The following is a 49,610-nucleotide window of genomic DNA, read 5'->3' on the forward strand; positions in this document are numbered from 1 at the left end:
AAAATACCTTATGAGAAAAGCTTTACTCTTTGTTATTGCGCTTTTCACCATGACACTCAGTTACGAAGTGTCGGCGCAACAACGGGTAATTACCGGAAAGGTAATTTCCGAAGAAGACGGTCAGGGCCTACCAGGCGCTACCGTACTCGTCAAGGGTACAACAGTAGGTACTACCACCGATTTGGATGGTAATTACTCTATTAGTGTACCGGCAGGTTCTAATGTTCTTATCTATTCCTTTGTTGGTCTGAAGACCACTGAGGAATCTATTGGCAATAGATCTGTAATTAATCTGACTCTTACCATCGATGCCTCCCAGCTTTCAGAAGTTGTGGTGACATCCTTGGGTATTGAGAGAGAAAAGAAAGCCTTGGGCTACGCAGTTTCCACTGTTGGGGAGGAATTGATCTCAAACAGACCGGAAGCGGACGTCTCCAGGGTTCTTCAGGGAAAAGTAGCAGGTGTAAACATCACCGCTACTAACGGTATGTCCGGTTCAGGAACCAACATCATCATCAGGGGATATTCCTCAGCGACAGGATCCAATCAGCCGCTGTTTGTGGTGGATGGAGTTCCTTTTAACTCCGGAACCAATAATCAAACTAGTTTCGCAGCAGGTGGTGCTACTACTTCCAGCCGTTTCTTGGACATTGACCCTAATAATATAGAAAATGTTTCTGTATTGAAGGGGCTGTCAGCTACGGTATTGTATGGTGACCAAGGAAGAAACGGTGTGATTTTGATCACTACCAAGTCAGGTGGAAGAAAAAGAAAAGCAGCAGAGGTTTCCGTTAATCAATCACTTTTCTCCAACACTGCTGCCTCTTTACCTGATTATGGTCAGATTTACGGAAATGGCTTCCAGCAACAGCCAGGTCTTTTCTTTTCCAATTTTGGACCAAGGATGGATTTGGGATTGCAGATTGCGCATCCCATAGCTAATTCCAGCTTGGCCAGCGTCAGAAATGCATTTCCGGAATTCTTCGAGGCTGATGGTACCACACCTATCAGGTATGACTACAAAGCCTATGAAGACCCTAGTACTGCTTTCTTTCGAACAGGCATGGTAAGCAATACCTCAGTGCAGGTTCAAGGTGCTTCTGACAGATCAGGTTACAGTGCTTCATTTGGCTATACCAATGACGAAGGCTTTATTCCCGGTAACAAACTGGAAAAATACAATTTTGGTTTGGGGATCAATTCCCAGGTAACTGATAAGTTGTCCATCAACTCATCCTTTACTTTTGCCCGTACCAATGTGGATGCACCTCCTGTCAATGCGGCTTTTGGTTCAGGTCCCAACGCGGGGATTCCTTCGGCACTTTCCCATGTACTCTACACGCCAAGGTCTGTGGATTTGGCCGGATTGCCTTACAAAAATCCCAATGACAACAGTAGTGTCTATTATAGGGGAGGTAACGATATCGTTAACCCACTTTGGTTGGTTGAAAACTACTCCAACACCTCGGTAGTAAACAGATTCTTCAATTCCACTTCCTTGAACTATGACTTCAATGATGATTTCTCCATCACTTATAGATTGGGATTGGATACCTATACTGAAAATCAGGAAGCAAAGTACAATAGAGGTGGGTCAAACAGTACTTTGGTGGCGGGTCAGTTGCTGCAAACGGGCTATTATAGAACCATCAGTATTCAAAACAGTATATGGAACCAGGATCTTATTCTAAATTGGAATAAGAGGATTTCCGATAAAATAGGACTAAGCGCTTTGTTGGGCGGTAACTCGCGATATGACCGATATGAGCAGTTCGGCGTTTCTTCTGTAGGTCAATTGGCCTTCAATTTGTTCCGCCACACCAATTTTACCGAAACTGCCAACTTGGACCCATTAGGTGCTGGACGGATGGATTTTCTTATAGAGGAAAGAAGGATGGGTGTTTATGCAAACTTTACCTTTGACTATGACAACTACCTGTTCCTGAATGTATCGGCCAGAAACGATTGGACTTCTACTGTAGAACCGGAAAACAGAAGAATTCTCTATCCAGGTGCCTCAGTATCCTGGTTGCCTTCAGATCAGTTCAACTGGAATTCTTCTACAGTTAACGATTTGAAACTTAGGTTTGGATATGGTACCTCCGCAGGTTTCCCAAGACCTTACAGAACCAGAAATATCCTGGCCCAGAACTCAAGGGCATTTGAAAGGGGAGGAACTATCTTCCAGAATCAGTCTGTAAGTACTTTCCTTGGTAATCCCAATCTCCGTCCTGAACTTCATGAAGAATTTGAATTTGGTATAGAAAGTGGTCTGTTCAACAATAAGTTAAGGATTGATCTTTCCCTCTATGAGAAAAATACCAAAGACCTGATCACCGAATCCCCAATAGATCCTGCTACAGGATTTACCCGATCTGCTATCAATATTGGTAGAATCAGGAACAGGGGTATAGAGCTTCAAGCTACAGCTACTCCTATAAGCACACCTACGGGTTTTACTTGGGAATCCATCGTAAACTTTACGCTTTATAGAACTGTCACTATGGAATTGACTGATGGTTTGGATGAAATTGTGATTGCGGGATTTACAACTCTTGGAAACTTCGCTATCCCTGGAGAGCCTTTCAACATTATCAAGGGTTCGGTTTTTGCGAGGGATGAGCAGACAGGTGAGCCGATTGTGGATGTGACAGGTACTTATCTTACAGCTCCTGATATCGGAATCCTTGGTGATCCCAACCCAACATGGACCGGTTCTTGGATCAACACTTTCAGGTACAAAGGATTCTTTGTCAATGCCATGTTAGAATACAGACATGGAGGAATTGTTTTCTCCAATACGGTGACGGCGACCTTGGCAAGAGGTGTGACCAAAGATCCTGTGGTGGATAGAGAAAATACTTTTATCCTTCCAGGTGTGAAAGCTGATGGAACACCCAATGATATTCAAATTACTGCTGCCAACTATTTCTTCGATGGCTACCATGTAGGTGCAGATGAAGCAAATGTATTTGATGGTTCTTCCATAAGAATAAGAGAATTGTCAATTGGTTATGATCTTCCATCCAGTGTATTATCAAGAACACCTTTCAAGAGAGCTTCTGTAGCTTTAAGTGGTACCAATATTTGGTTTAGGGCACTGAACTTTCCTCCAAACATGAACTATGATGTGGATGTCTTGGGAGTGGGAGTTGGAAATGGTTTGGGATTTGACTTCGTGACAGGACCAAGCTCCAGAAGACTCGGTGGTACTTTGACGCTTAACTTCTAAACCACTAAAAATTACGACAATGAAAAGAAAATTATATAGTTTGATAGTTGCATTCAGTTTGATATTTGCAACTTCATGTGATATGGATCTGTTGGAAAGTCCCAATGAGGTAACGGCGGAGACCGCAAACCCTACTTGGATACTGAACAACATACAGCAGGCTTATGCGGGGAATTTCAGTACCCTGAGCACATTCGGGATGCAAATGACCAGAATGGTTTCCCAACCAAATGTGAACTACGCCAATGCGTATTTTGCACAGACCATGAACGGTACTTGGACCTCCTCTTATGCTTCTATCCTAAATGATATCAAGTTTTTGGAAGGTCTAGCTACAGAAACAGCGCCATTGCCAAGACACAGGGCCATTGCCAATGTGATCAAAGCCATGGTACTGATGAACCTTGTGGACTATTTGGATGCAGTTCCTTGGTCCGAAGCTTTGGATCCAACCAACTTTAATCCGAATGTTGATTCTGGCCCACAGGTTTATCAAGCTGCTTTTGATGCCTTACAGACAGCGAAGGAGCTGTTTGGGGTAACCACCGCTAATCTTCCAAATGATTATTTCTATGGTACTGCCTCAAATGATGCCAATAGGGTTACACTTTGGAGAAGGTTGATTGCTTCTCTGGAATTGAAGTACCATTTGAACAGAAGATTGATTGACCAACCAGGTAGTACTGCTGCCATCAATCAATTGATCGCTGATGGCAACTTAATGGCTACTAATGGAGATTTTGTTTTCCGATATGGTACCAGCAATACCAACCCTTCTGCCAGGCATCCTTTATCGGGACAGTTAGGTGGTGGTGGTGGAGCCTACCAAAGTACATGGTATATGTTCCATTTGACCGAAGAAAAAGGATTTGATGATCCAAGAGCAAGATATTACCTATATAGGCAAACACTATCCAATCCTGATGACCCGGATGAGCTTAGATGTATTGGAGAAATTGCTCCGGGACATTACCTTGCTGGAGGTTGGCCTTTCTGTCTTCCCAATATGGCGGATGGTAGAGGATATTGGGGAAGGGATCACCTTAACAATGAAGGTATTCCGCCGGATAACCTTAGAAAAACCTTATACGGTCTATATCCTGCAGGTGGCCGTTTTGATGATAACAGTGCTAGGCCTTCTAATGATTTAATGGCAGGAGCGCAGGGTGCAGGAGTACAGCCTATCATGTTGTCCGGATTTGTGGACTTTATGTTGGCAGAGGCTGCCTTGACCTTGGGTACTACAGGCGATCCTAAAGCATTAATGCTAAGTGGAATTACCAAACAAATGAATTTTGTAAGGTCTTTTGCTGTGGGAACCTTGGCTGCCACCGCAGTTAGGGCTTTTACTCCTGACGCCGATTTTCCGGCATTGAGAAACAATTATGTGAGTTCTATAAGTGCAGAATGGGACAGTGCCCCTGAGAACAGAAGGATGTATTTGATTGGTAGGGAGTATTGGTTGGCCCTTTACGGAAACGGAATCGAAGCCTACAACCTTTACAGAAGAACTGGACAACCAGATGGTATGCAACCTGGGTTGACACCAGATCCGGGATTGTTCCCAAGATCTCTTCTATATCCAAATGACTTCGTAGTGACGAACAGCAATGCAGTTCAGAAACCGAATCTTGGTGTGAGAGTCTTTTGGGACACTAATCCTGAGGGAAATACCTGGGTTGACTAACATAAAAACTTTGAAATATGAAAATACTAAAATATAGTTTAGGAATGTTGGTAGGCATGATGATGATGTTTACCTCATGTACAGACTTCGTGGAGCCTAGGATTCCATATACGGACTTTAATACAGGCCTTTATTTAAGGACTTTGGCCAGGCAAAGCACTTCATTTGACTTGTTCAATCTTGGGACATCCCGTTTCGAGATCGATATCGAAGCAGTGGATGCAGATGGAGGTAGGTCCATTCAAAATGTAGTGGTTTCTGTTAGACACAGGAGATTGATTCCAGGAGTGGGAAATCAATATATCCCGTCGGGTACGGCTACACAGGTAAATGATGTAGTGGTAAAAACCTTATCTGCTTCTGAATTTTCCTCAAACCCTGAAAGCAGATTTATTGGGTCTAAAATCACGGTAACAACTCCAGAAGTATTGACTGCCTTGGGCATGACCCAAGCACAGGTACAAGCTAGGGATGTGTTTGAATTCAGACTCGAGGCGACGGATGTAAATGGTAGAGTTTTCAATGATGTCAACGCCAGCCCGGATGTTAAAGGAGGTTTGTTTTATGCCTCCCCTTTCTTGTATCCGGTTGAAGTCGTCTGTCCCTTGTTGTCTACATTCGCAGTGGGACAGTATAATCTGGCACAAACATCAGGTCCAGGCGATCCATTCTTTGGTAATGCAACCAGATTCGTATCAGAGGTGGTGACTTTGGCTGTAGGTAATTTCAATACACAGCGAATATTTCCTATCAAATATTTGGGAGGGAATTTTTCGAACAGTGCATTCTCCATTAATTTCTCCTGCGGTCAGATTCTAAAACCTGCGCAGGGTCCAGGTGTAGGATGTACAGCAGGTAATCCAATAATTTGGTCTACTAACAACAGCGATATACCTACATACGAATTGGGTACAACAGATGATAGCGTCATCGTAATACGAATCATAGATGATGCCAACGGTAGCTGTGGTGCACTGGCCAATGCGCCTGTCGAGTTGACTTTGACTAAATTGTAAAATGAATTGACATTAGTCGATTACATTGATTTATAGAAAAGCAGTGCCATTTGGCACTGCTTTTTTTATTACGTTCATGCAGAGCGCACATGTGAGTGTCTTCACTCACATCCCCATCCGCCGATTTGAGTGTCTCTTTCGCCAATGTGAGTGTCTTCACTCACATTCCTCTACCCCGAAAGTACCTCCTCTTTAGTCAAAGTGGTTTTGTCGCCAATGTGAGTGTCTCCACTCACATTCCTTTACCTCCAAAGTTGCTCCTCTTTAGCCAAAGTTAGTTTTTCTAGATTATACACCTCTTACAAGGATTATATCGTTCGTACCTATGGTACTTTTGGGATCTGTTTTCAATATTGATCCCGGCAATGAATTACCGGGCTATAATTTCGGTCATGCCCGCCCGGCCGGATGACCAGTCGGACGGGCCTACGGCATTTTGGAGCGCAAAGTAAATGTCTCCTCTCACATTACTCATGATAACTTATGCCTCTTGCCGGAAGTGTAGGTCTTATGTCTTGCGTCTCGTGTCTTAATTCTTAATTCTGCCGCCAATGTGAGTGTCTTCACTCACATTCTTATACCACGAAAGTGGCTCCTCTTTAGCCAAAGTGAGTTTTTCTAAATTTTACAGATCTTACAAGAATTATATCGTTCGTACCGATGGTACTTATGGGATCTTGTCTCCATATTGATCCCGGCAATGAATTACCGGGCTATAATTTCGGTCATGCCCGCCCGGCCGGATGACCAGTCGGACGGGCCTACGGCATTTTGAAGCCCGATGGAATAGCTTCACCAACAAAGTGATTATCTCCATCGCCAATGTGGTTTCCTCACCGCGCATGTGAGTGTCTTCCCTCACTTTCCCTTACTGCCAAAGTTTCCCGCTGTCGCCAATGTGAGTGTCTTCACTCACATTCTTCTACCGTCAAAGTTTCTTCTCTGCCTCCAAAATGAGTTTTTCTAAATTTTCCTCATCCAGAGTTTTTCTAAATTTAACACATCTTACAAGGATTATATCGTTCGTACCTATGGTACTTTTGGGATCTGTTTTCAATATTGATCCCGGCAATGAATTACCGGGCTATAATTTCGGTCATGCCGTGCCTTCGGCAGGAAATCCTACGGCATTTTGGAGCCCGATGGAGTTAACATTTCCTACTTCCGAAGTGGTTTCCCCCCGCCCATGTGAGTGTCTTCACTCACATTTATTACATACAATATCTCAATTCATACATCATGAAAATTTAAAGTCGTTACCAGTCTCTAACTTTTTGAAAATGTTCATAAATGGAATGACTCTTTTTTTCACGTGGCGGCCGCTGTGAATTCGCTGCGACCGCTGTGTGATATATTTTAACACGTCATTGGTAGTATAAAAATTGGCATTTAAAGAGGGGATATGACACCAAGGAAGTTTACAGACCTCTCCTGACGTCGAGGTGACAAGGCAAAGTCCTTTATAGAATTGACTGCTATTTATAGTTTTAAACCATCTATCTCTGCCGCCGATGTGAGTATCTTCACTCACATTACTTATTATGATGTCTTATACCCGACGTGGAGGTCTTATGTCTTATGTCTTGTGTCTTACATCTCAAATCTACAATCTACAATCTGAAATCTTAAATCCCAAATACCACCCCCGTATAAACGGGTATCCGATTTTCAAATGAGTTTTTAATAAGATATATTTGTAGGTGTTAGCAAAAACTCAACAATGGATAAATATTCCTATATCTCCAATGCCCATGTAGCCTATATCGACGAGCTATATGAAGACTACAAAAACGATCCTGAAAGCATAGACCCCAGTTGGAAGACTTTTTTTGATGGCTTTGATTTTGCCATTACCAAATTCGGGGATATGGATGATAGCACCACCCCAAAATCCTCAAATGGTAGTACTCCTGCACAAGCGGAACCTGAAAATGGTGCATTGGCAACACGAGGGACCATCATGGATATGGAACAGTTGCCCAAAGAAATCAAGGTCAGGGCCTTGATCCATGCTTACAGGTCAAGGGCACATTTGAGGTCTGATACAAATCCAGTTCGTCAACGGAGGGACAGGAAAGCCTTGATTGACCTCGATGATTTTGGTCTTGATAAAAATGACCTGAATACTGAATTTCAGGCAGGCAAAGAGATAGGCATCGGAACTTCCAAATTATCCAAAATAGTAGAGTCACTTAAAATCATATATGAAGGTTCAATAGGTTTTGAATACCTCTACATCAGGGAGCCTGAAATGTTGGATTGGTTAAAAACCAAAATTGAACAGGAAGCATTGGCCTTTAATCCCGCAGTGGAAGAAAAGAAAAGAATCCTTTCCAAATTGAATCAGGCGGTAGTTTTTGAAAACTTTTTGCATACCAAATACCTTGGACAGAAGAGATTTTCCCTGGAAGGTGGAGAAAGTACTATCCCGTTTTTGGATGCTGTCATCAATACTTCCGTTTCCCTTGGTGTGGAGGAAGTAATGATCGGAATGGCACACAGAGGGAGATTGAATGTCCTCGCCAACATCATGGGCAAAACCTATGAACAGATTTTTTCCGAGTTTGAAGGTACAGCCAAGCCGGACCTCACGATGGGTGACGGGGACGTAAAATATCACATGGGTTTTTCAAGTGATATCATCACTCCTGACGGGAAAAAAGTGAATATGAAATTGGCCCCGAATCCTTCCCATTTGGAAGCAGTCAACCCGGTGGTGGAAGGATTTCTACGTGCTAAGATTGATTCACAGCATAAAGGGGATTCCAAAAAAGCTTTACCTATACTCATTCATGGTGATGCCGCTATCGCAGGGCAGGGCATTGTGTATGAAGTGACACAGATGGCCGGCCTCAAAGGATACAATACCGGAGGAACCATACACTTTGTCATCAACAATCAGGTAGGGTTTACCACCGACTTCGATGATGCCCGGTCTTCCATATATTGTACAGACGTGGCCAAGATGATCGATGCACCCGTCATCCACGTCAATGGTGACGATGCGGAATCTGTGGTTTTTGCCGCAAGGCTTGCAGCCAAATTCAGGCAGAAGTTTGACAAGGATATTTTTGTGGACATGGTCTGCTATCGAAGACACGGTCATAACGAATCTGATGAACCTAAATTCACCCAACCTGAACTCTACAATATTATTTCCAAACACCCTAATCCAAGAGAAATCTATGTCAAGAAATTGACCGAAAGAGGGGATTTCGATGCGGAAATTGCCAAGCAGATGGATAAAGAGTTCCGTAAGTTGCTTCAGGACAGGCTGAATATGGTAAAGGAAAAACCCCTGCCCTATCAGTTTACAAAATTTGAACAGGCATGGCTTTCCATGAGGAGGTCCAATCCTGAGGATTTTGACCAATCTCCTGAAACAGGAGTTTCTGAAGAAATGATCAATAAAGTTGCTGAGGCACTGACTGCTGTTCCCAAAGGTTTTAAACCGATCAAGCAGATCGAGGTTCAGTTGAAGCAGAGAAAAGACATGTACTTCAATTCTAAGTCACTCAATTGGGCAGCTGCCGAGTTGTTGGCCTATGGTACTTTGTTGTTGGAAGGAAAAACAGTCCGTCTTACAGGTCAGGATAGTCAGCGTGGTACTTTTTCACACAGACATGCAGTAGTCCATGATGCCAACAGCAACAAGCCGTACAATTTTCTTAAAGAATTAAAAGACAGCAAAGGGCAGTTCTATATTTACAATTCATTATTGTCAGAATATGCGGCTTTGGGTTTTGAATATGGTTACAACATGGCCAACCCACATTCTTTGGTGATTTGGGAAGCACAGTTTGGGGATTTTGCCAATGGTGCCCAAACGATGATTGATCAGTTTATTTCCTCAGGAGAATCTAAATGGAGCAAGATGAACGGATTGGTGATGTTTCTGCCCCATGGTTATGAAGGACAGGGTCCGGAACACTCCAATGCACGTCCTGAGAGATTTTTACAGCTTTCCGCCGAATACAACATGGTGGTGGCCAATATTACCGAGCCTTCCAATTTCTTCCACATGTTGAGAAGACAATTGGCCTGGGAATTCAGAAAGCCATGTATTGTCATGTCCCCAAAATCCCTTTTAAGACATCCTAAAGTTGTTTCTCCTTTCGAGGAATTTACAAAAGGCCGATTTAGGGAAATCATCGGTGATATTACCGTCAAGGCAAAAGATGCGAAAAGGGTTGTACTTTGTTCAGGCAAGATTTATTATGACCTGGAAGAGGCGAGAGAAAAAGAAAAGGTAACTGATGTGGCCATAATCAGAATTGAGCAATTACATCCATTTCCAAAAAAACAACTTTTGGAAGAACTGAAGGCGTATAAAAATGCCGAGTTGGTTTGGGTTCAGGAAGAACCTGAAAACATGGGCTATTGGAACTATATCCTAAGATTATTGTATAAGGAACTTCCCATGGAGTTGATAGCAAGGAAACCATCCGCATCACCCGCCACAGGATATCACAAAGTTCATGTGCAGGAACAGAATGCCATTATCGAAAAAGCATTAAAACTTTCAAAATAACCCCTACATCGGTTTGACTTGATGGAATAATTCAGGGCAATGCCGTATCAGGTTTAATTTTAATCTAATCAGTGAAATTAACCTTGGGTCCGAAGCTTCGGATTTGGGGGTAAAAAAGAAAAAACAATGAGCCTAGAAATTAAAGTCCCTACCGTTGGGGAATCCATATCGGAAGTTACCATAGGACAATGGTTTAAAAAAGACGGTGACTACGTGGAAATGGATGAAGTCATCTGCGAGTTAGAATCTGACAAAGCTACTTTTGAACTTGCAGCCGAAGCCGCGGGTGTTTTAAGAATCAAAGCCGAAGAAGGTGATACCTTGGAAATAGGAGCAGTAATCTGTGAAATCGAAACAGATGGCAAAGCAGCTGTTGCCAAAGAGGAGAAGGCAGCCTCGAAAGAAGCTTCAAAAACTTCCGGAAAAACGGGGGAAGTAAAAGAAATGATTGTCCCTACGGTCGGAGAATCCATCACCGAAGTTACTTTGGCCAACTGGCTGAAAGCTGACGGAGATTATGTGGAGCTCGATGAAATCATTGCAGAAGTAGATTCAGATAAGGCAACATTCGAATTGCCGGCTGAGGCAACAGGTGTTTTGAAGCATGTAGCCAAAGAAGGCGACACCCTTGAAATTGGGGGTCTGATCTGCAAAATCGAAGTGACTGAAGGCGGTAGCCCTGCACCCTTTGATAAAAAACAGGATTCTGAATCCGCTCCTGATAAAAAAGATTCCCAAAAAGAAACATACGCAACAGGACATGCTTCCCCTGCTGCTGCCAAGATATTGGCTGAAAAAGGCATCGATCCCAAAGACATCAAAGTAACTGGAAAAGATGGGCGCATCACCAAAGAAGATGCGGAAGCTGCTCAAAAGGTAGCGAATGAAGCGCCAAAAAAGGAAACTCCAAAAGCGGAAGCTCCAAAACCATCAGCAGAAGCGGAGGCACCAAAAGTTGCCGGTTCCAGAGACAGCAAGAGAGAAAAGATGTCTTCACTAAGAAGGACCGTTTCCAGAAGATTGGTAGCCGTAAAAAATGAAACGGCCATGTTGACCACTTTCAATGAAGTCAATATGGGTCCGATCATGGAGATGAGAAAGCTATATAAAGATCAGTTTAAAGAGAAACATGGTGTAAACCTTGGCTTTATGTCTTTTTTTACCAAAGCAGTCTGTGTAGCTTTGCAGGAATGGCCTTCGGTCAATGCTCAGATCGATGGCAATGAAATGATTTTCAATGACTTCTGCGACATTTCAATAGCAGTATCCGCTCCAAAAGGTTTGGTAGTACCTGTGATCAGAAATGCCGAGTCTTTGAGTTTTGAGCAGATCGAAAAAGAAGTGGTCAGGTTGGCTACCAAAGCTAGGGACAATAAATTGTCGATTGAGGAAATGACAGGTGGAACCTTCACCCTCACCAACGGAGGTGTTTTCGGTTCCATGATGTCCACGCCGATCATCAATGCCCCACAGTCAGCCATTTTGGGTATGCACAATATCGTAGAAAGACCAATGGCCGTAAACGGTGAAGTGAAGATACTCCCCATGATGTATCTGGCCCTATCTTACGATCACCGCATCATTGATGGCAGAGAGTCTGTCAGCTTCCTTGTCAGGGTCAAGCAATTGTTGGAAGAACCGACGAGGTTGTTGTTTGGGGTTTGATACAGAAGCGAGAGATTAGATGCGAGAACCTCGAAATAACGATTCGTCATTCTGAGTAATAAAAATTGGCATTTACAGAAAGGAAATGACGTATTATATTTGCCTAATCTCTGTGCAGTTTGGCCGATTGGAGTATAGTGCACTTGCCTGTTTCCGAGTATGGTTCCGTGAGTGATAGACAGAAGTATGGTACAGCATATTGCTTGTCCGCATGGTAACCTTTTAGACTGTTATCCCACGGGCACAGGGTTTTATCCTTACCAATTTATCCTTTATATGTATGGAAAAGATTCATCATCATTCAGCTGCTATTGATATTGGTTCACGCAATATTTTTATCGGCATCGAAGGGGAACAGGTAGCTGTATTCGGCACCTTCACTCAGGATTTCAAAGATGCTGTGTCACATTTACTCTCCCACGGCATCAAGACTGTAGCCATGGAAGCTACAGGGAGTTATTGGATAATTCTTTATGATGTGCTGCAAGCTGCCGGCCTGGATGTATGGCTGGTTGATGGCAGGCAGACAAGGCAGGTGCCGGGAAGAAAGACCGATGTCAAAGACTGCCAATGGATAAACCAACTGCATAGTTACGGTTTGCTCAACCGCTGCTTTGTGGCCGAGGGGTTGGTCAAAAAACTAAGGAGCTACCAGCGTTTGCGGGAGGATCACATCAGAAGTGCTGCCATGCATGTGAACCACATGCAGAAAGCCTTGATCGAGATGAACCTCCGCTTGCTGGAAGTGTTGAGCCAGGTACAAGGCAAGAGTGGGCTGTCTATCATTGAAGCGATTTTGGCCGGTGAGCGCAACCCACATGCTTTGTTGGCCTATTGCCATGGGAGCTTGGTCAAGAACAAATCGGAAGAAATTCTCAAGGCTTTGGAAGGCTACTACACCGAAACAGGTTTGTTTAGTTTATTACAGGCATATGAGGCATATCAGTTTTACCAGGGACAAATCCTGGCATGTGATAAAAAGATAGAGGAGGTTTTGAACCAGCATCAGGATCTTCCTGAAGAAAAGCCTAAAAGAAAATCCAAACCCGTAAGACATCATAAGCCCACCGTCGATGGATTGGAAGAACATCTCAGATTATTATTCAATGGTAAAGATGCCACCCAATTATCTGGGATCACATCTTATACATGGTTTCAGTTGTACACAGAGGCCGGAGAGGATCTAAGCAAGTGGAAAAGTGAGAAACACTTTACCAGTTGGCTGGGATTATCACCGGGACAAAACCATTCTGGCAAGACACGTAGGAGTAAATCAAAGGGAAAACCAAAGGCAGGTCAAATATTCCGTACTATAGCCCAATCGCTGCTTACAAGTAAGCGTATAGCATTGGGAGAATTTGGAAGAAGGATAAGGGCAAGAAAAGGGTCAAGAATTGCGATCAAGGCGGTAGCGAGAAAATTGGCCGAACAGTACTGGCGACTCATGGTGAAAGGTAAAGATTTTGTTGAAAAAGGTATAGAGGACTATAAAAACCGTTTGTTGGCGCAAAAAAAGAAGTATTTCCAAAAGCTCGCCATAGAACTAGATGAGAAAACCGCTTTGATGGAAATATCACATAATCAATATGTTATATGATCTCCCAAAAATACGTCATTGGTAGTCCCCAACATTTTGAAAATGCTCAGAAAAGGAATGACATCAAGTTACCCTTTAGGCAGCCGTCATTCTGAGGCACGAAGAATCTCCAGAGGTCCTATTTATGTTTATTATGCATTTCCTGAACCTCGAGAGACCCTTCCTTAAGTCAGGGTGATTTGCCGCTCCGATTACGTCATTGGTAGTCAGGGTGACGGGCCGCTCCGATTACGTCATTGGTAGGTACGAGGGATCTCCTGAGGTTCTATTAATGTTTAATCTATCATTTCCTGAACCTCGTAAGATGCCCTATAGAATTTCGGGGAATCTCTTAGTGTAGTGAAAAGATGTTCTCAGTGTTGCTTTGGGTTCATCCTTTGAGTTGGATACCCAATTAGTGATTTCTAACAAGCTAGAATACGTAAATAATCAGGATTTTCAAAAAACAGAAAAAGAGCTTGAACATCTTCAAAACATGATTGTCAAACTTAAAATAAGTTTTAATTTATAATCAACATTTATTTTCTTGGTACTTTGTACTTAGTACATGGTACCAAGAAAAAAAGTTTTAATCTGTGAGTAACTAAATCTCAAATCTAAAATCTCACATCTAAAATCTAAATTAATGTACGACCTAATAGTAATCGGCTCCGGACCCGGAGGATATGTTGCAGCCATCAGAGCAGCCCAATTGGGTATGAAAACTGCCATTGTGGAAAAATATGCCACTCTTGGTGGTACTTGCCTCAACGTGGGTTGTATCCCCTCAAAAGCCTTGTTGGATTCTTCCGAACACTACCACAATGCGGCTCATACTTTTAAAACGCATGGGATTGACCTGAGCAATCTGAAAGTCAATCTGAAGCAGATGATCGACAGAAAGGACGATGTGGTCAAGCAGAATGTAGAGGGCATTCATTTTTTGATGAAGAAAAATAAAATTGAGGTACACCATGGCCTTGGTTCCTTTGTGGATAAAAACACCGTAAAGGTCACCAAAGATGACGGCTCTTCTGAAGATATCAAAGGTAAAAATATCATCATTGCCACCGGTTCCAAACCATCTTCTCTTCCATTTATCAAACTCGATAAGAACCGGGTCATCACCTCCACTGAAGCCCTGAATCTTAAGGAAATCCCCAAGCACATGATCGTCATTGGCGGTGGCGTGATCGGAATGGAATTGGGTTCTGTTTATGGTCGGATGGGTGCTAAAGTAACCGTAGTGGAATACATGGATTCCCTGATTCCATCCATGGACAAAACCATGGGCAAGGAATTGCAGAAGTCTTTGAAAAAGCTTGGCTTTGAGTTTTACTTGAAACACAAGGTGGTTGAGGTAGAAAACAAAGGAAAAGAAGTTATAGTAAAAGCGGAGAATTCCAAAGGAGAAACCTTGGAACTGAAAGGTGACTATACGTTGGTTTCCATTGGAAGGAGACCTTATACAGATGGATTGAATGCAGAGGCGGCAGGCGTAAAAATCACCGATAGGGGACAGGTAGAAGTGGACGACCACCTCAGAACCAATGTGCCTAACATCTATGCGATTGGTGATGTCATCAAAGGTGCCATGTTGGCCCACAAAGCAGAGGAAGAGGGTGTTTTCGTAGCAGAAGTGATCGCCGGGCAAAAACCACATATCAATTACCTTTTGATCCCGGGAGTGGTTTACACTTGGCCGGAAGTGGCAGCAGTAGGCTATACAGAAGAGGAGTTAAAAGAAAAAGGCATCAAATACAAAACCGGCAAATTCCCATTTTTGGCCTCAGGCCGGGCAAGGGCATCCATGGACACAGATGGCTTGGTCAAAGTGTTGGCGGATGCCGAAACAGACGAAATCCTGGGTGTACACATGATCGGCCCCAGAACAGCCGATATGATTGCCGAAGCAGTGGTGGCCATGGAGTTCCGGGCATCCGCGGAAGACATCGCCAGAATGTCCCACGCCCATCCAACCTATACCGAGGCATTTAAAGAGGCCTGTTTGGCAGCTACGGATAATCGGGCTTTGCATATTTAGAGGGTTGTAGGAAGTACAATATACGATGTACCAAGTACCAAGACTGAGGTTAGTGTTAAAAAATAACTTCGTCATTCAGAACGAGCTTGACTGTTCCTTATATATCAACAACCTATTTGCGAGTTAAAGCTCGCCTAGGAGAAGTTCTGGGAATTTTCATGATAACATTCTAAGGGTGAGTAAAATCCCGGAGGGATTGAACCCCGCAAGGGTATTTCCCCCGGGTGAAAAACCCGGGGGAAGATAAAAAGATGGTGATTTCATTATCCCTGAAAGGGATAAATTAATCCTCTGGACTTTAAAACTAAAACAAGCCTATTGCGAAGTTCAGCAACTCAATGATTTGATTGTGGACACTGTATTGGCTTAGCTGCGGAAATGCCTTAGAATTCCTCAAAAGTATTTGCGCTCTCGTTGTCCGAAGCCTGTGGCTTCGTGACCCTGAGTCAGGCGTTTGTAACGCCATTTTCCCTGAAAACAAATCAAGGTAGAACTGCTCCCCTCACGGATGTGAATGGAGACACTTACATTGTCAAGGGGACCTTTGATTCCGCACCTACGGAATCAAAGGTCTTTCTCTAGGATTAGAGGTTAAAAACCTTCGAGGTCCTTTCGTCGCGGTTGGGAAGACCTCAAAGATTTAAAGAACCGCCTGTTGCTTCAACAATTCCTCCGCTTCCTTTTTCCCTTTCACACTTTTGGCCCTGTTAGGTGCTAATTTCAAGGCTGATTCATATTGTTGAATGGCTTCTTCGTGCCTTCCATTTGCCACCAAAAATTCCGCATATAATTCGTGGCTGGGCTTTACAATAGTTGGAGGTCCAGCTGCTGAACCGACTTCATCTTCCAATGCTGTTGCTTTTTGGAAATAAGTTTCCGCAGCTGAATAATCTCCTTTTTCCCATGATAATAAAGCGAGGAGTTCCAGTTCCATGGTTTCAGCACTCTTAAGACCCCAAGGGGTGGTATTTTCTCTGCTTGCCCCTCCACTGCTACAAAGTGCCATTCCTGCATCCAAACTGATGGTTTTGCCAGCTGCCTCTCTTTCCTCTTTCATGATCATAAGAATTGATTCCACCTTTTCAAAATCCTTCTTATGAAAGGCTTTCATGGCATGAACAAACCTGTCTCTGCTTTTAACAGAAATGTTGAATCCGCTATGTTCAGACTCCAAATCTACCAAGGGGTTGTCCCAATCCTCTGTTTCCACAAAATAGGTTGTTTTCATAAATGCCTGATGCACATTGGTATAGAAGGACGGAGATTCTTTGGCGTAAAAAACCACATCCTCCAATAGTTTTTTAGCTTCTTCAAATTTTCCCTGTTGAAGATAGCCATACTGCAACCATTGAAAAGAATGAAGCCCCAATCCATTGTAATCGAGATTCTTTCTTTCCTTCCTGTTGACACTTGCCTGAAAGGACTCCACATTGGAGCTGACCACTTCATCCCACATGCCGAGCGAAAGATAGATATGGCTGGGCATGTGTAAGGCATGGGCAGCATCAGGAGCTACTTTTGCATAAATATCAGCCGCCTTTTTTGCCTGATGGGCATAATTGGGTTCATCATTTGCATGGATGAAATAGTGGACGGCGCCTGGATGGTCAGGATTTCTTTCCATAACTTCTTTGGCCAAAGAAGCCGCTTTTTGATAAACTTCCATATCACTGATATAGGGTATAGAACCCATTAATGCAAGGGAATAAAAGACAGTAACTTCATCATTTCCGGGATATTTCTTGTAGAGTTCTCCTAAATAGGCAGCATAGGATCTATCTCTTTCCACCTTGTTTCCTTTACCATACAGAATTTCAACAGCAGTAAAAAAATCTTTTTCAATAGTTGTCTTTGCTTTAGACAATCTTTCTTCCTGAGTTGAACCAAGCCGAAGTAGGGTTTCCTTACCTTTTTCATAATCCTGTTCCTGCCAAATAGGATGGTTGTAGGTCATGGCCTCGCCCCAATAGGCCATTACACACTCAGGATCTTCCTTTTGCGCTTCTTCGAAAGCTTCAAGGGCATCTTTGTATTCAAAACTGTGCAAAAGCAAAAGCCCTTTTAGGAAAGCTTTTTGTGCTTTTGGTTCACCGCTTACAGGAAAATCTATGTTCCCCAATGAAATTTCCAAACTTGATTTTGGCTGGCAAAAAGTAAAGGCCAGTAAGCAAATACACATAAGATATAATTTTAGAAGGAAAGAGTTAGTTTTCATAAGTGAATTTGTTTGATCTATTGGATGTATAATTTATACAAAATCAATGGTTTATGAAAGAAATGTCCTCTTGTATTTTTTCTTGAACCTATGGTCAAAGGGAATCCATTTCTCAAATTAACCAATGATCAAAATCGATTGGGGAATTGTTTAAGATTGTTTTATATATGTTAAGAATTAACATGAAAACAACTGACGACATACTTAAACTCGGTGATCCCAGACTATATGAAATCTGTGAACCGGTCCTAAAGGAAGAACTTCCCATTGTCCAAGCTTGGGTAAAAGACCTGCATGAAGCCATGGAGGATATCCGTGCCCGATATGGTTTTGGCAGGGGCATAGCTGCACCACAATTGGGAATCATGAAAAGACTGTTTTACCTGAACTTGGACAAATCCTACATCATCATCAATCCTGAAATCAAAAATCCAAGCAAAGAACTGTTTGAGATTTGGGATGATTGCATGAGTTTCCCAAACCTCTTGGTAAAAGTAAAAAGGCATCAATCCCTGACTTTGGAGTATTTGGATGAAAACTGGGAAAAACAATCCTGGAATGTAGAGGGAGCCATTTCTGAACTGGTCCAACATGAATATGACCATTTGGATGGCATCCTTTGTACCATGAGGGCAGTGGATTGGAAAGCGTTTAGGTGGAAAAGTTGAGTCTGGATATTGTAGGAATTACCATTAACAAGTCCAAATATAATTATAGAATGGAAATACCAGTAAACATTTTACCTACGAAGAATCTGGCTTGACCTTCTTTTGGTAAGTAAGTCGGGTCAATAACCCAGTCTCTTTATTTCACTTAGTCAAACAAATAGAACTTGCGAGGTAAACCAAGGTGTTTGGAGAATTCTCATCAATTTTCAATACCAAATCCTTTCTTTTCTCCCTGTCAATGCGAGAATATTTCAATTCAGAATCAGCATATTTCCATGCTATGTCAAATTGTTTCTTAATGTCTTCAGCTTCTTCTAATTTATTTTGTCCTTTTAGACTTTCATAAAGTCCCTTAAGTGCAAAGCCATTTTTTGGCCAATAACTCAAATCTTCAAGGTAAACCAACTCAGCACCGGCATAATCATTGACATTCATAAGGACATCACCCAAAAGATGCCTCACTGAAAAAAACCAATCAGGCGGTTCGTTATAAATCATACCATCTTCCAGTTCAATGGCTTGCTTCAAAATTGGAATGGCTGATATAAAGTCACCATTATTTGAAAGTATTTCCGCTTCTAAAACGTTTGATGCAATTTTACAAACCTGCTCTGCGGGGTTTAATGCCCAGATGATGATTCTTTTTACATCTTCGGATTCACTTAATTTTTTCAAAGCGTCCAATTCAATCTTGGCATCATTTGGTCGATCCAAATTTGAATAAGCCATTCCCCTTGCGTAGTGCCAAATTGCATTGGGATAGGCAAGGTCTTCATCGGGTTTTGGGCTGGCAAGGATTTTTTCCCATTGTTCAAATTTCACAAGAACGTGCATAGGTATAGTTGTGTAATGCAAAACTGTTTCGTATCCTGCTTCATGAAAATACTTTTTATCCAAGATATTTTCTGTCTTGTAAGCTGCCTCAATGGACTTTGAACCTCTCCCCTCAAAAGTTGCTGTCGCGGCAAGGAAATGGTAATTGTGTGGGTAATATAATTGGGGATATACACCTTGGGATTTGCATTCAGCAATGTAGATGCTATCCGCAATCACGGCCTGTTCATTGGCAATAGAACCTTCGCGGTAGTCTCCTGTATTGATATTAATATGTGAGGGCATATGAACCAGATGTCCAGCCGATGGCACCAAGGTCTTTAATCGTTCAGCACTCATCAAAGCTTTTTGAACATCAGGTCCTGCTTCGATGGCATGGATATATAGATGATTGGCTAAAGGATTATTTGGATTGATAGCAATGGCTTTCTCCAGCACTTCCAATAATTCCGGAGTCCAGGGCCGGGGTGCTTTACCTTTTTTTTCATAAAAATCCCAGGCATGCAAATTCATGATGGATTCGGCATACAAAGTGGCCACAAAATCATCCTTCGGAAATTCGGAATAAGCATCTTTCATCGAATCAGAATAACCCTCGTCGTTTGTAATCAAAGAGTCAGCGGGGAATTTAATTCGGATCGCATTGATGACTGCCTTTTCCCATGGAGTAGCATTATTGCCGAACCTCACAGCATTTTTGACGGCACTCCTAATGTCATGGATGGCGCCCATATTTTCCCCACCTGAATTGTAGTTTGGGCCAAGCACATAGGCAATGCCCCAATAGCCCATGGCAAATGTGGAGTCCTGTCTAATTGATTCGCGAAATGACCGTTCGGCTTCGGCATGATTAAATCCATTAGCCATGATTATTCCCTGGTTGAAAAAAAGTTGGGCGTACTCAGAGTTGGTGGTCACCTTTACTTTATAGTTGCCAATGTTTTTGAGAATAGGAGCTTCAAAACTTGGTCTTTTGTCCGTACACTGTGTCAAACCTAGAATCAATAAAAGGAAGAGAGAGAGTCGTTTCATAGCTATATGGTTTTTGGTTAGAAGTCAACATTTAAAAAAATTAATACTGTCACTCTACTTTCAAAATGGCTTGTCGATCAATTGCGGCAATAACCTGAAGCAATTTAATTAATTTTCGGATTTTTCATGTCCTAATGGCGTGTTGAAATCACCGTATACCATATACTTTCTTAGGGGCTTTTGTGTGTCCGTTTATTTTATTTAAAATATCAGGAATGGTGAAACATCAGAATATGAGAAAAAGGATTGGCTTTAAAACGTAAAAATTTTTCCAAGCATGTTTATTTCTTTCACTCCAGAACTGTTTCCCGCACCATAAAAAGTTATGGTAATTCAAATTTCCCGCTTAAATCTAAAGTCACACTTTTTTGCCCCATTTGCGATTGTGCCTGACCGGATAAGTTTGAGACCTGCCAATGAAGAAGTGATTTCATCTACTTCACAAAGTATGGAAGCATACCTAGAGTAATTATACTTCTGAAAGAGTTTACAGATCCCACATTCAATAATGTCTATGCCATATCCTATACCAAATGTTTCTGTTTTGTCAGTAATAATATTGGCTATAAATCCTTCACTGTTTGAATTGGTGCTTGTTCTCTTGTGAAATTGCTTTATAAGAATCTGACCAAACAAAGTGTTCGTGAGTTTTGGTAAAAGTCTCTTGAAAAATGCCTGTGCTTTGTTTTTTGGTTGAACATATGCTGTTACAATCTGAAGGCATATTTGCCTTATGGTATCAAAAGATTCACCTTTCTCATCAAGCGTTTTGATCAATGCCAAAAAGTAAGCGCTAAAGTCCAACCGTTTGTCAATCGGGTTTTTTGAAGTTATGGCAAATGCCGTACTGACTGAAATAGTACTATAATGTCTATCCGTATCGGCAATGATTTTGTCAAACTCATTTGGGAAAAAGACCTGTAAAATTTTATTGAAATATCCTCTATAATTTTCCATTCAGGTTCGGGAGGCTGATTTTACCATTCCTGGATTACAATACCCAATTGCTTGTCCATTAGTGCCTCACTAATATTTTTATGAATGTACGCAATGATGCCAGTAAAATAGTAATTCAATTTAATTCTTGCAATTGAAAAATACGGCAAATTCACCAATAATCAACCTTCGTCAACTCTTTGAACCTACCCGATACAGGCGGGCTTGGATTCCTATCCTCCCGTACTCCTCCCGACCATGTTCCGTCTCTCTCCCGACCATTCGCCGACTTTTTGCTAAAATCCAAGAATTCATATAATTTTTTCAAGTGGGCTGTTTAAAAACCCAAATTCCGCTGTTCTGCATTTGGAATCCACAAAAACACGGATCCTAAGTGTAGAAATAGACTTTCGGCGGCAGGGAGTAACCCCCTATCGGGATGCAATTATCAGCTAATATCCCTGTTCAAATTCAATCTCCTCCTCCCTACATATACAATTCCAGTGGGTGGTGGATGGGTGTGAATTTCAAATACGCCATAGCCAAACCATCACTATAGCTTATAGATGCAATTGGTATTTTCTATCAAAATTCATTTAAAGCTTGGTCTTACAAATGGTAATAATAAACAATAAAATACGGTAGGTTCAGCCGACAGCAGTAGAATTTTGATTTATACTCCCCTTTTTTTGAAAGCAGTCGGGCTACTTAAATTTATTTCCCTATTTTTGCACCAATTTAGCCATAAGTAAAAACCTTTTAAAACCTCATTTAGAATGCCTAAGGATACCAGTATCAAACACGTTCTCATCATCGGTTCAGGTCCCATCGTTATCGGTCAAGCTTGCGAATTTGATTATGCAGGTTCCCAAGCCTCCCGTTCTCTCAGGGAAGAAGGCATCAAGGTAACCTTGATCAATTCCAATCCAGCCACCATCATGACGGATCCGGTTACTGCTGATAATGTGTATTTACTTCCATTGGAGAAGAAATCCATCATCAAAATCCTTCAGGAACATCCTGATATTGATAGTGTACTCCCGACCATGGGTGGACAGACAGCTTTGAATCTTGCCTTGGATTGTGATAAAGCCGGAATCTGGAAGAAATTCGGTGTCAGGATGATAGGTGTGGATATTGATGCCATCGATACGGCAGAAAATAGAGAAAAATTCAAAGCCTTGATGGAGAAAATCGGTGTTGGTGTTTGCTTGGGTGCCACGGCTACTTCTTTCCTTCAGGGAAATGAAATAGCACAGAAAATAGGCTTCCCTTTGATCATCAGGGCATCTTATACTCTTGGTGGTGCCGGTGGTGGTTTTGTGGAAAAAGCAGAGGATTTTGAAAAAGCACTTGTAACTGGATTGCAGGCATCTCCGGTACATGAGGTGTTGATTGAGCAGAGTATCATGGGTTGGAAGGAATACGAACTGGAAGTGATGCGTGACAATATCGGCAATATGATTGTCATCTGTTCCATCGAAAATTTTGACCCTATGGGGGTACATACAGGGGATTCCATCACCGTTGCCCCTGCAATGACACTTCCGGATACCGTTTATCAGCGCATGAGAAACCATGCGATCACCATGATGAACAGTATCGGAACTTTTGCCGGTGGTTGCAATGTACAGTTTGCGGTGAGCCCCGACAATAAAGAAATTATAGGTGTTGAAATCAATCCCAGGGTTTCCCGTTCTTCTGCCCTGGCTTCCAAAGCCACAGGTTATCCAATAGCTAAAGTAGCCGCTAAGCTAGCTGTAGGGTATAATTTGGATGAATTGAGCAATTCTATAACCGGAACCACATCAGCATTTTTTGAGCCTGCCCTTGACTATGTCATTGTGAAAATCCCAAGGTGGAACTTTGACAAGTTCAAAGGTTCTGACCGTAGGTTGGGTTTATCGATGAAGTCTGTGGGCGAAGTAATGGGAATCGGAAGAAACTTCCAAGAAGCGCTTCAAAAAGCCTGTCAGTCTCTTGAAATCAAAAGAAATGGATTAGGGGCCGACGGCAAAGAATTGAAAAATCAGGAAGAAATTCTGTACAGCTTGGCCCATCCAAGTTGGAACAGGCTTTTTCATATTTATGATGCCTTTAAGCTTGGGATTTCTTTTAGAACTATCCAGGACCTGACCAAAATAGACAAATGGTTCCTAAAGCAGATTGAGGAATTGATCCATCTTGAAAATGAGATGGAAAAATTTGATTTGGAAACCATTCCAAGGGAATTGATGGAGAAGGCCAAAAAGAAAGGCTATGCAGACAGACAGATTGCCCATTTATTGGATTGCCTTGAAAGTGAAGTCTTTGACAAGAGATACAAAGAAATGGGCATCAAAAGGGTATATAAACTTGTGGATACCTGCGCAGCGGAATTTGAAGCCAGGACGCCATATTATTATTCGACCTTCGGAGAGGAAAATGAATCCATACCTTCCGACAAAAAGAAAGTAGTGGTCCTAGGTTCAGGCCCCAACAGGGTTGGGCAGGGGATTGAATTTGATTATTCCTGTGTGCACGGAGTGTTGGCCGCCAAAGAATGTGGCTACGAAACCATCATGATCAATTGCAATCCTGAAACGGTATCCACTGATTTTGATATTTCTGACAAACTTTACTTTGAGCCTGTATTTTGGGAACATATTTATGAAATCATCCTTCAGGAAAATCCTATAGGCGTGATAGTACAATTGGGAGGTCAGACCGCATTGAAGCTGGCTGAGAAATTGGATAAATATGGAGTCAAAATAGTCGGGACAAGTTTTGAGGCGCTGGATTTGGCCGAGGATAGAGGCCGTTTTTCAACATTATTGAAAGAAAATGATGTTCCTTATCCTGAATTTGGAACCATACATAATACCGATGAAGCCCTGGAGCTTTGTAAAACACTGGGTTTTCCACTGCTGGTCAGACCATCGTATGTATTGGGAGGTCAAAGCATGAAGATTGTCATCAACGAAAAAGAGCTAGAAGAACATGTGGTCAATGTCCTCAGGGATATTCCCAATAATGAAATCCTTCTTGACCACTTTTTGGAAGGTGCGATTGAGGCGGAAGCAGATGCCATTTGTGATGGTGAAAATGTCTATATCATAGGAATCATGCAGCATATAGAACCTGCCGGAATCCATTCCGGGGATTCTTATGCTGTCTTGCCTCCTTACAATTTGGGGGATTATGTGATGAGACAGATTGAAACCTATACCAAAAAAATTGCACTCGCATTGAGGACCGTAGGATTGATCAATATTCAGTTTGCCATCAAAAATGACAAGGTTTATGTCATTGAAGCGAACCCAAGAGCCTCGCGTACCGTTCCCTTTATCTGCAAAGCCTATCAGGAACCGTATGTGAATTATGCCACGAAGGTAATGTTGGGAGAGAATAAAGTGACTGATTTTGAATTCAATCCGGTGAAAAAGGGTTATGCCATCAAGGAACCGATTTTCTCTTTCCACAAATTCCCCAATGTCAATAAGGAATTGGGACCTGAAATGAAATCAACAGGTGAATCCATCTATTTTATCGATGATTTGATGGATGATTACTTCTTGAAGATTTATGCCGAAAGAAACCTTTATCTAAGTAGATAGAGACAAGAACCAAGAACCAAGAATCAAGATTCGTCTTGGTTCTTTGTTCTAATATCTAATAGTCTAAAATATGGGATTTATATTTAAATTTCTTCTGATTGCCATTGCATTGTCCTGGATATTTTCCAAGCTTTTACAGTTCTTTCTTAAAAGCAAACTGAAGCAGTTTGTAGATCACGCCAATAACCTTAAGAGAGAGGAAGACTTCAGGAAAAAACCACAGAAGGATACGATCAATGTGGACCATATTCCACAGGAATACCAGGAAAAAAAATCTAAAGAAATCAGGGGCGGAGATTATATCGACTATGAAGAAGTGAAAGAGTGATTTTACTTTGTGAAAGAGGTCGATGAATCAGAGCATTATTTCTTTCAAAAAAAATTGCCATATTCAATAATGATGAATTTGGGCTGTCCTACAGGTAATCAATTCAACAAAGTTTTAGATTCGAAATGATAGTTGTCGGCAATGGAGGCCAGGCGGCACTATCAACCGAACTTTTCCATCTCTGCATGAAGGGATTTCAGTATTTTTTCAAGTTCCTCACTTAACTTATCAATGACAACATGACTTACCTCATCAAAACTCCCAAGGCCTTCTACCGCCGAAGAATAGGTTACCAGATCCTCCAAGTTTAAATTCAAGCCAACTCCTTTTAAGGCATGTCCGGTTTGCTTGATGGAATGGATGTTTTGTTCTTCTAAATTCCTTTTTAAGGTGATTTTCAGTTTGGCGATATTGGCATAACTGACTTCTAAAAGTTCCTTATAAAAATCAGGGTCACTGTGCCTATACTCTTCCAGTTTTGTAAGTTTGAGATTGGTTTGATCCTTTGGGGAGTTATTGATCTCTGATAAAGGATCTAAGTATTTTTTGATCATTTCTGCAATATCCGAAACCAGGACCGGTTTGCTTAAATAATCATTCATACCTGCTTCTATACACCTGTGTTGTTCTCCCTTGACAGTTCCTGCCGTCAATGCTACGATTGGTGTTTGGATTTCAGTTTCCAGAAGACGGATATTTTTTGTGGCTTCATAGCCGCTCATTTCCGGCATTTGGATGTCCATAAATATCATATCAGGTTTTTCTTTTTCATATTGGGCTACTGCTTCAAGCCCATTATAAGCTTCAAATATAATGGCAGAAGGAATCAGGCTTTTAACAATAGACTTTGCCAATAACATATTGACAGGGTTATCATCAACTAAAAGAATTTTACGGGTAGATTTAGAAGTCTTATCCGAAATGGAAATAAGGTTTGTGTGTACTTCATTCTTCGGAATTTGATCTTCGGTTTCTTTCCTTTCTGATGAAAGTGGTAGATCCAAAGAAAAACAGAATTCACTTCCTTTACCTACTTCGGTTTTCAATATCAACTTACTGCCCATTAAGTCCAGCAACTTACTACAAATGGTGAGACCTAGTCCGGTTCCGCCGTATTTCCGTGTCGTGGAATTATCTTCCTGTGCAAAAGCCTCAAAAATTATTTTTTCTTTTTCCTTTGAGATACCTATGCCTGAGTCGATGACAGAAAACGACACTCCGTGTAGATCTGTATCATCGATTTGCTCACCTTTAATCGCTAATTCTATATATCCTTTTGGTGTAAATTTTGCAGCATTGCTCAGTAAATTGATCAAGACCTGCTTCAATCTTGTCGTATCCACATGGGCATATTCGGGCAGGTCTTTGTCAATAGTCAGGATCAGTTCCAGGTTATTATCCTTGGCAAAAGGTTGAATAATCTTCAGTGTATCAGTTGATAGTTCTCTTAAATTGACCCAATCAGGATTAAGTTCAAGTTTTCCGGCTTCGATTTTGGAAAAATCCAGAATATCATTGATCAGGTCAAGTAATAAATTTCCGGATTGAATGATTGATTTCAAAAATCCCTTTTGATTGTCATCTAGGGATGTTTTCATCAAAAGATCAGAAAAACCGATTACCCCGTTGAGCGGCGTTCGGATTTCATGACTCATGTTGGCCAGAAATTCAGATTTGGCTACGCTGGCTTCTTTGGCCTGTTCCATGGACTGGATCAAACTCTTTTCCAGATTTTTCCTCTCAATGGCATTGGAAATACTGTCTGCAAAACTGATCAAAAGGGCAGTTTCGGCCTCACTCCAATTTCTTTCATTGGTACAATCGTCAAATCCTACATATCCCCAGAAATATTCCTTGACATAAATAGGAATCAACAAGATAGACTTGATTTCCTGACTTTCGAGTAGCTCCTTCAGTTCAGGATCATTGTCTATTTTGGACACAATAGCATGATAGGGCCGGTTTTTCAACATAGCCTGTGTGCCCTCCCCAAAAAGGCCTACAGGAAGTCCCTGAAGATCCGGGTTGTCAATTTCGGGCGGGACACCCAATGCACTCCATTCGTACCTTTGATGGCAAAAGATATTTCCCTCTTCATCATGAAAATTCTCAAACAGATAGGCTCTGTCCACACCTGCACCGTCTCCCAACAGGGCCATTGCTTTTTGGGTTGCTGTGGGGAAGTGTTGGTTGGACAACAATTCTTTTGTAGCAAATGCAATTGAAGTCAACATTTTTTCATTTCTCACCAAGTATGCATTGGCATTTTGAAGCTTCAGTTCATTGGCTTTGATGATTTCTTCCGTTGACTTTTGATTTGAAATATCGCGGATAAACAGGTATTGGAAATGAGGTAATTTGGTGTTGTAGGGTTCTTTTTCTATATCTTTCAGATATACAGCAAAAGTCTTATTTTCATCTGCCAATTTGATTTCAATCATTTCGCCGGGTTTTTCACCGGTGAAAAGTGAATCAAACTCCTTTGACAATTTTCTGATCTGATCAATGTTTGATACTTTCAATTTGGTCATCTTTGAAAAGAATTTTTCGGCAGCGCGATTGGATGCGACCAATTCTCCTTCCAAATTGATGATCAAAACCCCATCAGAGATATTTTCAAAAATAGTTTTGAATGCTATTGGGTTTGCCCTGAACAATTGTTGGCGGAACAAAGCCCAAAAAAATAAACCACCACTTAATGCCAGAAAGAATGGTAAAGGGTCTAAACCAAAAGGATAATATCCAAATACCACTACAATGTAAGCAATCCATGGAACGATGGTTCCCAATAGCATGACCAAGACCTGTTTTCTGTACGAATAGGGTATGGTACTGAACATCCTGACCAGCAGAAAATTAGAAATCAAAATCAAAAAGGAATTATATCCTGCATATATCCAATGCATTGGGCCTCGGACAAGGTGTTTTGAAATAAAATAAGAATTGTCAATAGCGGAAATTTTTTTGTAAAAAAGATGGTGAAAGTCATTGGACAAAACAAGAACAAGGAATAAAACAGAAAGTCCAAACATCCCCGATACCCAATGTGGATTGATGTACTTTGCCTGGTCTGAATATTTTAGAACTAAAAGCAATAAAAAAGGAGCAACAAATACACCACCAACAAATTCAAGTTTATGAAAGAAATTGAGACTTTCAGCACTTGCGACCAACAAACTTGTTCCATAAAAAAATGAATATATAAAACAGGCAAACATCAATAATGAAAAATATTTTTCTCCATATTGATTTTGGCGTTTGAAAGAAAACACTGTGAATGCTATAAATAACAGGCTCGTAATGAAAACCGGTATAGCGTATGGGTTAAAATAAAATTCGGGATTCATACTGCTTTCGATACAAGAAATTGTATTCTCATGTTTAAAATAGGTGAATTTAGCAAAGTAAAAATAATTGTTTTGTGGTCTAAAAAAAATAAATGGACATCAAAAAAATACAAATGATTATTGAACTTCTATGGAAGTTAGATTATATTTGGATTAAAAATAATCTTAAAATGAAAAAATACTCATTTTTGATGACATTAATTTTATCCTTGGCTTTTTCCAATGCTGCTTTTGCACAAGAAAAAGTAAAATTAAGCAAGGAAGAAAAAGTGGAAGCGAAAAAAGCTTTACAGGAAGAAAAAAGAGCCGCTGCACTACAAAAAACTCAGGACAAGGCTGCTTTAAAAGAAAAAAAGCAAAAAGAAGCTGCTGAAAAGGCTGAACTCAAGAGAATCAAAAATCTGCAGGTAGCACAAAAAAATTACGATAAAGCTTTGACAGCCATGCAAAAAGCCGAGATCAAACTTGCCAAACAAAACCTTAAATATGAAAAGGCAAAACTAAAGGATAAAACCACGGATGTGAATTTGGCTAAAATGGAGTTGAACATGAGGAAAAGTGAAATAGCAATTCAACAGGCAGAGGCCAATGCTGATAGGTATCAGCGGGATATAGACAGGTATAGTTTAAATAAGGAGGAAAAGGAAGTTGAATTTGAGGACGAAAACTGATTTTACCAAACTCCAAAAAAGCCACTATTCGATAAGGAACGGTGGCTTTTTTTATGTCAAAAAGTCTTGATAATTAAGAATAGGAGGAATTTTCAGGACATTATTTCCGAATTTTTTACCTAATTTGAATTGGTGGAAGATTTGATCGTATGGTGAGACCAACTCATTTCTAATGAGGTAAACTGAAAAGGTAACAGATAACCACATACATATCATGGATTTCAAACTATTCACCATCAAATCCCAGGAAGCCATCCAAAAAGCAGTGGAGGTAACTTCGGCCGGGCAGCAACAGGCCATAGAACCTGCCCACTTGTTAAAAGGCATTTTTTCTGAAGATGAAAACGTAACCGAATTTTTATTCAAAAAGTTAGGTGTAAATAAAATACTAATCAGTCAAAAAACAGACGATCTGATCAAATCCTACCCAAAGGTAAGCGGGCAGCAGCCTTATTTGTCCAACACCTCCAATCAGGTTTTGTCCAAAGCAAAGGATTACCTCAAGACATTCGGAGATGAGTTTATTGCGATTGAGCATTTGTTATTGGCAATTTTGGGAGGGAATGATAAGGCTGCCCAATTGTTAAAAGATCAAGGCCTTTCTGAAAAACCTTTGATAGAGGCAATAAAAGAACTTAGACAAGGAAATAAAGTGACAGATCAAAATGCGGAATCAAAATACAGGGCTTTGGAAAAATACTCCAAAAACCTTAATGAATTGGCTAAAAAGGGTAAAATAGATCCTGTGATTGGCCGGGATGAAGAAATAAGAAGGGTGCTTCAGATTTTGGCCAGACGGACCAAAAACAATCCGATACTTCTCGGTGAACCCGGAGTGGGCAAGACGGCCATTGTGGAGGGATTGGCCCAGAGAATCATCAGTGGTGATGTTCCCGAAAACCTGAAGTCCAAGACTTTGATCTCCTTGGATATGGGATTGTTGGTAGCCGGTGCCAAATACAAAGGAGAATTTGAGGAAAGGCTAAAAGCGGTGATCAAGGAAGTGACTGACTCGGATGGTGAAATCATTCTTTTTATTGATGAAATCCACACTTTGATCGGAGCGGGTGGAGGAGGTGAAGGTGCCATGGATGCAGCCAACTTGCTCAAACCCGCTTTGGCTAGAGGCGAATTGCATGCAATTGGAGCCACCACGCTGAAGGAATACCAAAAGTATATTGAAAAGGACAAGGCCCTGGAAAGGAGGTTTCAGTCTGTGATGGTCAATGAACCGGATGCAGCGGATGCCATTTCCATCTTGCGTGGTATCAAAGACAAATATGAACTTCACCATGGTGTGAGGATCAAAGATGATGCAGTCATTGCTGCGGTCGAACTTTCCCAAAGGTATATTTCAGATAGATTTCTTCCCGATAAGGCCATAGATCTCATGGATGAAGCTGCGGCGAAATTGAGGATGGAAATAGACTCACTTCCGCAGGAGTTGGATGAACTCAACAGGAAGATTATGCAACTGGAGATTGAAAGAGAGGCTATCAGGAGAGAAAACAATAAAGACAAGGAGACTGTACTCAGTAAAGAGATTGCAGAACTTTCGGAAAAAAGGCAAAACCTCAAGGCCAAATGGGAAAGCGAAAAATCTGTCATCACCGGTATAAGAACTGAAAAGGAGAACATTGATAAGCTAAAACTGGAAGCCGAACAAGCAGAAAGAGCGGGGGATTTTGGAAAGGTGGCTGAAATCCGTTATGGTAAAATAGTTGAAGCTGAAAATAGACTTGACCAATTCAAAAAGCAATTGGAAGAAATGCAAGAAGGTTCTCCCTTGCTTAAAGAGGAAGTGGATAATGAGGATATAGCTGCTGTAGTTTCAAAATGGACAGGTATCCCTTTGTCCAAGATGATTCAAAGTGAAAGAGAAAAATTATTGCACCTGGAAGATGAATTGGGAAAAAGGGTTGCCGGACAAAAAGAAGCGATTACGGCATTGGCAGATGCAGTGAGGAGAAGTAGGGCCGGGCTTCAGGATCCAAAGCGTCCGATTGGTTCATTCATATTTATGGGGACCACAGGAGTTGGAAAAACAGAATTGGCAAAGGCACTTGCGGAATATCTCTTCAATGATGACAATGCCATGGTCAGGATTGACATGTCCGAGTATCAGGAAAGACATGCCGTCAGTAGGTTGGTTGGAGCACCTCCGGGATATGTCGGATATGATGAAGGAGGTCAATTGACAGAAGCGGTTAGAAGAAAGCCATATTCTGTGGTGCTACTTGATGAAATAGAAAAAGCCCATCCGGATGTCTTCAATATTCTGCTTCAAGTACTTGATGATGGCCGGTTGACAGATAATAAAGGCAGAATTGCCAATTTTAAGAACACCATCATTATCCTTACCACCAATATAGGATCTCATCTGATTCAGGAAAGGTTTTCCGATATGGAAGAATGGAATAAGGAAGAAATAATGGAAAAGACCAAATCAGAGGTTTATGACCTTCTCAAAAAATCAGTCAGACCGGAATTTCTCAATAGGATCGATGAAACGATCATGTTTGAACCGCTCAATCAAAAGGTCATCCGCAAAATTGTGGACATTCAGTGGAGGGAAATTCAAAAAAGACTTTCGGAATCCAATATAGAAATAGATGCAACCCAAGAAGTTTTGGATCATTTGGGAGAAGTGGGGTTTGATCCCCAATTTGGGGCCAGGCCTCTGAAAAGAACCATGCAAAGGTTGATCCTGAATGAACTGTCCAAGCAGATTCTTTCTGGATACATCAAAAATGATTCTGCTGTGTTGGTAGATCTTGATGCAGAAAAGCAGGTTTATTTCAAAAATATAGATACAGTGGAAGTGTAATAGTCAAAATCTTTCAAAATTATAAATAGCGTAGAGCTTCCTCTGCGCTTTTTTTCTTTCCGTACATTTCAAACATATATACATCTGAATGGGTATATTTTGAGTTGGATTTAAAAAAAATCTAGATATGCTGTTTTCCTGTGAAGATTCTTTAGATGATATTTTTCATGCTATCAGGCATGAGTTGAACCGTGGTGCTTTGGATTCAAAGCATCCTTTTAGGTTTGTTTCATTTGCGACCCAGGGGAAAGAAGGTCCTGATGTTAGGTATGTGGTATTGCGTAAGATAGACAAGGACTTTAACTTTTACTTCTTCACAGACGCAAGGTCCACTAAAGTATCGCAATTGATGGATGATGGGAATGTTGTACTCCTTTTTTATCATCCTGGAAAACGTACTCAGATCAAGGTAACAGGTAAAGCTGAAATCCACATCAAAAATGAACTCAGTGAATCTTTTTGGTCCAGTGTACAAGGAGAGTCAAAAAAAACCTATAACTCCGTTTTAGCACCAGGGACCATAATTCCGGAACCTGAAAAAGCATATCTTTGGTCAGCCGAAATGAATGACTCGCATTTCTGCTTGATCAAATTTAGCCCATCACAAGTTGAAGGGTTGCAATTGAATGGCTTGACACATATCAGGGTTCAGTTCAAAAAGGCGGAAATTGATGATGGTAACAGCGAATGGTCTTCAGTATGGTTGGTACCTTGACCTATTTTGTCTAATTTTTTTCGTTCGGGCAATAAGTCAAGAAGTAGGAGATTTTAAAATTTTCACCCTATTTTAGTCCTGATCATAAAACATAAATTTTATTTGTAAATTAAGCCCCAATAATATAAGCCTGTATGGAAGAACAGAAAATCTCGAAAAAGGAAAAAGACACTTCAGTCAGAGAACGGCAAACCTTTTTTAGGGTTACTTTTAAAAACAATTGCAACTTACTTCAGATTGCCGACAACAAAGCCAATATGATCATCAGTATCAATGCTTTGGTGATTTCCTCCATCGTTGCAATAGCTGGGTATGGTACAATTTCGGATGAACTCGATCTCGCAGGATCTAAAATGATTCTTCCCATCGCATTGATTCTGATCTCATGCCTTGCGTCTACAATACTAGCAGTTCAGGCAGCTAAACCGAAAATTATCGATAAAAACCAGGACTTTCAGAATAGGGGTAAAGCAAGCTTATTATTCTTTGGCGAAGTGGCCAATTATACACTGCCTGAGTATTTAACAGAGGTTGAAAAAATCCTGCCGAAGGAAAAAGAGATCAATGAACAAATGTCAATCGCAGTTTATTATCAGGGGAAAGTGCTAAAAAGAAAATACAATATGCTTGGATATGCCTACAATATATTTTTGATGGGTATAGTTTTTGGTGTTTTGGTTTTTCTGATATATATGTTTTCCTAAGCAAATAAATGTTGATATTTAAATTTTGAATTTTTTGCTTTCTTAATAATCTAAATGAGTGGTAAGATGCGTACATGTAGTTTCAAACTCCGCTTTGACGGGGCATTTTTTTCAAAAAGAAAATTTGATTTCTATATGTGTCCAACTCTAAACTTCTTGTAATGAGAATCATATTTCTTATCAATGCCACAGAACAGGATAAATCAAGATTTATAGCCGAAAATTATAAGGATAGAGAAAAGTGCAAAATCCTGGATACAAGTGATTTGTTCAATTACAGGGCTCTAGATCTTTCTGATGATAACTTAGAACAAAAAGACATAGTGGAACTTGGGATCCAATCCCTTATCAAAGGCTGTGATTTAGTGGTGGAATATGTAAAACAAAAGCAGGAAACCGATTTGAATATACTGATTCATTCAGCCGAAAATATTGGATTGAAAACAGAAGTCATTGATTTCCATAATGAATTAAAAAATGCACAATGGATTTCAGGTATTGATCACTTGGCCAGGAATAGAATTATCAGGACGATCATCAGTACTTATGCGGAAAGTATAGGTATAGAAGAAATATGTGTGGTAGGTGGGAAAAATGTTTTAATTAAATTTTATAAACATAAAAATAAGGGCAATGAAATATTTTTTTATGCCACCAATCAAAAGTGTATTTTCAATTATAACTTCGATGAAGAGTTTGGTCAAAACCACGGTGAAAGAGAAGTAAAAGAATTTAAGAGTTTTCAGGAAGCTTTCGAAAACATTCAGAGTAAATACCATATTTTTCAATTATACCCACTGAGGATAAATGAAAAGTACACAAGTGCTTTCAATAAGGCCTATCAAAAATTCCTTGGATTTCAAAAAACCGATTTCAATTTCAAGGAATGGAATGAATTTTTGAATTGATTTCCAACCAATATTTTATTGGGACAATAGCTGTCATTTATTTTTTCATTAATTCGTGTTTGCGTAAATTGATTAGGTAATCATAACACAAAAATCAACAGAATATGAACAAGATAATTTTTGTAATCGGTGCACCCGGTACAGGAAAAAGTACATACATCCAAAATAAATATAAAGACGGTGTAAAATTCTTTCTTCTGGACATTTCTTTGCAAAGTCAAAAGCTATTTGGAAATACTGGGGCGATTGATGATTTGTCCAATTTGGCGGAAATTTACAATACATTGACAGAGGAAGGAATGTTCGCCCTTTTTGAAGGGATTGACCTAGTGGTTGAATATTGTATATCCGGCAATGACGGGGAATTCATGAATTCCCTGAAGCAAGCAAGAAGTTGCGGGCTGAGAACCGAAATTATCCAAATGACTTTGGATAAAGACCTGGCATGGGAGAGGGTACAACATGCTGATGCTTCCTATTTCCCCTCCTTAAAAACCAATGAAGAAACTTTGGAGATTTTACAGGGTGTTATTGAATCCTATTCCATGAATCTTGATTTTGAAGAGATATGCACTATTGGTCTAGACGATGGTTTTCTTAAATTTTTTAGAAAAGGAGAGGAGGGAAATGAAACCTTCTTCTTCGTCAATGATGATACTGTCATCTTTGATTTTGAACCTGAATTTGAATTTCAGAAATCCGAGGAAACATTTTATGTCAAAGAATATCCCGGTTTTGAGGAGGCTATAAATGGCTTATTGAATCAATTTGACATTTCGAGGCTATATCCTCTAAAGGTGAATGACAAATTTATGGGGGCGTTTCAGAAAGTTTATCAACAACATCTACTTGATGCCGGAAACGGTCAGTTTACTGGGACAGAATGGAATCAGGTTTTAAACTGATAAATAGTGGATACTTATAAATTAAGACTTTTGGATGCATGCTCGGCGGTTGCAAAAGCAAGGAATGAACTGTTTACCGCCATGATAAATGTTGGAATGAGCGGAGAATTCAGAGAATTGGATGAGCTTTTTGAAGAGGGGGATTTCTTCCAATTTGAGAAATCACACTTTCAGGATTGCAAGGATATCAATCTTGGGATGCTGATGGAATTAATTGAGAAGCTTGATGAAACCCATTCAAAATTGGTGAATTTGAACGCAATTTAAATAAAAAAAGCAATCTGAATATTCAGACTGCTCTAAGTGGAGGATAACGGAGTCGAACCGATGACCTCTACACTGCCAGTGTAGCGCTCTAGCCAGCTGAGCTAATCCCCCATTTATTTGTATTTGCACTCTAGCCATCCCGATAGCTATCGGGACAATCCCCCAATTTTATTTATATCAATCCTCTAGCCATCCCGATAGCTATCGGGACAATCCCCCAATTTTATTTATATCAATCCTCTAGCCATCCCGATAGCTATCGGGACAATCCCCCTTTAATTTATGTTTCATGACTCTAGCCATCCCGATAGCTATCGGGACAATCCCCCTTTAATTTATGTTTCAGGACTCTAGCCATCCCGATAGCTATCGGGATAATCCCCCCATAAATTTATTCCCCCATTTGGGATTGCAAATATAGAAAGCCTTTTGAATTGCGCAAAGGAAATTATCAATCTGCGGAATAATTTACGCGTGTCAGAATACTCCTTCCTAGGGTGACCTCATCTGTATATTCCAATTCTCCTCCGATGGGGATTCCCCGAGCGATGGTGCTTACTTTGACCTTAAGTTCCTTGAGTTTCCTAGTGATGTAAAAGGAAGTGGTGTCCCCTTCCATGGTTGCGGGCAGCGCTAAAATCACTTCTTCTACCTGTTCATCCGATTTCGAATTTCTGATCCTTTCGATGAGCGACTCTATATTGAGCTCATCAGGGCCTATTCCTTGGATCGGTGAAATCACCCCGCCAAGTACATGATAAAGCCCGTTGTATTGTGAAGTATTTTCAATTGCAAGCACATCAGGAATATCTTCGACCACGCAGATTAAATGCTTATCTCTTCGTTTACCTGAGCAGATACTGCATATTTCTGAATCAGAGATATTGTGGCAGATATTGCAATACTTAATATCTTTTCTAAGGGAAGTGATTGAGTTAGCGAGAGCCTCTGAAACGGATTCTTTTTGCTTTAGTAGATGAAGTGCCAGTCTGAGAGCTGTTTTTTTACCGATACCTGGAAGCCTGCTGATTTCATTGACTGCATCTTCTATCAATTTTGAGGGGAAATTCACAAATCAGGGGATTATGAGACTGTGGCTTGAATACCTGCATCCAAAATTGCCTCGCACATGGGCTTCAGCTTTTCTCTACTGCCCTTTTTTACAGCACATTTACCTTTGTAGTGGATAATGAGAGTACATTGTTCGGCTTGTTCAGGTGTATGTTGACAGACTTTGATCAAAATTTTGGCTACATGCTCAAAAGTATTGACATCATCATTGAAGACAATCAGTTCACTTTCTTCAATGTCCACCAATTCTTCCAGCAGGACATCTTCTACTTCTACCATGGGGTATGCTTGTGTTTGCGAATTCATTTTGCAAATTTAATTATTATAGACAACTTAGCATAATTGACCTTCAATCATCTATGGATTCAAATTTAGTTTTAATCGTCATAACATCATATTTTGTTCTCTTGTTTTTGATTTCATGGTTTACATCAAGGAACGTTTCTAAAGATACATTTTTCACGGGAGATAGGCAGTCGCCATGGTTTTTGGTGGCATTTGGTATGATTGGAGCCTCTCTTTCAGGGGTTACTTTTATTTCAGTGCCCGGAGAAGTGGGGAATACCAATTTTTTTTATTTCCAAGTGGTGCTGGGGTATACATTGGGTTATTTTGTGATTGCCAAGGTTTTGCTTCCTTTATACTATAGGCTGAATCTGGTCTCGATATACGCATATTTAGAAGATAGATTCGGCTTTTGGTCTTATAAATCCGGTGCCTTTTTCTTTATCCTTTCAAGAACACTTGGATCTTCTATTCGGGTGTTTTTGGTTGCGGGCGTATTGCAGTTGATCCTATTTGACCAATGGGGCATCCCATTTTGGGTTTCAGTTTTGATTACAGTTTCCCTGATTTGGATTTATACCCATAAGGGAGGTATTAAAACTGTCGTTTGGACAGATACGCTACAAACTTTCTTTATGCTTTTGGCTGTAGGGGTAAGTATTTACCTGATAGGCAAAGATCTTGGTATTCTTAAAATCTCAGAATTTGTTGGGACCATAGCTTCGGATTCAAGGTCGGAGATCTTTAATTGGGATTGGCAGTCAGGGACTAATTTTTTTAAGCAGTTTGCCTCAGGTGCTTTTATCACCATTGTGATGACAGGATTAGACCAGGATATGATGCAGAAGAACCTCACCTGTAGGAATATTGGAGATGCCCAAAAAAACATGTTCTGGTTTACAATCATTCTCGTGTTTGTTAACCTGATGTTTCTATGTCTTGGCTTGTTACTTTATCTTTATGCAGAAACCAATGGTGTGGCCCTACCCTTGAGATCGGATGATTTGTACCCTTTATTGGCAACACAGGAATTTACCGCTTTTGCAGGAATTGTTTTTGTGTTGGGTATTACGGCTGCGGCATACTCAAGCGCCGATTCCACATTGACGGCTTTAACGACTTCTTTCTGTTATGACTTTTTAGAAATAGAAAAAAGATATGAGAAAGACAGACAGGTAACCGTACGTAAACAGGTCCATATCGCATTCACCCTGCTGATGTTTTTGGTCATTCTGGCTTTTCGATGGTTGAATGACCAAAGCGTCATCAATGCTGTATTTATTATTGCAGGATATACTTATGGGCCTTTGTTGGGCTTGTATGCCTTTGGTTTGTTTACTAAATGGAAAGTGAAAGATAAACTGGTGCCCTATTTGGCTGTATTGGCACCGGTTTTGGCTTTCCTGATCAGTCAGAATTCTGAAAATTTACTATGGGGATATAAATTTGGTTTTGAGATTTTGATACTCAATGGATTGTTAATGTTTACAGGATTGTACCTGATAAGGAAACGTTGACCTCAAAGTTCTTGCTTAGCAAGAAGGTCATTGATTTTCTTAAGTTTGATGATGTTACTTTCCAGTGAACTATTACTTCCATCCAAATCGACCAATACTGAAATAAGTCCATTTGATTTTTTCCCATTTTCGGAAGTATGAAGCACGGTCGGAGAGACGGATATTAATTCCTGAACGTCAACTTCGTACAAATTGGCCAATTTGATGGCATCTTCCATTTTCAGGTTGGACCTTCCCTGTTCATATCTGGAATAAGCTGTGTAATCTTTTTTTCCTAAATATTCAGCGATGTATTCTTGTGTATAACCTCTAAGAACTCTATGCTTACGAAGATTTTCTGCGATGTTACTTTTCAATGCTGTTTCCATACGACAAACGATTTTTTCTGTTTCATACAAAAAGCATACACATTTGACTCATTTGGATAAAAAATGTTAAAATATATTATATTTTATATGTTTAATACCTCAAATAGGTGATTATATATCTAATTCCAGATTGTTTGGATCCCAAAAATGATCCTCAAAATTCTGGATTTTATCATGGATGACCTTTACTCCCTCTTTGCTGAGCAACATTTCCATTTCTGAGGGATTTGAAAAGTGGTGCTTGCCTGTAAGGACACCGTTTCTGTTCACTACCCTGTGTGCAGGAACATCAGTTTGGATATGGGAAGCATTCATAGCATAGCCAACCATCCTTGCTCCGCTTTTAAGGCCCAAATAGTTGGCAATGGCACCATATGAAGTCACTTTACCCTTCGGTATCAACCTGACCACTTGATAGACAAGGTCGAAATAATTTTCCTTTTCAGTTTTCATTGAATAGTGATAATAAAAATTGATGTAATTCAGCCTGAACTTCGGCTTCTCTCTCAACAGGAGTTTCAAATGATACTTTCAAGGTTATAAATTCCTTTTGTATTTTCTGAAGCGTAAGATTTAGATTTGAAATGGACTTTTCTTCCACCCTATTTGCAAAAGTCTCCTTTAATTTTGAATTGATCGTAGAGATATCATATTTAAATCCATGGGGCAACTCTATGGGGAATTCTATTTTCTTTTTCTCCAGATTTCTGAAATTGGTTACCTGTGCATTCAAAATCAGACTATTCGGAACCATGGTCTTGTAACCGTCATCTTTTTTCAGGACCACATTGAGTAGAGTAATGTCCTCAATCACTCCTTGAGTTTTCCCGATCTGAATCGTATCGCCAAGTGAAAATTGATCTGTAAACATCATGATAAGTCCATTGATGATATTGGTCACATAGTCTTTGCTCAAAATGGCGATGGCTGCAGCCACAATGGTCAGGCTTGTGAGAAATTCCAATGGCTGAATATCAAATGCCAGCATGAAGGCTATAAGAAAAACCAATGAATTTAGTATATTGGAAATCCAGGAAATACCCAATAAAAAGTTGCCATGAACCTTTTCATCTTTAGCTTTACGTAAATAAATTCTTGCCGTAATGAGACGGGCCAGGGAAATTATGATATTTCCACCTAGTAAAAACAGAATTGCGGTATGCAAACTGTCCATTCCAGGATATTCATTAAGAAATTCCTGAACAACAGGTGAGAATCTTCCTCCAAAGAGAAAAGCCAGAAATATAAAAAGCTTGAGAAAAAAAATTCTCTTTTTCTTGGTTTCAATATTTTTGAAGGGTGAATTTGGGATTGTCATTGGTTAGGGTAAGATTGGAATGGTTTTGAATAAAATGAATGCAAACATAAAAAATTATTATTTATGGAAAGGAATATTATTGTGACCGGAGCTGCAGGTAATTTGGGAAAAGCAGTTGTTGAAAAATTCAAAAGAGAAGGCTATACGGTCATCGCAACAATTTTACCCGATTCGGGTGATGAAGTGGAAGAGGCCGATGATGTATATGAACTTGATGTCTCAGACGAAAAAGCAGTTGCTGCTTTTGCCAGTGAATATCACCTCCAATATGGCGAAGTGGACGCCATCGGACTATTGGTGGGCGGATTTGGAATGGGCGATATTGAGCAGACCAGTATAGAAGATATTGAAAGTATGTTTAAACTGAATTTTTACTCAGCTTTCAATATGGTCAAAAACTTCCTTCCTGTAATGAAGAAAGCAGATTTCGGGAATTTTTTATTTATGGGAGCGAGGCCGGCCCTTCATGCAGCGGATGGAAAAAGCGTTGTGGCATACGCTTTGAGTAAAAGTCTTGTAGGGGAATTGGCAAAATACGTGGCGGAAGAATCAAAAAATACAAAAATCAGGGCACATATCTTCGTCCCAAGTATTATTGACACACCGGAAAACCGGGAGGCCATGTCCGATTCGGACTTTTCCAATTGGGTAAGTCCTTCTGAAATCGCCGAAGCCATGCACTTTGCAGTCAATAGTCCCGCACTAAGAAACACCACTTTCAAATTATATGGAAGTACTTAAAAACTAAACCAAAATGAAAAATACAGCGAAACTTATGCTATTGTTGGTCTTTATGTTGATCGGGACAATTCAGGCCCAAACCCAAAAAGACAGCAGAGATTTAAGGGATTTTAATGCAGTCAAAGTTTCCAATTCCATTAAAGCTGAATTGGTCAAAGGAGATCAGAATATAGTGGAAATTACAGTCTCCGGCATTGATGTTGGAAAGGTAGAAACAACGGTGGTTGGGGAGACCCTTGAGATAAGATTGGCCAGGGGAAACTTCAGAAATCATGCAGTATCAGTTGTCGTGACCTATGTGGAATTATTGGGAATAGAAGCCAATACAAGTGCCAGTGTTGTTTCAAAAGACCCCATCGTTGCACAGGAAGCCTATCTTTTTGCCACTACTAACGCTTATCTGGAAGCTGAGGTCGAAGCTGATGTTTTAAGTGTTGATGCCGCGACCAATGCCAGGATTTTTGTCAGAGGTGAAGTGGATGAGTTGAATGTCAAAGCTTTTACCAATGCTGAAATAGATGGGAAAAATCTGACGGGGAAGCAAATTGAATTGCAGGCCAATACTGCAGCAACTATTCATTTTAATGCAATATCCACCATAGAGGGCTCTGTAGCCACTGCCGCAAAGGTTTATTACGGGGGCAATCCCAAAGACGTGGATGTTAAAACTTCAACAGGTGGTTCAATCCAAAAAAGATGAGGAAACCTGTTTTGATTATATTGGGATTGATTTTCTTGGCTGTCTTTCCATTACAGGCGCAGGAAGAATTGGCTGTCCAGGAAGTAATTGCCTCTCTTTTTGATGGGATGAAAAATAAGGAAGCCGAAACTTTAAGGAAAGCATTTCATCCTGAAGCAACTATGCAAACTGTCATTTCTAATGATGCAGGAGCTGAATTGGGATCTAACACAGTTAGTGATTTTGTGGACCGAGTTGTTGGGACAGCAGAAGGCACCGTATTAGATGAAAGGATTTTGGATTACCAGATAAAAGTTGACGGGCAAATGGCATCTGCATGGACACCCTATGAATTTTATGTCAACAATAAGTTCAGCCATTGTGGTGTCAATTCTTTTCAGTTGATCAAAACTGTTGAGGGGTGGAAAATTACTTATATTATTGATACAAGGAGAAAAGAAGGTTGTTGATTGGTTATTGAAAATGCAGATTGGGAATGGCATCAATAACACCATTCATAAATTCATTCCTGAAGCTGGAAGTTTATTGCCGAGAAAATCAATCACTGCATTGGTATCTATTAAATACTGCGGTTATTCCATTCGTTACGGCTTTGGATTACGTAATTTTGAAGTTCATCAGCTACATCAGATGGCAATTTCCCAGCATACTTTTCAGATAGTTTTTGCTGCGGTTGGATACTTTTTTTTAGGACTTTGATAATATTTAAATCTTCCAAATCCTCTAAGAGCTTATAAGCCTTGTTATTATTGATTTGTACTAATACTGTTTCCATCATTATTTTATTTTAAAATTGTATGAACTAAAACCTGTACCTAAACTTATCGGCAGATTAAATGTTGCTCCTTTCTCCACCGTTTTGAAACAGTCACAAGTATCATTCCTTAATCTCAATCACCTTAAACTCAGTCCTTCTATTGGTTTGGTGTTCTTCTTCGGTTTGTGCATTTTCTATGATCAACTGACGCTTGCCATATCCTTTTGCAACCAATCTATCTTCTTCAATACCCTGTGACACAATGTAACCAACCGCCGATTCAGCCCTTCTTTGGGACAAAGCATCATTGTACGCATCACTTGCCCGGGCATCAGTATGAGAGCTTAATTCTATCCTGATACTAGGATTGTCTTTGAGTATTTTGACCAATTTATCCAACTCAATGGCCGCATCAGGCCTGATATCAGCCTTATCCAAATCATAGTAGATGTTGTCCAGCACGATTGACCTTTCCAGGATTAGCGGTTCCAGCACAATCGTCGTATCCAATGTTATATTGGTCACATCTTGGATCAGGTCTTCCACTCTCGGAGTTTTTCCCACTGTACTGTAATTGATGCTCTTTGTGAAATACCCGCTTTTTGAAGCGATGATAGAGAAATCTTGATTAGGTGTCAGCGTAAATCTCAACCTTCCGCTTTGGTTCGAGAAATCACCTCCGATATTCTTGTTGGTATTGTCATAAAGCACAACCCTTGTTTGGGGAAGGATTTTTTCAGTACCATCTTCATTGAGTTCCTTGGTGGTGACATTGAGGAGTACATTGACAATTTTTGGTTTAGGGGTTTTGTCCTCAAAATAATAGATATCATCATCACCCAATCCTCCCTCTCTGTTGGATGAAAGGAAACCCTCAGTGGGATATTTGGAAAAATAAATCCCAAAATCATCTGCTACGGAATTGATATTGGAACCAAGGTTTTTGACCTCCCAACCATTATCGGTTTTTTCAGCCACAAAAAGATCCAGTTTCCCAAAACCAGGATGTCCATCGGAAGCATAAAATAATTTTCCGTCAGGTGCCACATAGGGGAACATTTCATTGCCCATGGTATTGATCTGAGGGCCAAGACTGACAGCATTACCAAAATCGCCATTGGCTAATTTAGTTGCTTTATAGAGGTCCATTCCTCCCAAGCCATCAGGCCTTAAAGAGGCAAAGTATAATTCATTTCCATCAGGACTGAAAGCAGGCGTGGTATTGGTATAAAACTCATCCTCGTTGACCGGCATCCAAATCGGTTGTGTAAATCCTCCTCCTCTGAAATAGGAAGCAAATAGTTGGACATCAGGTAAATCTTTTGGAGACCGGGAGTTGGCCCTTGCGTAAATCAATGTATTACCATCAGGACTGATTGCCAAAGATCCCTGATTGAGATTTTCTTCATTTCTGAACTCAGGCAATTGTTGAATATTCTGAATATCGACTTTGATTCCATCTACTCTTGTCCTGAACATTTTGAGATATGGAGTGCCCGTTGCCAAATAAATACCACTGCTTGCTCTGTTGCTGGTAAAATATAAATAACCTTCATTAACTATAGGCGAATATTCTGCTAAAGGAGTGTTGAGTAACCGATAGTTTTCTACTTCGATGTATGGGAAATAATCTTCGATGGCCTCAATCTTTCCCAAATTGTCGATTTCTCTGTTTAAAAGTTTAAGGTAATTGTCATCTAAGGTTAAGTCTTTGGCTTTGGTAAATGCCTCTTTGGCTTCTTCATATTCCCCTTGGCTTTTCAAACTCTGACCAAGGCGGTAGAATGTATCAAATGTCTCCTCCTCCTCAGCCACTTTTTCATAATATGCCTTTGATTGCTCAATCCGGTTGGTAAGCCGATAACTCTCTGCCACATAAAAATTCGCATCTTTGTTTTCAGGCTCATCTTCCAAAATTTTTGAAAAAGAATTAATGGCAAGCTGATAATCACCGGCCTGAAACTGGTTTTGTCCTTTTTGGTACAAGCTGGTACATGAACTTATCAGGATAACCGTCAAAACCAGAAATACAGCAATTTGCTTCATAGATTTAATTAATGGATTATTCTGTGGGTTTTAAATATAGGACAATTATCAAAATTAATTTGCAAAGTATTTGTTCAGCCAACTTTCTTTTGCACTGATCAGCCATTTGTTTTGAAGATCGGATTTTTTTTGAATCACAGGGTTCAATATTGTAGTGTCCGACTTTAGGGTTCCTTCCTCAACTTTTGATTTGATACCAAACAAAGGACTTACCTCTAAGGAATCCCTATCAATCAAATAGGATACTTTTCCCTGATTGAGCAAGTCTATGGAAAGTTTGTTTTCGATTTCCTTCAACATCCTGACTGAACTATCAATAGAACAACCGCTAGCGCCCAATTGGCTTTCATCAACAGAAAGGATAATCACCTGATCAAAACGGATATCATAAGATGTCGGCATCAATGCTCCATGCGTATTCCATTTTTCGCAAAAATCGGCAAGTACATCCTTGATATATTTTTTCTCATCCGGATTTAACTTTCTGTCCGATTGATAAACCCAAACCCGTGCATGGTCCGGCATCTGATTGAATGGTAAATACATAAGCTGATATTTTATAATTCCTTAAATAAGGAGAATTCAGGCAAATTAGTTCTTCTAACTAACGGAGAAAAGGGTGGATTGGATATATTTCAAAATGATAAATCCGGTAATATTATCATGGTCTTCTTTTCTAGTTTGGATCAAGGCAAATTCCCAGAATTGTCTCCGTTAGGCCAAACCAAGCCATTTGTCAGCTTTTTCTTGTGCCCACTTCCAAAAAGGAATCAATTCAACTCCCCCTATGATATCTTCCTGATCAAATGTGACGATACAGGATTTGATCAGGTTTCCGGCTTTTTTTGCTTCTTCAATTCCTTTGATTTCCCGCTGTAAGTTTTCCTCATCTACTTTCCAACAGACCTGCACAGCAGCTATGATGACTTCATTCCATTTGACCAGAAAATCACATTCCCCTGATGAAGTTTTGAAATAGTATATTTCAGTAAATGATCTACGAAGCTGCAAATACACAAAATTTTCCAATCTCCTGCCCAAGTCCTTGGTGAAAGAGATACTATTGGCTACAGCCAAAGCAGGATCTATGGCATAGATTTTTTTTGGGTTGGCAATTTGTTTTCTGATTGAAGTGGCGTAAAGAGGGATCAGATCGAACAAATAACTCTCTTCCAAATAATCGCAATAGTCTATGACTGTACGGACTGACTTGATCTCCAAAAGCTGTCCCATTCGATTATAACTCAACTCTTTTCCAATATTTGAGCAGAGAAAAACTCCCAATCTCACCAATTGCATTTCATTGAGAATATTTCTTCTTACTGCCACATCCCTTGTGATGATATCTCTCAACAAAGTCCGGAGATATTCAGGATCTTGGTGTTGCAAATATTCAGGAAAACCCCCAAGTTCAAAATATGACTCAAAACTATCCTTCCCCGGAGTCATTTGCTTTAAATCCAGAAATTCCAGGTAACTAAATGGGAAAAGCTCTATCTGCTTATATCTTCCTGTCAAGCGGGTCCCTAATTCCCTACTCAGCATGCTGGCATTTGAACCGGTTATATATAGATGTTTTCCCTTTTCATGCAATGACCTCGCAAAAATCTCCCAACCTTCAACCCATTGCAATTCATCTAAAAGCATGACTTTATAGCCCAACTCTTCTTGTAAATCCTCGAGTTTGGGGAAATCGCTGACATCGAAACTCACCAGTCTTGGATCCTCAAAGTTCAAATACATTCCATCTTCTTGAAAGCTTTTTCTGATCAGCATACTCTTGCCACTTCTTCTTACACCCGTCACGATAATGACCCGCTTATCACCCAAAGGAATGTTGATTTCCCTCTTGATCATTAAATCCGAGACAAAATACCTGCTTTGGTCTGCTATTATTTCCTTTATCGTGTCTTTAGAAACCATCTAAACCATTGATTTACAATGCAAATATAAAAGCTTGTATTAGAAATACAAGTTTTTATGTATTGAGGATAAATGATATTATGTATTTAAAATACAAGCTTTTATAAAGGTTGAAAGTTAAATTTGGGATTAATCCCAAAAATTACCCTTCCAGTAAGTAGAGGGATATAAATTGATTTCCCAAAATTAAATCCCCATATCCTTCGCAAGCATTTCTGCCAGATCATAAACCTTGACATCATGCTCTCTATCCTTATTTTTGACCCCATCCGACATCATGGTCAAGCAAAAAGGGCATCCTACCGCTATGGTAGTTGCACCGGTTGCCAGGGCTTCTTCGGTTCTTTCGATATTGATGTCTTTATTACCGGGCTCGGGTTCTTTGAACATTTGGGCACCTCCTGCACCACAGCAAAGGCCTTTTGTCCGGCATCTTTTCATTTCCACCAATTCCACATCCAAAGCCTTGATGACTTCCCTTGGAGCCTCATACACATTATTGGCCCTACCTAAGAAACAGGAATCGTGAAAAGTGATTTTCTTGCCTTTAAATTCTCCACCACCTTTAAGAACTATTTTACCCTCGTTGATCAATTGCTGAAGAAACTGCGAATGATGAATGACCTCATAATTACCTCCCAGTGCCGGATATTCGTTTTTGATGGTATTGAAGCAATGTGGGCAGGCAGTGACTACTTTTTTCACCTCATAGCCATTCAATACATGGATATTTGCAACGGCCTGCATTTGGAATAGAAATTCATTTCCTGCCCTTCTCGCCGGGTCACCTGTACAAGCTTCTTCCGAGCCCAAAACGGCGAAACTGACCCCAACCTTATTGAGGATTTTCACAAAAGCCTGGGTCACTGTTTTGTAGCGGTCATCAAAAGAACCGGCACAGCCTACCCAGAAAAGAATTTCTGGACTTTCGCCGGAAGCGGCCATATCGGCCATGGTGGGTACTTTGTATGTTGACATCTTAGAATTTTAGATTTTAGATTGTAGATTGAAGCGAGAAGCGGGACTGTCTAAATTCTCGCTTCTCGGTTCTCGCTTCTAATCAATTTCTTCATTTTTTACCTGGTCTGCCCAATTGAATCTGTCGGTTGGTGCGAATTTCCATGGGGAGAAGCTGGTTTCCATATTCTGGAACATGGCATTCCATTGTGCAGGAGAACCGGATTCTTCCATCGCGACATACCTGCGCATCTGTAAGATAATTGAAAGCGGGTCGATATTGATTGGACACGCTTCCACGCAGGCATTGCAGGAAGTACAGGCGTTGATTTCTTCTTTGGTGGTATGGTCTCCCAAAAGCGACTTTCCGTCTTCTAATCCAGGACCTCCGGCATCAAGGCTTTTAACTACTTCTTCTGCCCGATCTCTTACATCCATCATGATTTTTCTTGGGGAGAGTTTTTTGCCTGTGATATTTGCGGGACACTCTGCAGTACATCTTCCACATTCGGTACAACTGAAAGCATTCATAATATTCACCCACGAAAGGTCATTAACGTCCTTTGCTCCAAACCTTGCAATTTCTGCGGGAGGTTCGCTTGAAGCTTCGGTCTGAATACCCAACATCATGTTGACTTCATTGGTGACCTCCTCCATATTTTTCATTTGGCCTTTAGGTTTCAAGTTGGAATACCAAGTATTAGGGAAAGCGAAGAAAATATGTGAATGCTTGGAATAAGTCACATAGATGGCAAATGCCAGGATTCCAACAATGTGGAACCACCATGCAAAACGCTCAATAAATATCAATGTGCCGTCCGAAATCCCCTGGAATATTGGTTGAATCAGACCGCTAAAAAATAGGCCCTGCAATGCAACATAATTTCCCACTCCTCTTTCTGCAAGAATCTGATCAGTGGCATTCATGGTCAGAATAGCAAACATCAAAACTATCTCAATGATCAAAATCAAATTGGCATCCAATGCCGGCCAGCCTTTGAGTTCCTTCATTGCCAACCGGTCAACTCTCATGATATTTCTTCTGATCAAAAAAGCAAAGCAGGATACCAATACTGCGATGGCCAAAAGTTCAAATATGTTCATGGACACATTATATAGACCACCAAGAAACGGTGCGAAAATCCTATGTTGACCGGATATGCCATCAATGATAAACTCCAGCACCTCAAGATTGATGATGATAAAAGCCACATAAATCAACAGGTGCAAGAATGCGGGGCCAAGTCTTTTGAACATTTTTTGTTGACCAAAGGCTACCAATAGCATGGTTTTCCATCGCTTTTCCGGATGGTCATTTCTTGCTTCACCTTTGCCCAGGAATATGTTTCTTCTTAGGTACCTTATCCTTTTTGTTAAGATATAGGCTGCTATGGCGAAAACAAGAAGAAAAACCAATTGCGGTAAAATGCTCATATTGTTTGTTTTATCGTTTTTTGATTGGGTTTATGGTAATTTTTTGTTCAAATGGTTTGCATGAAAGGTTCAAATATCTACCTTTGCATCACTTTATCAGAAACGGTGATATAGCTCAGTTGGTAGAGCATCGGACTGAAAATCCGTGAGTCGGTGGTTCGAGTCCACTTATCACCACAGGCCCCTTTGAAAGAAGGGGCTTTTTTTATGTCTATTACTTTTTTAAGCTCATTTAAACTAGAAATCATCTCACCAAATTTGATGTTGCAAAATAATAAATAGTAGGCATGCATACTATTTATGTCAATAATTTAAAATCAATCTAATCTCTGATTTTTTTTCCAAATTGCTGTAACATTTCCAAAAACCAATCATTACCTACCTGAATGAAGACATTTTTTGAAGCACATATATGGACGCTTAAAAGCAAACTCTACCGTATGGCCTACTTATGGGTAAAGGATAGGGACGTGGCGCAGGATGTGCTGCAAGCTGTTTTTGAAAAAGCCTGGCTAAAAAAAGATGAGCTTCAAAAAATGGAGAACCCAACAGGTTGGATGGTACGAAGTGTCAAAAATGAAAGTCTTCAACACTTCAGACAGATAAAAAGGTTTGAACCTTTGGGAGAAATGGAGATTGAAATTGATAATCCTGAAGTTGAAAACAAGAGCCATGATGTGAGTTTAGTTTTTAGGTTTTTGGATTCCTTGCCTGAAAAGCAAAAGGAGATATTTCAATTGAGAGAGGTGGAGGGATTGACCTATGAAGAGATTGCTGAATATTTGGAGA

Annotated in this window: 38 protein-coding genes, 2 tRNA genes and 1 pseudogene; 24 read left to right on the top strand and 17 right to left on the bottom strand. The window is 40.4% G+C overall.

The window, feature by feature from the left end:
• Nucleotides 1–10: 10 nt before the first annotated feature.
• The 8 genes and pseudogenes from ACEW8O_RS12180 (at nucleotide 11) to lpdA (ending at nucleotide 15,751) form a co-directional block, all read left to right on the top strand.
• The gene (locus ACEW8O_RS12180) at nucleotides 11–3,232 is read left to right on the top strand and encodes a SusC/RagA family TonB-linked outer membrane protein (protein WP_373494940.1); all 3,222 of its coding nucleotides are present in this window, start codon (nucleotides 11–13) and stop codon (nucleotides 3,230–3,232) included.
• A gap of 19 nt (nucleotides 3,233–3,251) precedes the next feature.
• Nucleotides 3,252–4,919, top strand: a complete 1,668-nt coding sequence (locus ACEW8O_RS12185) for a SusD/RagB family nutrient-binding outer membrane lipoprotein (protein WP_373494903.1) — start codon at nucleotides 3,252–3,254, stop codon at nucleotides 4,917–4,919.
• A 17-nt stretch (nucleotides 4,920–4,936) separates the two neighbouring features.
• Nucleotides 4,937–5,935, top strand: a complete 999-nt coding sequence (locus ACEW8O_RS12190; protein ID WP_373494904.1) for a hypothetical protein — start codon at nucleotides 4,937–4,939, stop codon at nucleotides 5,933–5,935.
• Between the two features lie 1,720 nt (nucleotides 5,936–7,655).
• On the top strand, nucleotides 7,656–10,466 hold the full coding sequence (locus tag ACEW8O_RS12195; protein WP_373494905.1) for a 2-oxoglutarate dehydrogenase E1 component: 2,811 nt from the start codon (nucleotides 7,656–7,658) through the stop codon (nucleotides 10,464–10,466).
• 126 nt (nucleotides 10,467–10,592) lie between these two features.
• Nucleotides 10,593–12,131: a 2-oxoglutarate dehydrogenase complex dihydrolipoyllysine-residue succinyltransferase gene (gene odhB / locus ACEW8O_RS12200; protein ID WP_373494906.1), complete on the top strand. Its 1,539-nt coding sequence runs from the start codon at nucleotides 10,593–10,595 to the stop codon at nucleotides 12,129–12,131.
• 280 nt (nucleotides 12,132–12,411) lie between these two features.
• Nucleotides 12,412–13,728, top strand: coding sequence for an IS110 family transposase (locus ACEW8O_RS12205; RefSeq protein ID WP_373494907.1), 1,317 nt, complete (start codon nucleotides 12,412–12,414; stop codon nucleotides 13,726–13,728).
• A 361-nt stretch (nucleotides 13,729–14,089) separates the two neighbouring features.
• Nucleotides 14,090–14,239 (top strand): annotated as a pseudogene (locus ACEW8O_RS12210) (four helix bundle protein); the annotation flags it as partial.
• A gap of 114 nt (nucleotides 14,240–14,353) precedes the next feature.
• Nucleotides 14,354–15,751, top strand: coding sequence for a dihydrolipoyl dehydrogenase (lpdA, locus tag ACEW8O_RS12215; RefSeq protein WP_373494908.1), 1,398 nt, complete (start codon nucleotides 14,354–14,356; stop codon nucleotides 15,749–15,751).
• A 640-nt stretch (nucleotides 15,752–16,391) separates the two neighbouring features.
• Here the strand turns inward: lpdA and ACEW8O_RS12220 are convergent.
• Nucleotides 16,392–17,930, bottom strand: coding sequence for a tetratricopeptide repeat protein (locus ACEW8O_RS12220; protein WP_373494909.1), 1,539 nt, complete (start codon nucleotides 17,928–17,930; stop codon nucleotides 16,392–16,394).
• A 218-nt stretch (nucleotides 17,931–18,148) separates the two neighbouring features.
• Here ACEW8O_RS12220 and ACEW8O_RS12225 point away from each other — a divergent pair, with 218 nt between their 5' ends.
• Nucleotides 18,149–18,634, top strand: a complete 486-nt coding sequence (locus ACEW8O_RS12225; protein ID WP_373494910.1) for a peptide deformylase — start codon at nucleotides 18,149–18,151, stop codon at nucleotides 18,632–18,634.
• A 141-nt stretch (nucleotides 18,635–18,775) separates the two neighbouring features.
• Here ACEW8O_RS12225 and ACEW8O_RS12230 read toward each other — a convergent pair whose 3' ends face one another.
• The 3 genes from ACEW8O_RS12230 to ACEW8O_RS12240 form a co-directional block, all read right to left on the bottom strand.
• On the bottom strand, nucleotides 18,776–20,500 hold the full coding sequence (locus ACEW8O_RS12230; RefSeq protein WP_373494911.1) for a tetratricopeptide repeat protein: 1,725 nt from the start codon (nucleotides 20,498–20,500) through the stop codon (nucleotides 18,776–18,778).
• 333 nt (nucleotides 20,501–20,833) lie between these two features.
• Entirely contained in the window at nucleotides 20,834–21,457 is a 624-nt protein-coding gene (locus ACEW8O_RS12235) for an L-2-amino-thiazoline-4-carboxylic acid hydrolase (RefSeq protein WP_373494912.1), read from the bottom strand.
• Nucleotides 21,458–21,608: 151 nt separating this feature from the next.
• Entirely contained in the window at nucleotides 21,609–21,764 is a 156-nt protein-coding gene (locus tag ACEW8O_RS12240) for a hypothetical protein (protein WP_373494913.1), read from the bottom strand.
• Between the two features lie 448 nt (nucleotides 21,765–22,212).
• On the opposite strand from ACEW8O_RS12240, the gene carB reads away from it, so the two are divergent.
• On the top strand, nucleotides 22,213–25,032 hold the full coding sequence (gene carB / locus ACEW8O_RS12245) for a carbamoyl-phosphate synthase large subunit (RefSeq protein WP_373494914.1): 2,820 nt from the start codon (nucleotides 22,213–22,215) through the stop codon (nucleotides 25,030–25,032).
• Nucleotides 25,033–25,102: 70 nt separating this feature from the next.
• Nucleotides 25,103–25,360 carry a DUF4834 family protein gene (locus ACEW8O_RS12250; RefSeq protein WP_373494915.1) on the top strand — a complete coding sequence of 86 codons (258 nt, stop codon included), beginning with the start codon at nucleotides 25,103–25,105 and terminating at the stop codon, nucleotides 25,358–25,360.
• 161 nt (nucleotides 25,361–25,521) lie between these two features.
• Here ACEW8O_RS12250 and ACEW8O_RS12255 read toward each other — a convergent pair whose 3' ends face one another.
• On the bottom strand, nucleotides 25,522–28,707 hold the full coding sequence (locus ACEW8O_RS12255) for a histidine kinase N-terminal 7TM domain-containing protein (protein WP_373494916.1): 3,186 nt from the start codon (nucleotides 28,705–28,707) through the stop codon (nucleotides 25,522–25,524).
• Nucleotides 28,708–28,877: 170 nt separating this feature from the next.
• Here ACEW8O_RS12255 and ACEW8O_RS12260 point away from each other — a divergent pair, with 170 nt between their 5' ends.
• From ACEW8O_RS12260 to ACEW8O_RS12290, 7 genes are all read left to right on the top strand, one after another.
• A complete protein-coding gene (locus ACEW8O_RS12260; protein ID WP_373494917.1) occupies nucleotides 28,878–29,378 on the top strand; it encodes a hypothetical protein in 501 nt (166 codons plus the stop codon).
• Nucleotides 29,379–29,592: 214 nt separating this feature from the next.
• The gene (gene clpB, locus ACEW8O_RS12265; RefSeq protein WP_373494918.1) at nucleotides 29,593–32,205 is read left to right on the top strand and encodes an ATP-dependent chaperone ClpB; all 2,613 of its coding nucleotides are present in this window, start codon (nucleotides 29,593–29,595) and stop codon (nucleotides 32,203–32,205) included.
• Between the two features lie 127 nt (nucleotides 32,206–32,332).
• Nucleotides 32,333–32,920: a pyridoxamine 5'-phosphate oxidase family protein gene (locus tag ACEW8O_RS12270; protein WP_373494919.1), complete on the top strand. Its 588-nt coding sequence runs from the start codon at nucleotides 32,333–32,335 to the stop codon at nucleotides 32,918–32,920.
• Between the two features lie 134 nt (nucleotides 32,921–33,054).
• The gene (locus ACEW8O_RS12275) at nucleotides 33,055–33,624 is read left to right on the top strand and encodes a Pycsar system effector family protein (RefSeq protein WP_373494920.1); all 570 of its coding nucleotides are present in this window, start codon (nucleotides 33,055–33,057) and stop codon (nucleotides 33,622–33,624) included.
• 161 nt (nucleotides 33,625–33,785) lie between these two features.
• Entirely contained in the window at nucleotides 33,786–34,532 is a 747-nt protein-coding gene (locus ACEW8O_RS12280; protein ID WP_373494921.1) for a hypothetical protein, read from the top strand.
• 104 nt (nucleotides 34,533–34,636) lie between these two features.
• Entirely contained in the window at nucleotides 34,637–35,437 is an 801-nt protein-coding gene (locus ACEW8O_RS12285; RefSeq protein ID WP_373494922.1) for a hypothetical protein, read from the top strand.
• Between the two features lie 6 nt (nucleotides 35,438–35,443).
• Nucleotides 35,444–35,704, top strand: coding sequence for a hypothetical protein (locus ACEW8O_RS12290; protein WP_373494923.1), 261 nt, complete (start codon nucleotides 35,444–35,446; stop codon nucleotides 35,702–35,704).
• A gap of 37 nt (nucleotides 35,705–35,741) precedes the next feature.
• Here the strand turns inward: ACEW8O_RS12290 and ACEW8O_RS12295 are convergent.
• The 3 genes from ACEW8O_RS12295 to ACEW8O_RS12305 all read right to left on the bottom strand — a co-directional run bounded on the left by ACEW8O_RS12295 (nucleotide 35,742) and on the right by ACEW8O_RS12305 (nucleotide 37,081).
• Nucleotides 35,742–35,815 (bottom strand) — tRNA-Ala (locus ACEW8O_RS12295).
• A 340-nt stretch (nucleotides 35,816–36,155) separates the two neighbouring features.
• Nucleotides 36,156–36,776, bottom strand: coding sequence for a recombination mediator RecR (recR, locus tag ACEW8O_RS12300; RefSeq protein ID WP_373494924.1), 621 nt, complete (start codon nucleotides 36,774–36,776; stop codon nucleotides 36,156–36,158).
• Nucleotides 36,777–36,787: 11 nt separating this feature from the next.
• Nucleotides 36,788–37,081, bottom strand: a complete 294-nt coding sequence (locus tag ACEW8O_RS12305; protein ID WP_373494925.1) for an ATP-dependent Clp protease adaptor ClpS — start codon at nucleotides 37,079–37,081, stop codon at nucleotides 36,788–36,790.
• A gap of 53 nt (nucleotides 37,082–37,134) precedes the next feature.
• Between ACEW8O_RS12305 and ACEW8O_RS12310 the strand changes: the two genes are divergently transcribed.
• Nucleotides 37,135–38,577, top strand: a complete 1,443-nt coding sequence (locus ACEW8O_RS12310) for a sodium:solute symporter (protein WP_373494926.1) — start codon at nucleotides 37,135–37,137, stop codon at nucleotides 38,575–38,577.
• 2 nt (nucleotides 38,578–38,579) lie between these two features.
• On the opposite strand, the gene ACEW8O_RS12315 is transcribed toward ACEW8O_RS12310, so the two are convergent.
• The 3 genes from ACEW8O_RS12315 to ACEW8O_RS12325 all read right to left on the bottom strand — a co-directional run bounded on the left by ACEW8O_RS12315 (nucleotide 38,580) and on the right by ACEW8O_RS12325 (nucleotide 40,263).
• A complete protein-coding gene (locus ACEW8O_RS12315; protein ID WP_373494927.1) occupies nucleotides 38,580–38,945 on the bottom strand; it encodes a helix-turn-helix domain-containing protein in 366 nt (121 codons plus the stop codon).
• Between the two features lie 111 nt (nucleotides 38,946–39,056).
• On the bottom strand, nucleotides 39,057–39,398 hold the full coding sequence (locus ACEW8O_RS12320; protein ID WP_373494928.1) for an MGMT family protein: 342 nt from the start codon (nucleotides 39,396–39,398) through the stop codon (nucleotides 39,057–39,059).
• Nucleotides 39,388–40,263 (bottom strand): mechanosensitive ion channel family protein, encoded by an 876-nt coding sequence (locus ACEW8O_RS12325; RefSeq protein WP_373494929.1) that lies wholly within the window; start codon nucleotides 40,261–40,263, stop codon nucleotides 39,388–39,390. Before ACEW8O_RS12325 ends, ACEW8O_RS12320 begins: the two co-directional genes overlap by 11 nt.
• Before the next feature lie 63 nt (nucleotides 40,264–40,326).
• On the opposite strand from ACEW8O_RS12325, the gene ACEW8O_RS12330 reads away from it, so the two are divergent.
• Genes ACEW8O_RS12330 through ACEW8O_RS12340 form a run of 3 tightly spaced genes read left to right on the top strand, consistent with a single transcriptional unit; the run spans nucleotide 40,327 to nucleotide 42,153 of the window.
• A complete protein-coding gene (locus ACEW8O_RS12330; RefSeq protein ID WP_373494930.1) occupies nucleotides 40,327–41,004 on the top strand; it encodes an SDR family oxidoreductase in 678 nt (225 codons plus the stop codon).
• 13 nt (nucleotides 41,005–41,017) lie between these two features.
• A complete protein-coding gene (locus tag ACEW8O_RS12335; RefSeq protein ID WP_373494931.1) occupies nucleotides 41,018–41,704 on the top strand; it encodes a head GIN domain-containing protein in 687 nt (228 codons plus the stop codon).
• Nucleotides 41,701–42,153, top strand: coding sequence for a nuclear transport factor 2 family protein (locus ACEW8O_RS12340; protein ID WP_373494932.1), 453 nt, complete (start codon nucleotides 41,701–41,703; stop codon nucleotides 42,151–42,153). Before ACEW8O_RS12335 ends, ACEW8O_RS12340 begins: the two co-directional genes overlap by 4 nt.
• A 110-nt stretch (nucleotides 42,154–42,263) precedes the next feature.
• On the opposite strand, the gene ACEW8O_RS12345 is transcribed toward ACEW8O_RS12340, so the two are convergent.
• From ACEW8O_RS12345 to ACEW8O_RS12370, 6 genes are all read right to left on the bottom strand, one after another.
• Nucleotides 42,264–42,479, bottom strand: a complete 216-nt coding sequence (locus tag ACEW8O_RS12345; protein ID WP_373494933.1) for a hypothetical protein — start codon at nucleotides 42,477–42,479, stop codon at nucleotides 42,264–42,266.
• 102 nt (nucleotides 42,480–42,581) lie between these two features.
• The gene (locus ACEW8O_RS12350; protein ID WP_373494934.1) at nucleotides 42,582–44,507 is read right to left on the bottom strand and encodes an OmpA family protein; all 1,926 of its coding nucleotides are present in this window, start codon (nucleotides 44,505–44,507) and stop codon (nucleotides 42,582–42,584) included.
• A 54-nt stretch (nucleotides 44,508–44,561) separates the two neighbouring features.
• Entirely contained in the window at nucleotides 44,562–45,053 is a 492-nt protein-coding gene (locus ACEW8O_RS12355; RefSeq protein WP_373494935.1) for a hypothetical protein, read from the bottom strand.
• 168 nt (nucleotides 45,054–45,221) lie between these two features.
• Nucleotides 45,222–46,430 (bottom strand): ATP-binding protein, encoded by a 1,209-nt coding sequence (locus ACEW8O_RS12360; RefSeq protein WP_373494936.1) that lies wholly within the window; start codon nucleotides 46,428–46,430, stop codon nucleotides 45,222–45,224.
• Nucleotides 46,431–46,616: 186 nt separating this feature from the next.
• Nucleotides 46,617–47,408 (bottom strand): (Fe-S)-binding protein, encoded by a 792-nt coding sequence (locus ACEW8O_RS12365; RefSeq protein ID WP_373494937.1) that lies wholly within the window; start codon nucleotides 47,406–47,408, stop codon nucleotides 46,617–46,619.
• Between the two features lie 78 nt (nucleotides 47,409–47,486).
• Nucleotides 47,487–48,821 carry a 4Fe-4S dicluster domain-containing protein gene (locus ACEW8O_RS12370; RefSeq protein WP_373494938.1) on the bottom strand — a complete coding sequence of 445 codons (1,335 nt, stop codon included), beginning with the start codon at nucleotides 48,819–48,821 and terminating at the stop codon, nucleotides 47,487–47,489.
• A gap of 104 nt (nucleotides 48,822–48,925) precedes the next feature.
• On the opposite strand from ACEW8O_RS12370, the gene ACEW8O_RS12375 reads away from it, so the two are divergent.
• Together ACEW8O_RS12375 and ACEW8O_RS12380 are read left to right on the top strand one after the other, a co-directional pair.
• Nucleotides 48,926–48,998, top strand: a tRNA-Phe gene (locus ACEW8O_RS12375).
• Nucleotides 48,999–49,207: 209 nt separating this feature from the next.
• Nucleotides 49,208–49,610, top strand: a 403-nt coding sequence (locus ACEW8O_RS12380; RefSeq protein WP_373494939.1) for an RNA polymerase sigma factor, incomplete at its 3' end; no start/stop codon positions are given.

The organism is Aquiflexum sp., assembly GCF_041749095.1.
In the GTDB taxonomy this organism is placed as follows: Bacteria; Bacteroidota; Bacteroidia; order Cytophagales; family Cyclobacteriaceae; genus Aquiflexum.

Bases quoted from the DNA above. Each gene is read 5' to 3' on its own strand.
- ACEW8O_RS12180 (WP_373494940.1), top strand. From the start codon at position 11: ATGAGAAAAGCTTTACTCTTTGTTATTGCGCTTTTCACCATGACACTC.
- ACEW8O_RS12185 (WP_373494903.1), top strand. From the start codon at position 3,252: ATGAAAAGAAAATTATATAGTTTGATAGTTGCATTCAGTTTGATATTT.
- ACEW8O_RS12190 (WP_373494904.1), top strand. From the start codon at position 4,937: ATGAAAATACTAAAATATAGTTTAGGAATGTTGGTAGGCATGATGATG.
- ACEW8O_RS12195 (WP_373494905.1), top strand. From the start codon at position 7,656: ATGGATAAATATTCCTATATCTCCAATGCCCATGTAGCCTATATCGAC.
- odhB (WP_373494906.1), top strand. From the start codon at position 10,593: ATGAGCCTAGAAATTAAAGTCCCTACCGTTGGGGAATCCATATCGGAA.
- ACEW8O_RS12205 (WP_373494907.1), top strand. From the start codon at position 12,412: ATGGAAAAGATTCATCATCATTCAGCTGCTATTGATATTGGTTCACGC.
- lpdA (WP_373494908.1), top strand. From the start codon at position 14,354: ATGTACGACCTAATAGTAATCGGCTCCGGACCCGGAGGATATGTTGCA.
- ACEW8O_RS12220 (WP_373494909.1), bottom strand. From the start codon at position 17,930: ATGTGTATTTGCTTACTGGCCTTTACTTTTTGCCAGCCAAAATCAAGT.
- ACEW8O_RS12225 (WP_373494910.1), top strand. From the start codon at position 18,149: ATGAAAACAACTGACGACATACTTAAACTCGGTGATCCCAGACTATAT.
- ACEW8O_RS12230 (WP_373494911.1), bottom strand. From the start codon at position 20,500: ATGAAACGACTCTCTCTCTTCCTTTTATTGATTCTAGGTTTGACACAG.
- ACEW8O_RS12235 (WP_373494912.1), bottom strand. From the start codon at position 21,457: ATGGAAAATTATAGAGGATATTTCAATAAAATTTTACAGGTCTTTTTC.
- carB (WP_373494914.1), top strand. From the start codon at position 22,213: ATGCCTAAGGATACCAGTATCAAACACGTTCTCATCATCGGTTCAGGT.
- ACEW8O_RS12250 (WP_373494915.1), top strand. From the start codon at position 25,103: ATGGGATTTATATTTAAATTTCTTCTGATTGCCATTGCATTGTCCTGG.
- ACEW8O_RS12255 (WP_373494916.1), bottom strand. From the start codon at position 28,707: ATGAATCCCGAATTTTATTTTAACCCATACGCTATACCGGTTTTCATT.
- ACEW8O_RS12260 (WP_373494917.1), top strand. From the start codon at position 28,878: ATGAAAAAATACTCATTTTTGATGACATTAATTTTATCCTTGGCTTTT.
- clpB (WP_373494918.1), top strand. From the start codon at position 29,593: ATGGATTTCAAACTATTCACCATCAAATCCCAGGAAGCCATCCAAAAA.
- ACEW8O_RS12270 (WP_373494919.1), top strand. From the start codon at position 32,333: ATGCTGTTTTCCTGTGAAGATTCTTTAGATGATATTTTTCATGCTATC.
- ACEW8O_RS12275 (WP_373494920.1), top strand. From the start codon at position 33,055: ATGGAAGAACAGAAAATCTCGAAAAAGGAAAAAGACACTTCAGTCAGA.
- ACEW8O_RS12280 (WP_373494921.1), top strand. From the start codon at position 33,786: ATGAGAATCATATTTCTTATCAATGCCACAGAACAGGATAAATCAAGA.
- ACEW8O_RS12285 (WP_373494922.1), top strand. From the start codon at position 34,637: ATGAACAAGATAATTTTTGTAATCGGTGCACCCGGTACAGGAAAAAGT.
- ACEW8O_RS12305 (WP_373494925.1), bottom strand. From the start codon at position 37,081: ATGAATTCGCAAACACAAGCATACCCCATGGTAGAAGTAGAAGATGTC.
- ACEW8O_RS12310 (WP_373494926.1), top strand. From the start codon at position 37,135: ATGGATTCAAATTTAGTTTTAATCGTCATAACATCATATTTTGTTCTC.
- ACEW8O_RS12315 (WP_373494927.1), bottom strand. From the start codon at position 38,945: ATGGAAACAGCATTGAAAAGTAACATCGCAGAAAATCTTCGTAAGCAT.
- ACEW8O_RS12320 (WP_373494928.1), bottom strand. From the start codon at position 39,398: ATGAAAACTGAAAAGGAAAATTATTTCGACCTTGTCTATCAAGTGGTC.
- ACEW8O_RS12325 (WP_373494929.1), bottom strand. From the start codon at position 40,263: ATGACAATCCCAAATTCACCCTTCAAAAATATTGAAACCAAGAAAAAG.
- ACEW8O_RS12330 (WP_373494930.1), top strand. From the start codon at position 40,327: ATGGAAAGGAATATTATTGTGACCGGAGCTGCAGGTAATTTGGGAAAA.
- ACEW8O_RS12335 (WP_373494931.1), top strand. From the start codon at position 41,018: ATGAAAAATACAGCGAAACTTATGCTATTGTTGGTCTTTATGTTGATC.
- ACEW8O_RS12340 (WP_373494932.1), top strand. From the start codon at position 41,701: ATGAGGAAACCTGTTTTGATTATATTGGGATTGATTTTCTTGGCTGTC.
- ACEW8O_RS12345 (WP_373494933.1), bottom strand. From the start codon at position 42,479: ATGGAAACAGTATTAGTACAAATCAATAATAACAAGGCTTATAAGCTC.
- ACEW8O_RS12350 (WP_373494934.1), bottom strand. From the start codon at position 44,507: ATGAAGCAAATTGCTGTATTTCTGGTTTTGACGGTTATCCTGATAAGT.
- ACEW8O_RS12355 (WP_373494935.1), bottom strand. From the start codon at position 45,053: ATGTATTTACCATTCAATCAGATGCCGGACCATGCACGGGTTTGGGTT.
- ACEW8O_RS12360 (WP_373494936.1), bottom strand. From the start codon at position 46,430: ATGGTTTCTAAAGACACGATAAAGGAAATAATAGCAGACCAAAGCAGG.
- ACEW8O_RS12365 (WP_373494937.1), bottom strand. From the start codon at position 47,408: ATGTCAACATACAAAGTACCCACCATGGCCGATATGGCCGCTTCCGGC.
- ACEW8O_RS12370 (WP_373494938.1), bottom strand. From the start codon at position 48,821: ATGAGCATTTTACCGCAATTGGTTTTTCTTCTTGTTTTCGCCATAGCA.